The organism is Polaribacter pectinis (assembly GCF_014352875.1).
In the GTDB taxonomy this organism is placed as follows: Bacteria; Bacteroidota; Bacteroidia; order Flavobacteriales; family Flavobacteriaceae; genus Polaribacter; species Polaribacter pectinis.
The window spans coordinates 1,515,172-1,572,842 of record NZ_CP060695.1 but is presented as its reverse complement, the minus strand read 5'-3'; the positions used below and the strand labels follow the sequence as shown (position 1 = coordinate 1,572,842).

Below are 57,671 nucleotides of genomic sequence, written 5' to 3'. Positions count from 1 at the left end.
TAGCATAAGAGTCTGTTTGTAAGGTTCTTCATTTTGTGAGTTATTCAGTAACTTTTAATCGTGCTTTTGCAGTAACTGAAACGTCAGAATAATCATTGTTTAAATATTTTAAATATCCAGTAATTGCTATCATTGCTGCATTGTCTGTTGTATATTGAAATTTAGGGATATAAGTTGTCCAACCAAAATGTTTTTCTGCTAATTGTAAACGATTTCTAATTTCTGAATTAGCAGAAACTCCACCAGCAATAGCTATATGTTTAATGCCAGTTTTTTTAACAGCGTTTTTTAATTTATTCATTAAAATTTCTACAATTGTATATTGTATAGAAGCACAAATATCGTTCAGGTTTTCTTCAATAAAATTAGGATTTATTCTTTGCTGTTTCTGAATAAAATAGAGAATACCTGTTTTTAATCCGCTGAAACTAAAATCTAAATCACCCACTTTTGGCTTGGTAAATGGAAATGCTTTTGGATTTCCTAATTTGGCATATTTATCAATTAATGGACCTCCAGGATAAGGTAAGCCTAAAATTTTTGCAGATTTATCGAAAGCTTCACCAACAGCATCATCTATAGTTTCTCCTAAAATTTCCATTTCAAAATGATTGGTAATTTTTACTATCTGTGTATGTCCACCGCTTATGGTTAAACAAATAAAAGGAAATGGTGGAATTTTAGCACCTTCTTCTTCAATAAAATGTGCTAAAATATGTGCTTGCATATGGTTAACATCAATTAAAGGAATTTGCAAACCTAACGCTAAAGATTTAGCAAAAGAAGTACCTACTAATAAAGAACCCATTAATCCTGGGCCTCTTGTAAAAGCAATAGCAGACAAGTTTTCTTTTTTAACATTAGCTTGTTCTAAAGCTTGTTGAACTACAGGTACAATGTTTTGTTGATGTGCTCTAGAAGCTAATTCTGGTACAACACCACCGTATTTAGAGTGTACTTCTTGGTTTGCTACTACATTACTTAAAACTTTAGCATTACAAATTACGGAAGCACTAGTATCATCACAAGAAGATTCTATCGCTAAAATATAAATTGGTTTTTTCATCAAAAAAATATTGTTAAAAGCAAAATTAAGTATATTTTTAAGTTGATGTTGCTTTTTTAAGAATAGAAATTTAATTCTTTGTTAAATTTGCACGTTCTTTGTAATAAGTGGCAATATTTTTGATTGTAAATCGATAAATATTTAACTTCTTTTAAAAACACACATCATCAAAAAAGTTGGAAAAAAAATACTGAAATGGATAGGGTACTTGGTGCTCTTTTTGTTGTTGATTAGTGTTTTACTTTCTTTACCTGTTGTGCAAACCAAACTTGGTAATTACGCAACTAATAAAATTAACGAAGATTTTAATGTAGATATTAAAATAGAAAAAGTTGATTTATCTTTTTTAGGAAGTGCAGATTTAAAAGGCATAGAGATTAGAGATCACCATAAAGACACTTTAATTTTTGTGAAAAAATTAAGCACTTCTTTACTAGATGCAAAAAAAGCGTTGGATGGAGAGATACTGTTAAGCAGTGTTAAATTAGAAGATGCATATTATTATATGAAGACCTATAAAGGAGAAACGGATGATAATATGGGTGTTTTTATTGATAGTTTTAATGATGGTACACCTAAAGATTCACTAGCCCCGCCTTTTGTTCTAAAATCTTCTAATGTTTATGTTAGTAATTTATACGTTAAAATAATTAATGCAAACAGTAAAGATTCTTTAAACTTTTCTGCAAGAAATACGGGAGGAAATTTACAGGATTTATCTATAATTGGTTCAGATTTTTCTTCAAATATTAGAGGCTTATATTTTGTAGACAACAAAGGGTTAGAAGTTACCAATTTAACTACAGATTTTACATATACAAAAACAGCAATGCATTTTAAAAACACCAGATTACAGACAGAAAAATCTGATGTAAATGCCAATATTGATTTTACTTATAAACGAGAAGATTTAACAGATTTTAATAATAAAGTAACCATAAAAGCAATTTTTGATAAAAGTAAATTAGCTATTAAAGATTTAAAAAAATATTACAATGAATTAAGTGGTAATGATGTTGTAACATTTTCTGGTAAATTAAATGGACCTCTAAATAATTTCGATTTAAAAAACTTTAATTTATCATCTAGAAATGGGATAAAAATTATAGGAGATTTATCTTTTTTAAATGCAGTAAATCCAGAAAAAGGTTTTGTTTTTGATGGAGATTTAAAGAATTTAACGGCAACTTATAAAGGCTTGAAAAGTGTTTTGCCAAATGTGTTAGGAAAAACGTTACCAACAGAGTTTGATAAATTTGGGAAATTTAAAATTGTAGGAAAAGTTAGTGTAACTCCAGAGCAAATGAGTGCTACTGTAGATTTAAAATCAGAAATTGGAGATATTGTTTCAGATCTTCAAATTTCTAATATTAGTAATATCGATTATGCAAGTTATAGCGGAGAAATTAATTTAAATAACTTTAATATTGGCGCCTTTTTTAATGACCCTTTATTTGGTATTGTTTCTTTAAAAGGAGATGTAAATGGAACAGGTTTTAAACTAGAGAACATTAATACTTCTTTTATTGGTAATGTTTCTGAATTGAACTTTAACAATTATCCTTACAAGAATATTTCTGCAAACGGACAGTATCAAAATAATAAATTCGATGGAGATTTAGAAATAGATGACGTAAATTTTAAAATGAAATTTAATGGTTTGGCAGACTTGTCATCAGCAGTTCATAAGTTCGATTTTAAGTCAGATATAGATTACTTAAACCTAAAAGAAACAAATCTTTTTACAAGAGATAGTACTGCAATTTTAAAAGGAAATATTGCGTTAGATGTAGAAGGAAATACTTTTGATGATATTACAGGTATGGCAACCTTTAAAAATATTCTGTACACAAATCATAAAGAAGAATATGTTTTTAAAGAATTTAATGTTTCCTCCTCTTTAAAAGACAGTATTAAAACGATAGAAGTTTCTTCAGAAGACATTGCAAATGGTTATATTTCTGGTAAGTTTTCTTTTTCAGAGTTGCCATATGTAGCGCAAAATGCTTTGGGTAGTATTTATACAAACTATACACCATATCAGGTTGCTCCAAATCAATTTTTAGATTTTAATTTTACTATATATAATCAAATTGTAACAGTCTTTTTTCCTGATATTTCAATAGATAATAACACCAAAATAAAAGGAAAAATTAATTCTGATAAAAACCTTTTTAAACTTACTTTTTCATCACCTAAAATAGATGCTTTTGGTACAGAAGCTAAAGAAGTTTTATTAAGAACAGATAATCAAAATCCGCTCTATAATTCTCACTTAACAGCAGATGAAATAAACACAAAATATTATAATGTTTCTAAATTGAATCTTTTAAATAGAACTCAAAATGATACTCTATATTTTAAATCTGTTTTTAAAGGAGGAAATAAGAAAAATGAGGATTTCAATTTAGATTTTTTCTACACTTTTAATAAGGAAGGGAAGTCTGTACTAGGTTTCGAAAAATCATCATTTAAGTTTAAAGACAATGTTTGGGATATAAACCCAGATGAATTAAATACAGATAAAATTACTTTCGATTTAAAGTCTAATGAGTTTAATTTTAGTCAATTTAAATTAGTGTCTAATGAACAAAAAATTGAATTTACAGGAAGTCTTAAAGGAGATGAAGAAAAGGTTTTATTAGCAGATTTTACTAAAGTTAAATTAGAAAGTTTTTTACCTAAAATAGACAGTCTAGCCTTAAAAGGTACTCTTTCTGGAAATCTAGATTTTGTTCAAAAAGAAGGAGTATATAGTCCAGAAGCATTATTGTCAATAAAAGATTTTCAAGTAAATAATTTTACTCAAGGAGATTTATCTATAAATGTAAAAGGAGATAATTCTTATGAAAAATATTTGGTAGATTTAGCTATAAATAATGAAAACGTAAAAAGTATAGCCGCTACAGGTTCTTTAGATTTTTCTACAGAAAGACCATTAATAGATTTAGAAGTATTTTTAGAAGAGTTTGGTTTAGATGCTTTTAGTCCTTTAGGTCAAGATGTTTTATCCTCTATTAGAGGAACAGCTTCCGGAGATTTTGCGTTAAGAGGGTTTTTAGGAAATCCGGAAATGGATGGAACTCTAGTGCTAAAAAACGCAGGTTTAAAATTCCCTTATTTAAATGTAGATTATGATTTTGAAGGGGAATCTGTAATAACTCTACAGCAACAATCTTTTATTTTTGAAAACTTTTCTTTATTAGATAAAAAGCATAAAACAAAAGGAAGATTAATTGGAGATATAACGCATCTTAACTTTAAACAGTGGTTTTTAAATATAGAAATAGAAAGTAAAAACTTACTAGTTTTAGATACCGAAAATACAGAAGAAGCTTTGTATTATGGTTCCGCATTTATAGACGGTACTGCTAGTATTACAGGCTTAACAGACCAATTAACGATAGATGTAAACGCTAAAACAATGCCAGGAACTCTTTTTGTTGTTCCATTAAAAGATGTAGAGACTGTAGATAGTTTTAGATTAATTCATTTTAAAACAGATGAAATTGGTGTTAAAGACAGACAGAATGAAATTGCACAAGAAGCTTTAAAAGGCTTGTCTTTAAATATAGAGTTAGATGTAACCAAAGACGCAAGAGCACAAGTAGTTATAGATGAGGTTTATGGAAGCCAGTTAACAGGTAATGGAGATGGAAATTTACGAATAGAAATAGATACACGTGGTAAGTTTAATATGTATGGAGATTATACCATACAAAAAGGAGTCTATGACTTTAAATATGGTGGTATTGTAAATAAGCCTTTTGTAATTCAAAAAGGAGGAACAGTTTCTTGGAATGGTAATCCTTACGAGGCTAATTTAGACGTTACTGCTGTATATAAAGCAAAGGCAAACCCTGGTGTATTGTTAGAGAATTTTAATTCAAATAGAAAAATTGAAGTAGATTTAGTAACAAGAATAACAGGAGGTTTATTTAGTTCTAAACAAGAGTTAGATATTCAACTATCTAATGTAGATCCATCAATTGCAAATGAGTTAGAATTTATTTTAAATGATAATAACGTAAACGAAAAAACAACACAGTTTATATCGCTTTTAGCATTCGGAAATTTTGCTAACCCAGACAAAGTAAATTTTGATGTAAACAATACGTTAGCAGGTACAGCTTCAAGTGCAATAACTGCCGCTTTTTCTAGTTTATTAAATAATCCAGATAGTAAATTTCAGTTAGGTTTAGATTATCAGCAAGGGCAAGTAGATAATGATTTAGATAGATTAAATATAGATAATCAAGTAGATTTATCTGTAAGTACACAAGTTAGTAACAGAGTTATTATAAACGGAAAAGTTGGAGTCCCTGTTGGAAGCCAAACACAATCTAGTGTTGTAGGGGAGGTTAAAGTAGAAGTCTTATTAAATAAAGAAGGAAACTTTAGAGGAGTAATTTTTAACAGACAAAATGAAATTCAATATTCTACAGAAGAAGAAGGATATACACAAGGCGTAGGTCTTACTTACCAAGTAAACTTTAATACTTTATCAGATTTACTTAAAAAAATGGGGTTGAAAAAAAGAACCATTAAGAACGTTACACCATCAGTAAAAAAAGATACACTTAAAGTTAAAGAAAAAGAGTTTAAAAATTTTGAAGGAAATTAAGAACTAAACGTTAATTTATTATTGAAATTCCTAAATTCCACTCAATTATAAAACTAAAAACTCAATTTTAATATCTTATAAATATTGATGATTCATCAAAATAAAATTAATGAAATATTTGGTGTTTCTAAATTAAAAATCCTTTTAAATAAAGGGAAAAAAGGCTAAAACGATTTCGTAGTTTTTTTATTTTAAATGCTTAAAAAGCAGTAATTTTACATAATATTATATGAAAAAAATCAAAAAAATAGCAGTCATGACTTCTGGAGGAGATGCTCCAGGAATGAATGCAGCAATTAGATCTGTTGTTAGAGCATGTGCTTATTATAGAGTTAGTTGTGTAGGGATATACAGAGGCTATGAAGGCCTTATAGAAGGAGATTTTATAGAGTTAACTGCTAGAAGCGTTAATAATATTATTAACAAAGGTGGTACTATATTAAAATCTGCAAGATCTAAAGAGTTCAGAACCAAAGAAGGTAGAGCAAAAGCTTACGAGCATTTGAAAGAAAATGATATCGAAGCTATGGTTGTAATTGGTGGAGATGGTTCTTTTACAGGAGCAGTAATCTTTAACGAAGAATATAAATTCCCAGTTATTGGAATTCCTGGAACAATCGATAACGATATTTTTGGAACAACACATACTTTAGGTTATGACACAGCACTTAACACAGCTGTTGAAGCAATCGACAAAATTAGAGATACTGCATCTTCTCACAACAGATTATTTTTTGTTGAAGTAATGGGTAGAGATGCTGGTTTTATTGCATTAAACGCAGGTGTTGGAGCAGGAGCAGAAGAAATTTTAATTCCTGAAGAAGACTTAGGTTTAGAAAGAATGCTAGAATCTCTTAAAAAGAGTAGAAGAACAGGAAAATCTTCTAGTATTGTTGTTGTTGCAGAAGGAGATAAATCGGGTAAAAACGTTTACGAATTAGCACAGTATGTAGAAGAAAACTTACCAGAATATGACGTAAGAGTTTCTGTATTAGGGCACATGCAAAGAGGAGGTTCTCCATCTTGTTTCGATAGAGTTTTAGCAAGTAGATTAGGTGTAAAGTCTGTAGAATTATTATTAGACGGACAAACAAATTTAATGGTTGGTTTAAAAAACAACGAAGTAATAAGTACAAGTATTGCAGAAGCAATAAAAGGAGGTCATTCAATTAATCAGGAACTTTTAAGAGTTTCAGATATCATGACCACATAATATTAATAAGTAATTAAAGAGTAAAAAAATGATAAAAGTAGGAATTAACGGATTTGGTAGAATTGGAAGATTAGCATTTAGATCTACAGTTAACAGACCAGGTGTACAAGTAGTAGCAATTAATGATTTATTAGATGTAGATTATTTAGCATATATGTTAAAGTATGATTCAGTTCATGGTAAATTCGATGGAACTGTTGATGTAAAAGACGGTAAATTAGTTGTAAACGGAAACGAAATTAGAATTACTGCAGAAAGAGATCCTGCAAATTTAAAGTGGGATGAAGTAGATGCAGAATATGTAATCGAATCTACAGGTTTTTTCTTAACTGAAGAAACTGCTGGAAAGCATTTAGAAGCAGGAGCTAAAAAAGTTGTTTTATCCGCACCTTCTAAAGATCATACACCAATGTTTGTTATGGGTGTAAATAATACAGAATTAAAAGCAGATCAAAAGATTTTTTCTAATGCATCTTGTACTACAAACTGTTTATCTCCTATTGCAAAAGTATTAAATGACAACTGGGGTATTTCAGAAGGTTTAATGACAACTGTACATGCTGCAACTGCAACTCAAAAAACTGTTGATGGTCCTTCTATGAAAGACTGGAGAGGTGGACGTTCTGCAATTGGTAACGTAATTCCTTCTTCTACTGGAGCTGCAAAAGCTGTAGGGAAAGTAATTCCTGCATTAAACGGAAAATTAACTGGTATGGCTTTTAGAATTCCTACTATGGATGTTTCTGTTGTAGATTTAACAGTAAAATTAGAAAAACCAGCTACTTATGCAGAAATTTGTGCTGCTATGAAAGCTGCATCTGAAAGCGGACCAATGAAAGGTGTTTTAGGATATACTGAAGATATGGTTGTTTCTCAAGATTTTGTTGGAGATACTCGTACTTCAATCTTTGACGCAAAAGCTGGTATCGCATTAAACGATAACTTTGTAAAAGTTGTTTCTTGGTATGATAACGAAATAGGTTATTCAACTAAAATCGTAGATTTAATTGAATACGCTGCTACTTTATAGTAGAATAAAATTATTTAAAATTAAAAAACCTGATAGATTTATTTCTATCAGGTTTTTTTTAGTTTTGTCTAAAAGTCTAAAAGTCTAAAAGTCTAAAAGTCTAAAAGTCTAAAAGTCTAAAAGTCTAAAAGTCTAAAAGTCTACTTAACTGCAATCGCACTAATTTCTACATTTACAAATTTTGGTAAGTTTGCAACTTCTATAGTTTCTCTTGCAGGTGCCGTTTCATTATCAAAATATTCTCCATAAACGGAATTTATTTCAGCAAAATTATTCATATCAGAAATAAAAATGGAAGTTTTAATGACGTTTTCAAATGTCATTTCTGCGGCAGCTAAAACTTCTTTTAAGTTTTCCATTACTTGTTTTGTTTCTATTGTAATAGAATCTAAAACCAATTCTCCATTTGCTGGGTTTATGGCTATTTGTCCAGAGGTGTATAATGTATTTCCTGTTAAAACAGCTTGGTTGTAAGGTCCAATAGGAGCAGGTGCTTTTGTTGTTGTTATTATTTTTTTCATTTGAATAAGTTATTTATAAATTCTAAAATTATATCAATTTGTCCATCATACGTGTAAATTACATAAGATAAAACTGCAATACCAGTAATAAGGCTAATATAAAAACCAGTATTTCTACCATTATTAGTTTCTAAAATTATATCGAATTCTTGATTTTCTTTTCTACGATAAATAATGTCAACATCAAAAGGTGGTGTTCTTAATGATTTATTATTAACAGGAAAATCAATTTCTTCTCTTACTTCTTTTCCTCTATTATCTCTAAACTTTACAGTATAATAATATAGATAAGAAGTGTCACCATCACTATCAGTTTGCTTTTTTTTTCTAATTTCAATAACAGAAGCTTTCGCTTTTATCCCATTTTTATTGATAGCGTAAATTTTATCAAGTGATGTAACTGCTTTGTAAATTGAGTAAAAACCAGCAAAGGTTCCAATAATAAAAAATAGAATACTCATTAATTAAAATAAAGTTCTATCTGGTGGTTTGTTTTTATCCCACTTTAAATCTGCTAAAACAGAAGATTTTACACCAATAAAAAAGGTATAAGAAGAATTTGTACCAAATGGAACCCAATTAAAGTTGAATTGCCAACTGTCTAAATCTCTTGTAAAATTGAATCTTGAAAAAGTAAAAGCACCTCCTTTAACATCATAACCAGAAGAATATCCTAGTTTCCATTTAGGTGATAACTCTACATTTCCACTAAATACAATACTATGTACACCAACTTCTCCACCATCAATTCCATTATTATTGTAGCTTGCAGAATATCCTAAACTTACGGACCATGGAATATCTGCTCTGTATAGTTTGGTTTCTTTATTCTTATCTTCTTTATTAGAATTTATATTACTTCTTTGTCCGAATCTATCTGTAGGATTAATGTCTGCTCCAATAATATCTGGAGGATTATTAGCATTATTAGTTGGTTTATTTTTATTGTCTTTATCAAAGTCTGCACTAGAAATTGAATAGTTTGCAGTTAAACTAGCGTTGGTTAGCCTAAAGATATTTGCATTAAATTCATTAATTCGAATTGGCGAACCAGTAGAGGATTCAATAACTTTATAAGGATCCATAGAACCACTTAAGTTTACAGCTAATTTATCTTTAAATAACCTTGTACCGGCAGAAAAACTAACGGGAGACCACCGCAAACTATCTGCTGCAATATTATAAGAACTGCTAAAATTTAAGTTGTTTAAAATAGTGATTTTTTCATCTTCTTCATCACTATCAGGATCTTTAGATGCAACTTTTGCTTCTAAAACGTTATTTAAAGTTATTCCTATAGAATTACTTAAACCAGAAGAAGGAGCTCCATATATTCCTTGGTCAAAAACAGTGTATTCTTCAACATCTAACGGATCTGCACTACTTTGTACCTGTTTAAGGTAATTGTCTTTAAAATCTGGTCTATAAGAATAAGAAATAGAAGGTCTAAATGTGTGTCTAATTTTCTTTAGACGCCCTTTTTTAAATGCGAATTCACCATATAATGTAGTAGATAAACTTAAACCAGCATTATATTCTCTATAACTTTTAAAACCTCTTAAAGTATCAGTAACAACTACATTGTCTGTAATATCATATTCTTTTTGAATGTAATCAAATTGCCAAGTTTCTTCATAACTTACGCTTGGTGATAATGTAAAATATTTAAATGCCTTAATGTTTGTGTTTGTACCAGTTTTGTGTTGTATGCCAGCTCTTGCAGTTTCAAACATTTTGCTAGTAAAAAACTCATCATCATCTGTATTAATTAAGTATTGACCTTGCATAGTGTAATTAAAACCCATTTTTTGAATTGGTGTTTTTTGAACACCACCTTTACCAGCAAATGGATATACTCTATTCATATTAACCGTTAAAGACGGTAATGTCATGGTAATTTTTTCTGTATTTGTGTTTTGTTGATGAGTAGCTGTAACACTCATGTTAAAAGGTGTGCCAACAAAAGTTTTGCTATAATTTATAGATGAATTAAATGTGTTGGTTTGCGATTGAGAAACGTTAAATTGATTTTGAGATTCTCTAAAAAACTTACTACTACCTAAATTAACAGAAGCTGTAAATCTAGAATTTGGACTTGCTTTAGAATCTTGATTATGATTCCATCTAATATTAAAGTTATTGGCTTTAGAATAATCATCAAAACCACGAATTCCATTTATATTGTTTTCGAAATTAAATGAAAAAGCTCCATTAAAACGGTATCTTTTGTTATAGTTAGAAGAGGTTCTAAATCCCCAACTTCCGTTAGAATATGCATCACCTAAAACCGTTAAATCGAAATAATCATTAATGGCAAAATAATATCCTCCGTTTTGAAAACCTATTCCTCTTTCTGAACTTCCGGTATCGAAAGCTGGAATTAAAAAACCAGAAGTGCTAGTTTCTGTCATAGGAAAATAAGCAAAAGGTAAAAATACAGGTGTAGGAATATCTGCAATTACTAAATTACTTGTACCAACAATTATCTTTTTACCAGGAACTAATTTTGCTTTATCTGTAGCTATGTAATAATCTGGGTTTTCTTTTTCTGAAGTTGTAAAACGTATCTTTCTTATGTAAATAGTTGAGTCATTTACTCGTTTTGTTTTTTCACCATAAGTAAACATTTCGCCTTGTTTGGTTTTTAGGCCATAAATTAAAGCACGTTTACTTTTAAAATTATAGATAATTGAATCTTGTTCAGATTCTTGACCACCTTGTTTAAAAACTGGTCTTTGTACATAACCTGTACTATCCTTAATTCCTTTTGCAAAAAGTGTGTTTTTATTATAATCGATAATTACAATACCAGCTTTTAAGTCGATATCTGTATAAACTATGCTTGCTTCATTATATAAGGTAACTTTCTTATTTTTTGCATCCTGTATGGTGTAATCTTTTGCATTATGAGTTATAATATCTTCTATAGTTTCTTTTGGTTTGATAGAATCTATTGCAATAGTATCTACCTTTTTAGAAAGTAAAGAGTCCTTTTTTATATTCTTTTTTAACTCTTTTCTAATAGGTTTAACAGTATCTTTTTTAATAATAGGTATAACCGTTTTATTATTAGGTTTAATATCTTGCGAAAAACCTATTTCCGTTAAAAAGAAGCAGCAAAATAAAAGTATGTATGATAGGTTTGTTTGCAATGCTATAAATGCTATTTTTGTATAAAAGTAAAAATATGGCTCAATATTTGAAGCACCAAATTTTAAGTCCCCAAAATTAGTTAAATTTTATTGATGCGATTCCAACAAACACACAAAATTAATACCAAAACAAAAACATTTTTTGTTTTTCTGTGCATATTCTTATTTTTAGCACAGTCTTCTAATGTTTTTTCACAAAAAAAATATGTCATAGTTATAGACGCAGGACATGGTGGAAAAGATCCTGGAAATTTAGGAAGCGGATATAAAGAAAAAAATATTGCTTTAAAAGTTGCATTAATTGTTGGTAAAAAACTTGCCAAAAAGAAAGATATAAAGGTAATTTATACAAGAAGTAAAGATGTTTTTATAGATTTATGGAAGAGAGGAGATGTAGCAAATCATGCAAAAGCAGACTTATTCGTCTCTATTCATTGCGATTCTCATACAAGTAATGCACATGGAGCAGGAACTTTTGTGTTAGGTTTGCGTGGAAATAAAAAAAATTTAGAGATTGCAAAAAGAGAAAATGCTGTAATTTTATTAGAAGATAACTATAAAGAAAGATATAAAGGTTTTGACCCTAATTCTGCAGAATCTGTTATTGGTTTATCTCTTTTACAAGAAGAAAATTTAGACAAAAGCTTGGCAATTGCAAGTTTAATTCAGAATAATTTTGCGCTAAAACTAAAAAGAGAAGACAGAAAAGTAAAACAAGATAATTTTCAGGTTTTAAGAGAAACAATTATGCCAAGTGTTTTAGTTGAATTGGGGTTTCTTACAAATAAAAAAGAAGGGAAATATTTAAATTCAAAAAAAGGACAGGAGCAAATGGGAAACTCCATTGCAGATGCAATACAAAATTATATCAGTAATTTAAAGTTAAATACAGTTATAGATGTTGTTACTCAACAGAAAATGGTAGATGATATTGAGTATAAAATTCAAATAGCTTCTGGTAAAAATAAACTTGCAACTAAATCTTATAATTTTAAAGGTTTACAAGATGTTGAGAGAGTTCAAGTAAGTTCATTTTATAAATATTATTATGGAAACACTTCTAATTATAAAGAGGTTAAAAAATCACTTGAAGAAGTAAAAAGAAAAGGATATAAAACAGCTTTTATAGTTGCTTTTAAAAACGGAGAAAAAATATCAGTTTCAGATGCTGTTAAAATGCAATAGTTTGGTGGTTTCTGTAAAAAAATAGTAGTAATATTGTTGTTAAATTTTAATGCATGTCAAAAGAATTAAAAACAGGAATTGTTGTTGTAGTAATTATTGCAATTTTTATTTGGGGATTTAACTTTTTAAAAGGCCAAAATATATTAGATGGAAATACTCGTTATTTTGAAGTTGAATATAGTAAAATTGGAGGTCTTAATAGGTCTAGTTCTGTAACTATTAACGGTTTAAAAGTTGGTAAGGTAGATGAAATAAAGTTTAATAATACACCTGAAAAAAGAGGGCATTTAATTGTTCGTTTTTCTGTTGAAGATGATTTTCAGTTTTCAAAAAATAGTATTGTTAGAATTTATTCTCCAAATCCATTAAGTGGTTCAAACTTGGCTGTAATACCAAGCTATGAAGGAGAAATGGCAGTTTCTGGAGATGTTCTAGAAGGAGAAATGGAAGAAAGTCTGTTTACTTCTATTGGAGAGCGTTTAAACCCGCTACAACAAAAAATAGAAAAAGTAATTGTTAGAGCAGACACTTTATTTAGTGGTGTTAACAAGATTTTAAATGATAAAACTATTACAGGTATTAATAATTCTGTATCAAATTTATCAGCAACAATTTATGAGTTAAGACAGACTGTAAAATCTGTAAATTCTATGGTTACAGATAATCAAGAGAATTTAAAAATAACATTAGAAAACACTAAAAATATTACAGAAAATTTCAGCAAAGTGTCAGACAGTTTAACTACTGTTAATATTAATAACATTGTTAAAAAGGCAGAAAATGCTGTAGATAATTTTAATGAATTATCTAGAAAAATGAATTCTAATGAAGGTTCTATAGGTAAATTGATTAACGATAAAAAGTTATATGATAATATTGAAGCAGCTACAAAAGAGCTTGAAGAATTATTAAGAGATTTAAAGTTGAACCCGAAAAGATATGTACATTTTTCTATATTCGGGAAAAAGCCTAAACCATATTCTCCAACAAAAGATGAATTAGAAGAATTAAAAAAGCTAAAAAAAGAGATTGAAGAATTGAAACAATAATATTTTTAAACTTATAAGATGCAATACTTACCAAACATAATTTTTGCAATAGCGTTACTTTTAGGAATTGGTTTTTTTGTGATGAATATTCACAAACTATCTAGAAACATTAAATTAGGAAAAGATGTAGATAGAACAGATAGAAAACCAGAAAGATTAAAAAACATGATAAAGATTGCTCTTGGGCAATCTAAAATGGTAAAAAGACCTTTTTCAGGTTTTTTGCATATTGTAGTTTATGTTGGTTTTATTATTATAAATATAGAGGTTTTAGAAATTATTATTGATGGTTTATTTGGAACACACAGAATTTTTCAAGGCGTTTTAGGTAATGGTTTTTATGCGTTCTTAATAGGTACTTTCGAAATTTTAGCAGCGCTAGTTTTTGTAGCAGTTGTTATATTTTGGTTGCGAAGAAACGTATCAAACATCAAACGTTTTTTTAGTAAAGAAATGAAAGGTTGGCCAAAGAATGATGGAAATAATATTCTGTATTTCGAAATGGTTTTAATGACCTTATTTTTAGTAATGAATGCAACAGATACAGCATTTCAACAAGCAGGAATAGGGAATCCAATAAGTCAATTTATTGCACCTTTGTTTGATGGTTTTTCTGCAGAAACAATTCACACAATAGAAAGAAGTGCTTGGTGGATTCATATTTTAGGAATTTTAGTTTTCTTAAACTATCTGTATTATTCTAAACATTTGCACATTTTATTAGCGTTTCCAAACACTTATTTAGCAAACCTAAATCCAAAAGGACAGTTCAATAATTTAGAATCCGTTACAAACGAGGTTAAATTAATGATGGATCCAGATGCAGATCCTTATGCCGCTCCAGCTGAAGGAGCAGAAGAAACTGTTCCAGAAAAATTTGGAGCTTCTGACGTTACAGATTTAAATTGGGTGCAACTATTAAACTCATATACTTGTACAGAATGTGGACGTTGTACATCTTCATGTCCTGCAAATTTAACGGGTAAAGAATTATCTCCTCGTAAAATTATGATGGATACTAGAGATCGTTTAGAAGAAGTTGGTAGAAATATAGATGCAAATGGCGGAACTTTTGTAGATGATGGAAAACAGCTATTAAACGATTATATAAAGCCAGAAGAATTATGGGCTTGTACAAGTTGTAATGCTTGTGTAGAAGAATGTCCAGTAAATATCGATCCACTTTCTATTATTATGGATATGAGAAGATATTTAGTAATGGAAGAAAGTGCAGCACCTCAAGAATTAAACATGATGATGACAAACATCGAAAACAATGGTGCACCTTGGCAATACAATCAACAAGATAGATTAAACTGGGCCAAAGAAGACTAAAGATTTTTAATAAACAATTATTAATTAAGAATTGTATTAATTCATAATCAATAATTCAAAATTTGTAATTTATGACAGTACCAACAATGGCAGAAATGATGGCTCAAGGTAAACAACCAGAAGTGTTGTTTTGGGTTGGCGCAGCAGGAAGTTATGACGATAGAGCAAAGAAAATATCAAGAGCATTTGTAAAAATATTACATCAAGCAAACGTAGATTTTGCTGTTTTAGGAACGGAAGAATCTTCTACAGGTGATGCAGCTAAAAGATCTGGAAACGAATTTTTGTTTCAGATGCAAGCAATGATGAATATTGAAGTATTGAATGGTTATGAAGTAAAGAAAATTGTTACGTGCGATCCACATTCGTTTAATACTTTAAAAAATGAATATCCAAGTTTAGGAGGGAAGTATGAGGTTTTTCATCATACACAATTCATACAAAATTTAATTTCTGAAGGGCGTTTAAAAATAGACGATACTACTCTAAAAGGAAAAAGAGTTACATTCCATGATCCATGTTATTTAGGAAGAGCGAATGAAGTTTACGAATCTCCAAGAAATTTAATAAAAAGACTAGGTGTAAACTTAACAGAAATGAAGCGCAACAAATCTACTGCTTTATGTTGTGGAGCTGGAGGAGCGCAAATGTTTAAAGAGCCAGAAAAGGGAGATAAAGATATTAATGTTTTAAGAACAGAAGACGCTTTAGAAACCAAACCGCAAATCATTGCTACTGGTTGTCCTTATTGTAATACAATGATGACAGACGGAATTAAATTCAAAGAAAAAGAAGCTGAAGTTTTAGTAAAAGATATTGCAGAGTTAATTGCTGAAGCAAACAATTTGTAACAATGAAAAATATTATTTTCTTTTTAATTACTGGGTTTATTTTTATTTCAACGACTGAATTATCTGCTCAAGAAGAAGAAAATTATATTAAAGTTATTGCAAGTAGTTTACCTGATAATTATATTAAATCTAATACTAGTTTGTTTTTTTCCATTCAAATTGGTGCATACAGAAATGAAAATAAAGCTTTAGAAAGTGTAGACAATATTGTTATTACTAAAGAAGAAGACAATATTACTAGGTATAGATTAGGAGAATTCCCTACTTATAAAGAAGCAATAGAGTTTAAAAGAATTCTTTTAAATGTTTGTACAGATGCTTTTATTGTTCCATTTAATAAAGGGAAACGCATACATATTAGAGAAGCTCTAAAAATATCAGCACCAATTTTATAGATGCTTAAAAAGAATTAATTTAATTGAGGAAGAATTTTAGATTAAATTAAAAGATACTTTAGAAACAGTTAAATTATGAAATACGCTTACTTTTTTGTTTTTATCTTGATAATTTCTTGTGGAAAAAAAGAAGAAAAAAAAGATTCTTTAGATATAAGTAAACCTGATGTAACAACAATAGAACCTAAAAGCATTGTTGATGAAGTTCCAGAGCTTATTTTTACAGTTCAAATAGCTGCTTTAAAAAAAGAAAATTCAACATTGGCGAATATAGATAGTGTTAAAACATACAAAGAAAATGGTTTAACTAAATTTAGATTTGGTGAATTTTTAACTTATAATGAAGCAAGAAAAACTAGAAGTTTATTTTTAAATAAATATCCAGGAGCTTTTGTACAAGCTATAAAAAACGGAGAACCAATCCATATTAAAGAAGCTTTATTAAAATAGTATTTCATAAAAATGGGTTTTTCAAATTATATTAAAGCTGCACGTTTAAGAACACTTCCTTTATCTATTTCCGGAATTATTGTTGGAAGTGTTTTAGGGAATCAAGATTCTTTTCAATATAAGTCATCTTTAATTTCTTATTGTGATTTTGGTTGTCCAACAATTTTACAATCACCTATTTTCTGGTTAGCAATTCTAACAACAATAGGTTTTCAAGTCTTATCAAATTTTGCAAATGATTATGGTGATGGAGTAAAAGGTTCTGATAAAAACAGAACTGGCGAAGCTAGAATGGTGGCTTCAGGCGCAATTACTCCCAAACAAATGAAAACGGCTATGATAATTACTACAATTATCACTTTAATAATTGCATTGTTATTGATTTATGTTTCTTTTGGAAAAGAAAATTTTGGGTTTTCAATCTTATTTTTTGGTTTAGGAATTGCTTCAATTGCAGCAGCAATAAAATATACAGTTGGTAAATCTGCTTATGGTTATAGCGGTTTAGGTGATATTTTTGTGTTCTTGTTCTTTGGTTTATTAAGTGTTGTTGGATCTTATTTCTTGTACACAAAACACATCAATTTTAAAATTTTTTTACCAGCAATTTCAATAGGATTATTAAGTGCTGCTGTTTTAAATTTGAATAATATGCGAGATCAAATTGAAGATAAAAAGAATAATAAAAACACATTAGTTGTAAAACTAGGTAGCCAGAAAGCTAAAATGTATCATTATGCTTTAATTATTGGAGCTTTAATTGCTGCTATTGTTTATGTTCAGTTAAATTATTACTCTCCTCTACAGTATTTATTTCTAATTGCTTTTATTCCTTTAGCTATAAACATAGTAGTAGTAGCAAAGAATATTATTCATTCAGAATTAGATAGTGAGTTAAAAAAAGTAGCATTAAGTACATTTTTGTTTGCCATTCTTTTTGGAATAGGACAACTTTATTAAATTATAAATATGAAAGCAATAAAAATAATTTTAGGAATTATATCTGTTTTGGTAATAGGTTTTTTTCTTACGGGGTTAATAATAAAAGAAACAAATTATACTGCACAGGTTTTTGTAGATAAACCTGTTACAGAAGTTTTTAGTGTTTTTAATAATTCAGAAAACATTAAAAATTGGATTCCAGAGATAAAATCTTTCGAAGTTGTAAATGACAATCCAGGTAAAACAGGAAGTATTTATAAAATTGTGGTAGAAAACCAAGGAGAAGAAATTACAATGACAGAGAAAGTTTTGGCATACGTACCCAATGAAAAAGTAACACTTTTCTTTGATGCTGAAAACATGTTAAAGACAGATGATTACCTCTTTTGTGAAGAAGATGGCGTAACTACTATTATTTTAAAATCTAGCTGTAAAAGCGATTCTTTTATTATGGCTTGTCTATTTCCTTATTTTAAAGGAACTTTTCAAGAACAAGATCAAGCCTATTTGAATAATTTTAAAGAATTTGTAGAAAAGAAATAATTTTCAAGTGATAAAAGCCAGCTATAAAAAGTACATTCTAAATTTTAAAAACCCAAGTGGTACTTCACGTGGTATTTTAAGAACAAAAGAAACTTGGTTTATTATTTTAGAAAAAAATGGTAAAATAGGAATTGGAGAAACAGGTTTGTTTAGAGGTTTAAGTATCGACGATGTTCCTAATTATGAAGAGAAAATAAAATGGGTATGTAATAATATTAATTTAGGTTTACATAATTTACTTAAAGAACTCTGCGAGTTCCCTTCTATTCAATTTGGATTAGAGCAAGCATTTTTATCATTAGAAAGTAACAATTCATTTGAATTATTTCCATCAGAATTTACAAGAGGAGAGCAAGCAATTCCTATAAACGGTTTAGTTTGGATGGGTGAGAAGGAGTTCATGAAAAACCAAATTAAAGAAAAATTAAAAACAGGTTTTTCTTGCATTAAAATGAAGATTGGTGCTATTGATTTTGAATCGGAAATTGAATTATTAAAATCAATCAGAAAAGAATTTTCATCAAACGAAATAGAATTAAGAGTGGATGCAAATGGAGCTTTTAACCCAAATGAAGCTTTAGAGAAATTAGAGATTTTATCAGAATTAGAAATTCATTCTATAGAACAGCCAATAAAGCAAGGTCAGATACAAGAAATGGCAGAACTTTGTTCTAAAACACCTTTACCAATTGCTTTAGACGAAGAATTGATTGGTGTTTTTTCTTTTGAAAATAAACGCAAATTATTAGAAACGATTAAGCCACAATTTATCATTTCAAAGCCAAGTTTAATTGGTGGTTTTTCTGGAAGTAAAGATTGGATTCAATTAGCTGAAAATAATAATGCAGATTGGTGGATAACTTCTGCTTTAGAAAGCAATATTGGTTTAAACGCAATTGCACAATTTACATATACTTTACAGAGTAAATTACCACAAGGTTTAGGAACTGGTGGTTTGTTTACAAATAATTTTGAAAGTCCGTTAGAAGTCTTAAACGGAACATTACAATATACTAATTCTAAAAAATGGAATTTTAAAATATAAAAAATGAACTATATTCAACAAGCGTATACAGGAAAAAACCAATGGTATCATTGGGTTCTTACAATAATACTTGTATTTTTTGGGTGGCAAGTTTTAGGGATTATTCCTTTGGTTATGGCAGCTGCAGCTAAATCTGGAAATACTTCAGAATTTTTAAAAGCTGCTGAGAATAATTTTATGACTTTAGGAATTGATAGTAATCTGTTTCTATTTTTAATGATACTTATGTTTTTTGTAGGGTTAATTTTTCTACTTATTGGCGTAAAGTATGTACATAAAAGAACAATTACATCTTTGGTTACCAGTAGAAAAAAGATAGATTGGAAACGTTTTTGGTTCGGCTTTTTTACTTGGGGAATTGTTGCTTCAATAATGATTTATTTGGGTGTTTTAATGAGTCCAGAAGATTATACATGGAATTTTAAAGCAACACCATTTTTTACTTTAGTCGCAATTTCTTTTTTGTTTTTACCTTTTCAAACTTCGTTCGAAGAATTGTTATTTAGAGGTTATTTTATGCAAGGAATAGGAATACTAGCAAAAAATAGATGGTTGCCTTTAATTATAACTTCTGTTTGTTTTGGCTTGCTTCATGGAGCAAATCCAGAAGTAGAAAAGTTAGGTTATATTTCTATGGTTTTCTATATTGGAACTGGTTTTTTCTACGGAATTACAACTTTAATGGACGAAGGAACAGAGTTGGCATTAGGTTTACATGCCATAAATAATATTGTTGCAGCATTTTTTGTCACCACAGATTGGACTGTTTTTCAAACAGAGGCATTATATATAGATACTTCTGAACCTTCTGTTGGTTGGGAAATGTTTTTTCCGGTTTTAGTTTTATATCCACTAATGTTATTGTTGTTTTCTAAAAAATATGGTTGGAAAAACTGGCAAGAAAAATTGACTGGTAAAATTAAAGAACCTATTAATTTAAAAGAAAATTATAGAGTTTTAGATGAAATTTAAGGAACATATCTTTCATGAAAATTTTAAATTAAATAATCATTCGTTTTCCAATGTTGATGAGTTATTAGCTTTTACAATAGGTTTTTCTGATGAAATTCATCAATTTTTAAAAGAATGGTTTTCTGAAGAAGATTTTGTTATTGTAAATACTTCTGGTTCTACAGGAATACCAAAGCCAATACAGTTAAATAAAGAGTTGATGAAGAATTCAGCAATTGCAACTGGAAAATTCTTCAATTTAAAAGAAAATACAACTGCTTTATTATGTTTGCCTATTCAGTACATAGCTGGTAAAATGATGCTGATAAGAGCATTAACTCTAGGTTGGCATTTAGATATAATCGAATCAAATTCAGAACCTTTAAAAGATACTGAAAAAGAGTATGATTTTTCTGCAATGGTTCCCTTACAATTAGAGAATTCATTAAATAAAATTCACCAAATAAAGAAGCTTATTGTTGGTGGGGGAGTTGTTTCTAATCAGCTTCAAGAAAAATTACAAGTTATTTCTTCAGAGGTTTTTGCAACATATGGTATGACAGAAACTATAACTCATGTTGCCGTTAAAAGATTAAATAATGTAAAGATTCAACCTAATTATTATCAAACTTTACCAAACGTAACAATTTATAAAGACAAAAGAAATTGTTTAGTAATTGATGCTGAAAAAGTTTCAGAAAAAATCATCTTTACAAATGATGTTGTCGATTTAATTTCAGATACCAAATTCCAATGGTTGGGACGTTTTGATAATGTTATAAATTCAGGCGGAATAAAATTACACCCAGAAAAGATAGAAGAAAAACTATCAAAAATAATTGAAAACCGTTTTTTTGTTGCTGGAATTCCTGATGAAAAATTAGGCGAAAAGTTAATCTTAATTATTGAAGGGAAAGAGCAAAAAATTAGTTTTGAAGATGCTAACTTATCAAAATATGAAACTCCTAAACAGATTTATTTTATTGATAAATTTGTAGAAACGGAAACAAAAAAAATCCAACGTACTAAAACATTGGATTTCATTAATTTATAAAATTATAAAAACTATTCTTCCATAGAATGGTAAACAGAATTTACATCATCATCTTCCTCTAATTTTTCTAAAAGCTTTTCTACATCTGCTTTTTGCTCTTCATTTAGTTTTGTTGTAGTGGTTGGTATTCTTTCGAAACCAGAAGACAAAATTTCTATATTATTCTCTTCAAAAAATGATTGTAAAGAACCAAATTGTTCAAAAGGTGCGTAAATAATAACTCCTTCTTCGTCATCAAAAACCTCTTCAACTTCAAAATCTATTAATTCTAATTCTAATTCCTCCATATCCATTGTAATATCTTCTTTTTTCAAAGTGAAATTACAAGTATGGTCGAACATAAAAACTACAGAACCAGAAGTTCCTAAATTTCCATCGCACTTGTTAAAAGCTGCTCTAACATTAGCTACAGTTCTATTGTTGTTGTCAGTTGCAGTTTCTAATAGAATAGCAATTCCATGTGGCGCATAACCTTCAAAAAGTACCTCTTTATAATCTGCAGTATCTTTATCTGTTGCCTTTTTTATAGCTCTTTCTACATTATCTTTAGGCATGTTTGCAGCCTTAGCATTTTGTATAACAGCTCTTAATCTAGAGTTAGATTCTGGGTTTGGCCCACCTTCTTTTACTGCCATAACAATATCTTTACCAATTCTGGTAAATGTTTTTGCCATTGCAGACCAACGCTTCATTTTTCTTGCTTTCCTAAACTCAAATGCTCTACCCATTTCTTGTGATTATTTTTTATGTGTTATTCTAACTCCGCAAATGTAAAAATTTGAACGTTGTTTTACAATTTTTTTGATTGTTGAGTGCTGTAAATGTAAGAATCTATTTTATCAATTGATAAGATTGCTTTGCAATTTCAATTTCTTCGTTTGTTGGAATAATTAAAATCTTCACTTTTGAAATAGATTTCTGAATTTCTCTAATGTCTTTAGAACGAATTTCGTTTTTGGTTTCATCTAAATCAATTCCTAAAAAATCTAAATTTTCACAAGCTAATTGTCTCATAATTGCAGAGTTTTCTCCAATTCCGGCAGTAAAAACTATTGCATCTAAACCATTTAAAATAGCAGCATAACTTCCAATATATTTTCTTATTCTATATCCTGCTAAATTCAGTGCATTTTTGCAATCTTGATTTCCTTGTGCTGATTTTTCGGATATTTCTCTTAAATCAGAAAAACCAGTTAAACCTTGCATTCCTGATTCTTTTTGCAATAAATTATTTACCTCTTCAACAGATTTGTTGAGTTTTTTCATCAAAAAGAAAATAACAGATTGGTCGATATCTCCAGAACGAGTTCCCATAATTAATCCATTCATTGGGCCAAAACCCAAAGAATTCTCTATGCTTTTCCCGTTTTTAATTGCAGACATGCTACAACCATTTCCTAAATGAATAGTGATAATGTTTTTTGATTTTTCTTCGCCTAAATACTCAATCGCTTTTTCAGAAACATATTTATGACTTGTGCCATGAAAGCCATAAGCTCTAATTTTATGTGTCGATAAATATTTATTCGGAATTGCATATTGATACGCTTCTTTTGGCATTGTTTGATGAAAAGAAGTATCAAAAATTGCAATTTGTTTAGCGGATGTAAAAATCGTTTCCGCAATTTCTATTCCTGTTAAATTTGCAGGATTGTGTAGAGGCGCTAAATCGAATAAATCTCTAATATTGTCTTTAACTTCTTGTGTTACAACTACAGTTTTACTGAATTTGCTTCCTCCATGAACCACTCTGTGTCCAACCGCTTTTATTTCATCAACAGAATTTAAAACACCAATTTTTTTGTCTAATAAAGTTTTAGCAATTTTTTGTAAACCAATTTCATGATTTAAAATTGGTAGAATTTCTTTGTGTTTTTCATCATTAATTTCATGATTAAAAATAGCATCTTCCATTCCAATTCTTTCTACCAAACCAACACATTTTACATGTTGCGAAGGCATTTCTATCACTTGATATTTTAAAGAAGAAGAACCAGCGTTTAAAACTAAAATATTCATAATTAATCTTGATTTGCTTGAATAGCAGTTAATAAAACCGTGTTAAAAATATCATCCACTGTACAGCCTCTACTTAAATCGTTTACAGGTTTATTTAAACCTTGCAACATTGGGCCAATTGCCAAAGCACCCGTTTCTCTTTGAATTGCTTTGTACGTATTATTTCCAGTATTTAAATCTGGGAAAATTAATACAGAGGCTTGTCCTGCAACTTCAGAATCTGGCATTTTTGTTTTCGCGACAGACATATCTACAGCTGCATCATATTGTATTGGACCTTCGATTTTTAAATCTGGTTTTTTAGCTTTTGCCAATTCAGTTGCTTTTCTAACTTTTTCTACTTCTTCTCCTTTTCCAGAACTTCCAGAAGAATAAGATAACATCGCAACTTTTGCAGGAATACCAAAGGCTTCTGCAGAAGCTGCTGAAGAAATAGCGATTTCAGAAAGTTGTTCTGCATTCGGATTCGGATTTACAGCACAATCTCCCATTACAGAAACTCTGTCAGACAAACACATAAAAAATACTGATGAAACTACAGAAACTCCAGGTTTTGTTTTTATTAATTGTAAAGCTGGTTTTATAGTGTGCATAGTTGTGTGAACAGCTCCAGAAACCATTCCATCTGCCAAACCATTTAAAATCATTAAAGTTCCATAATAAGAAACATCTCTAGTTAAATCTGCTGCAGTTGTTTCTGTTAAACCTTTATGTTTTCTTGCCTCAAAAAGCGTATTTGCAAAGTCTTTATTATGAATAGAATCTTCTGGATTTAGAATGTTTAGTTTATCTAAATCTATCTGAATTCCCAACTGATCGCACTTTAATTGAATTGTATTTCTGTCTCCTAATAACGTTAAATCTACAATGTCTAATAATTGTAAACGTGCAGCAGCAGTTATAATTCGTTCATCATCTCCTTCTGGCAACACAATATGTTTTTTGTGAATTCTTGCTTTTTGCAATAAATTATATTGAAACATGCTTGGCGTCATTCTATCTGACTGATAAGAAGTCAAAATATTTGTTAAACCTTCTGCATTCACAAATTTATCAAACGTGTCTAATGATAATAATATTTTTTTATCATGAGTTGCATAAATTTTAGATTTTACGCTACCAATTTTGTTAGAAATATTAAAAGTGCCTCCATCAACAGAAATAATTGGCACTGTAGATTGCACACCTTCAATCAATTTTATAATCGATTCTTCAGGAATTAATGTTCCTGTTAAAATGATACCTGCAATTTTTGGGTAATTTTTAGAGGCGTTAGCTTGCAATGCACCTAAAATAATATCTGCTCTGTCTCCAGGTGTAATTACCAGCGCATTTTCTTTGATTCTTGTTAGATAATTTCGAAGTTGCATGGCTCCAGTACTATAACTTCCAATGGCATTATCTAAAAATTGGTCTCCAAATAAAACACGTCCATTTAGTGCTTTTACAACTTCTTTAACTGTTGGAAATGCTAAAAAATCTATCTTCGGAATAATATCTATTTGAAGTTTATCCGGAAAACTTTTAATGAGTTCTTGTCTAATATAATCTACTTCATCTTCCTCAATTTTATTGGCAATAATTCCAATAACATCCACTTCTTTCTGAACAAAAGCGTTGTAAGAAAGTTGCATTGTATTAATGAAATCTTTCTTCTTTTTTCCATTTCCAGAACCAACGATTAAAGCAGGAATGTTTAAGTTTTTGGCTATCATTAAATTTACATCTAATTCTGTAAAACTTCCACCGCTAGAAAAATCAGTCCCTTCTACTAAAACGTAATCGTAGTTTGCTTCTAATTTTTTATATTTTTTGATGACATTATGAATCACTTCATCTTCTTTCCCTTCACTTAATAATTCTACAACTTCACTTTGTGTGAAGGCATAACAATCTTTATAATCAATTTCTAGGTTGAAAAAATTAATGGCAGTATTTGTGTGTTCGTCATATCCATCAGTATTAATCTCGTTAATAATGGGTCTAAAATAACCCACTTTCGCAGATTTTGTTAACATCATTCTTAAAAGACCTAATGATATTAGAGATTTTCCACTATCAGATTCTACTGTGGCAATATATATGGCTTTACTCATTTTTTATTGATTTGTTTTGCAAAAATAAAATATAAAAAAATGACTAATTGTGATATTCGTCATATATTATTTATGAAAATATAAGTGTTATTTATATTCTTTACTTCTAATATTATCAATTGGTTTAATGTTGTGAATTAAGTATTCTTCTAAAGATAAACATTCGAACCAAGTTTTATCAGAAACTGCAATACTGCAAATATATTTAGGTCTTTTTTTCCAGCTATCATGTCTAATCAAACAAGATTTATCATCTTTATTGTACATAAAATATGAACCTAATCTTTTTCCAATATTATTTGCTTTACCAACATAAATAACCTCAAGTTTTTCATCTAATATTAAATAAACTCCAAATCGTCCATTATGATAATATTTGTCGGGCCATTTCGAAGCGTATTTATCTGAACTTTTATCAGGAAATAAATCATAATTTTTACTTATTTCAAAACCCTCTAGTTTAGGATTTCTAAAATCTAATTCATATTTTTTTACTAATTCTTTAGCTTCTTCAATTTGCATTTTTAATATTATTTATTAATCTTAACTTAAACCTGTAAAACTCCCATATTAAATTTCTTTTCAATAGGAGCGTGGTTTGCAGCTTCAATTCCCATAGAAATCCAAGTTCTTGTATCTAATGGATTTATAACTGCGTCTGTCCAAATTCTTGCAGCTGCATAATAAGGAGAAACTTGATTGTCGTAACGCGATTTTATTTTATGGAATAATTCAGCTTCTTTTTCGGGTGTAATTTCTTCTCCACGTTTTTTTAAAGAAGCAGTTTCAATTTGTAATAAAACTTTTGCGGCAGAATTCCCACTCATAACTGCTAATTCAGCACTTGGCCAAGCAACAATTAATCTTGGGTCATATGCTTTACCACACATTGCATAATTTCCTGCGCCGTAAGAATTCCCAATTACGATTGTAAATTTTGGCACCACAGAATTACTAACTGCATTTACCATTTTTGCTCCGTCTTTTATAATTCCTCCATGTTCCGATTTAGAACCCACCATAAAACCTGTAACATCTTGTAAGAAAACTAAAGGTATTTTTTTCTGATTACAATTCGCAATAAAACGGGTAGATTTATCAGCAGAATCGTTGTAAATAACACCACCAAACTGCATTTCTCCTTTTTTTGTTTTTACTAATTTTCTTTGATTGGCAACAATACCAACTGCCCAACCATCAATTCTTGCATAACCAGTTAAAATGGTTTGTCCATAACCTTCTTTATATTGTTCAAATTCCGAATTATCTACCAAGCGCTTTATGATTTCTAACATATCATACTGTGCGTTTCTTTCTTTTGGCAGAATTCCAAAAATATCATCTTCTTTTTCTTTTGGTGGAAAAGATTCTGTTTTGCTAAAACCAGCTTTGACATAATCACCAATTTTATCAACAATAAATTTTATTTTATCCAACGCATCTTTATCATCTTTTGCTTTGTAATCTGTAACACCAGAAATTTCGCAATGTGTAGTTGCTCCACCTAAAGTTTCATTATCAATAGATTCTCCAATTGCAGCTTTTACCAAATAACTTCCAGCCAAGAAAATACTTGCAGTTTTATCTACAATTAAAGCTTCATCGCTCATAATTGGTAAATATGCACCACCAGCAACACAGCTTCCCATAACTGCAGAGATTTGTGTAATTCCCATGCTACTCATTACTGCGTTGTTTCTAAAAATGCGTCCAAAATGTTCTTTGTCAGGGAAAATTTCATCTTGCATTGGTAGATAAACTCCAGCAGAATCCACTAAATAAATTATTGGTAATCTGTTTTCAATGGATATTTCTTGCGCTCGTAAATTCTTTTTTCCTGTAATAGGAAACCAAGCTCCAGCTTTTACAGTTGCATCATTTGCAACAACAATACATTGTTTTCCTTTAACGTAGCCAATTTTTACAACCACGCCGCCAGAAGGACAACCACCATGATCTGCATACATATCTTCACCAGCAAACGCACCAATTTCAATCGATTTCGTTTTTGGGTCTAATAAATAATCTACTCTTTCACGAGCTGTCATTTTACCTTTTTCGTGTTGTTTGTCGATTCTTTTTTGACCACCACCTAATTTTACTTTGGCGAAACGTCTTTTTAAATCTGATGCTAAAAGCTTATTATAATCTTCGTTTTTATTGAAGTTGATATCCATAAAAATGTTTGTTTTTATCTGTTGCTAAAATAAGAATTTTTTAGCTGAAAGAGTTTATGATTTTCTCTACAGTATTTGCTATTTCTTTATATTTTTCTTGTTTTTCTAATCGTGAAGGTTCTGCAACTCTTTCACTACAATCTTTTACAGCGCAAGTTTCACAAGTTACGCCAACCAATTTCTTTGGAAAAGTGTTTTCATCAAAAAAGTTGAGTTTCTTTTTTAAATGTGATGATAACAACAACCCAATACTTACACTTCTGTTAATGTCTTTTTTAAAAGGATCTTTTGTTGCTGATGATAATACCAAATATTCATTTTTCTGATTTACATAAGAAGATATTTGTGCGCCAAAAGTCGATTTTGTTTTAGAATTATTTTCTAAATCTTGAATCGTTTTTAGTGATATCCAACGTCTGCAATAATGCTCATTATTTCTATTTGCATGTGGCGCTTGCTGTTGTGTAATGTGCAATTCTTTATTTAACCTAAATTCTGGCGAGTTTACTTTATGAGTAAATCGTAAGAAAAATAAGTTTTTAATATTAAAATATTTTGGTAGAATGTTTGTTAAACGTTGATAAAATGTTTCTTGAGAACAATTAAAATGATTCATTATTTTTTCTAATTCAGAAGGATTCCATTCTTCTAAAGCAAAAAAGTTGTTGAGTTTTTCAGTAATTGATTTTCTTGGAATAATTAAAGCGCCTGCAAAATAAGAGGCAATAAAGTTATTTAAAACTTGGTCGAAACTTTCGAATTTTATCCAAGGAAAAGTAAAAAGTCTGTCATTTAAAGTAAGAAAATTATAAGCTAATTCTTTAGCGTAAATGAATATTTTTTGAGCTTCAGAAATATTCTTATCAATTAATAAAGTTTTATTTTTTGCGATAAATATATTTCTTAATTCACCAAGATTATCATGTTTAGAAAGCTCATCACTGTTAATTGTGTAGCCAAATTCTTCTATTAAAATTTCTTCAAGATCATTAGAATCAATTTTTTTTGATAAATCTAAATGATATGATTCAGCAAATTTTTCTACATCATTTTCTATATCATCAAAATAATTACTGTGCGCTTCTTGGTAAGAACGTAAAGAAGCTAAAAAGAAACTTTCTCTTGTTAAATTGTAGTTCTGTGCAATTTTAATAATTGTGCTAATAAATGCATTCACTTTTGCAGGAGCGTTTGCCACAATATCTATTAAGTTGTTTTCTTTTATACCAAAAAGCTCTAAAGGAATCTCTTTTAAAATTTTTGATTGTAAAATTTCTCCAATAGGAGCAAGGTTTTTGTCCAATTTTAAAGAAACTAAATGATCGTAAGGAGTTTCTAATTTTTCTGATAAAATAAGAATTTTATCAGTTTTTGGATATTTTTTTCCTTTTTCAATTTCGTTTAAATACGATTTAGATAAACCAGTTAATTTGGCTAACCCGAAAAGAGAAAGGTTTCTTTCTGTTCTTATTTGCTTAAGTTTTAACCCGAAAATTAAGCGAATGTATTCGTCTTCTATCATCATAAAATCAAAGATAAGAATATTTAGCGAACTTGTAATAAAAAAGTTTTTTATAAATTTAGCGAACGTTCGCTTGTGGGGTTCAAAAATTATTTTTATCATTGCAGAGTAGAAATTAAAATAATCTAATTATGCAGGAAAGTATTATTACAAAAGGAATTGATTTTAAGGGATTTAAAATTGATGAGTATCAAGAGATTTTAACGGATGAGGCAAAGCTTTTTTTGTTAGAATTGCATGATAAGTTTAATGAAAGAAGATTAAAATTACTTGCGGATAGAGAAATAGAGCAAGCTTATTTTGATGCTGGGAATTATCCTTCTTTTCCAGAAGAAACAAAAAACATTAGAGAATCTGATTGGGTCTGTGCTGAAATTCCACAAGACTTATTAGATAGAAGAGTTGAAATTACAGGTCCTGTTGATAGAAAAATGGTAATTAATGCCTTGAATTCTGGAGCAAAAACTTTCATGGCAGATTTTGAAGATAGTAATTCACCAAATATTGCAAATAATTTAGAAGGTCAGATTAATTTACGTGATGCAAATAATAAGACAATTTCATTTTATAATGAGAAAAAAGATAAAACGTATACATTAAATAATGAAACTGCTACATTGTTGGTTCGTCCAAGAGGTTGGCATTTAAATGAAAAGCATTTTGTAGTAGATGAGCAAGAAATGTCTGGTTCTTTGGTTGATTTTGGGCTTTATTTTTTTCATAATATTAAAACATTACAAGAAAATAATTCTTCAACCTATTTCTATTTACCAAAATTAGAGCACTATTTAGAAGCGCGTTTATGGAATGATGTTTTTGTATTTGCACAAAACTATTTGTCAATTCCGCAAAAGAGTATAAAAGCGACTGTTTTGGTAGAAACAATTACAGCAAGTTTTCAGTTAGATGAAATTATTTATGAATTAAAAGATCACATGGCAGGTTTAAACTGTGGACGTTGGGATTATATTTTCTCTTACATCAAAAAGTTTAAAAACCATGCTAATTTTATGGTGCCAAATAGAGATCAGGTTACTATGAGTTCTCCTTTTATGAAAGCATATTCTTTAAAAGTAATACAGAGTTGTCATAAAAGAAATGTGCATGCAATGGGAGGAATGGCTGCTCAAATTCCGATTAAAAATGATGAAAAAGCAAATGATTTAGCATTTGCAAAAGTATTTTCAGATAAAGAACAAGAAGTAAAAAATGGACATGATGGAACTTGGGTTGCGCATCCAGGATTGGTAAAAGTAGCAATGGATGTTTTTAATGAAAATATGTTAACTAAAAATCAAATTCATGTAAAAAGATTTGATGTAAATGTTACTGAAACTGATTTAGTAGAAATGCCAAAAGGAACGATTACTGAAGATGGAATTAGGAAAAATATAAACGTTGGTATTTTGTACATAGAAAGTTGGTTGCAAGGAAATGGAGCAGCTGCTTTGTATAATTTAATGGAAGATGCAGCAACAGCAGAAATATCTAGAACGCAAGTTTGGTTGTGGCTTCAAAATGGAATTACAATAAATAATGGTGAAACTTTTAATATAGAAACTTATGAAAAATTCAAACATCAAGAGATTGAAAAAATTAAAAATTATGTTGGTGAAAATAGATTCAATTCTGGTCAATTCGAGAAAGCGATACAGTTATTTGACCAGCTTGTTTTAACGGAAGATTATCAAGAGTTTTTAACTCTGGAAGCATATAAATACATATAAAAAAGTGTCTCGCAACTACGGCAATAGATTGCGAGACGTAATTATCAAAATTCACAAAAAACCTTAATAATTAAAAAGCAAAATTATGAAAAATTTAGCACAAAGTAATTATAGTTCAGCATTAGAAACTGTAAGAAATTTAAAAGCAAAATATGGCAACTCTTGGAATGCAATAAATCCAGAAAGTGCTGCAAGAATGGTAACTCAAAATCGTTTTAAAACAGGTTTAGATATTGCTAAATACACAGCTGCTATTATGAGAAAAGATATGGCAGAATATGATGCGGATTCGTCTAATTATACACAATCTTTAGGTTGTTGGCATGGTTTTGTGGCACAACAAAAAATGATTGCTGTTAAAAAACATCATAAAACAACTAATAAAAGTTACTTGTATCTTTCTGGTTGGATGGTTGCAGCTTTGCGTTCGGAATTTGGGCCATTACCAGATCAATCTATGCATGAAAAAACTGCTGTACCTAGTTTAATTGCAGAAATTTATGATTTCTTACGACAAGCAGATGCAATAGAATTGAACGATTTATTCAGGAGATTAGAAAATGGTGAAGATGTACAGGATCAAATAGATAATTTTGAAACTCATATTGTGCCAATTATTGCAGATATTGATGCTGGTTTTGGAAATGAAGAAGCAACTTATTTACTAACTAAAAAAATGATTGAAGCTGGAGCTTGTGCAATTCAGATTGAAAATCAGGTTTCTGATGCAAAACAATGTGGTCATCAAGATGGAAAAGTTACAGTTCCTCATGAAGATTTTATAGCAAAATTAAATGCTATTAGATATGCGTTTTTAGAATTAGGAGTAGAAGATGGAATTATTGTAGCAAGAACAGATTCTGAAGGAGCAGGTTTAACGCAAAAATTACCAGTAAGTCAAGAAACTGGAGATTTAGCTTCGCAATATTTAGCTTTTGTTGAAGCTGAAGAAATTGCAGTTGATGATGCAAAACAAGATGATGTTTTATTAAAAAGAGATGGTAAATTAGTTCGTCCAGTAAGATTGCCAAACGGTTTGTACAAATTTAAAGAAGGTTCTAATATAGATAGAGTTGTGTTAGATTGTGTTACAAGTTTACAAAATGGTGCAGATTTATTATGGATTGAAACTCCAACACCAAATGTGAAACAAATTGCTCACATGGTAAATCGAGTAAAAGAAATTATACCAAATGCAAAATTGGTTTATAACAATTCTCCATCTTTTAATTGGACATTAAATTTCCGTCATCAAGCGTATGATGATATGCTTGCAGAAGGTGAAAACATGACTGCTTATGATAGAAACAATTTAATGGATGCACAATATGATGGTTCTGAATTGTGTCATAGAGCAGATAGAAAAATTAAAACTTTTCAAAAAGATGGGGCAAGAGAAGCTGGTATTTTTCACCACTTAATTACGTTGCCAACTTACCATACAACAGCATTACATATGAATGATTTAACTGAAGGTTATTTTGGGGATGAAGGAATGTTGGCGTATGTAAAAGGTGTTCAAAGACAAGAAATTAGAAAAGGAGTTTCATGTGTAAAACACCAAAGAATGGCAGGTTCTAATCTTGGTGATGATCATAAAACATTCTTTGCTGGTGACAAAGCTTTGAAAGCTGATGGAGCAAAAAATACTTCTAATCAATTCGAAGTTAAAGAAACAACAGTAACTGTTAGAGGAAATATAGGAAAAGTTGCTTAAAATTTCAATCAAAAAAAATCTCTTTGAAAATTTCAAAGAGATTTTTTTCTATTTCCTCAACAGTGAGAAATGTCCTTTTTTAAGTACTTGTTGTTTTGTAGGGTCTGCAGGAATTAGCTGTACATTATACCAATAATCATCAGAAGAAAGTACTTTTCCATTATAAGTTCCGTTCCAACCTTGACTGTCTATAGGAATTTGTGCCACTAATTTTCCATATCTATCAAAGATATTAATACTCGCATTCGGGTAAAAATCTTTATTAGCACCTTTTACTACCCAAGTATCATTTTTTCCATCACCATTTGGAGTAAAGAATTTTGGAAATTGAATTACAGAAATCTGAAGAGTTTCATCAGCTATACAACCATTTTTATCATTTACAATAATTGTGTAAACACCACCTTCTAGATTTTCAAATAAGGGTTCGTCTTGAAAACCAGCAAACGGAATTCTCTCTCCATTATCATCATTTCTAATGGCAAATTGATAATCTCCTTTCCCTAAAGAATTTTTTATAGTATCAATAAAAATTGAAATATTATCTTGAGAACCAATATTGTTAGATTCGTCAATAATAGTTACATATTCTTCTAACAAAGTCGCTTTTTCCGATTCTTTTACATAGATAGTTCTGCTTCTACTACAAGTAGTTGTAGTATTTGTGGCTTTTACAGTGTATTCTCCGCCTTTATCTACAATTTGAGTTTGGTCAGTTCCTAAAACAGTTCCGTTTTTATCTGTCCATTCATAATCATAACCACTTGCAGGGTTTTCAGCTTCTAAAATATGAGGTGTTGTGTAGTTTAAACAAAGAATTTGAGGATTGTCTGGGTCTTCTCCAGTTACCGTAAATTCAGGTAAAGGAATAATATTTATTTTGAATGATAAACGAGTGTGCACACAAACAACAGGTGTGTTTTTTGTGTTTTCTACACGTACATAAATGGTTTGATTGTTTATGGAGTTTTCAAATTTATCTTCGTCTAAAGCTAATGTTTTATCACCAGATTCAGCTTCAGCTAAAGAGGTGTAAAAAGTAACATCGAAATCAGGGAATTCTGCAGGTTGATAGTTTGCAAGAATTTCTGGTATTTTATTTTTTAATGAAATATCTCCATTTCTACCATTGGTATCATCCATTTCTGTGTCAGTTGTGTTGTCACAATCTGTATAGTCAGAGATATTAATAGGGATATTAGGTTCAGGATAAATCAATAATTGATAAGTAGAAAAGACAGATCTACACATGTTACCACCTTGATCTATAACCGCAAAGAAAATGGTTTGTATTCCTGGATCATCTGTATTAAAATCAGAAGGAAAAGCAGTTTGCGAAGGATTGTTTTGAAAATTACTAGGATTTGTAATTTCAGGAGTTCCATCTACAGCATGTTGTTGAGTAGCATAATAAGCAACTCTATGATTTGTTCTTCCGTTTAAGATTTCAATGTTTTTAGAAGTTAAATCTATGCTTTGTGCAATTCTATTTCTAGGATCACTATCAGTAGGAGTTGCCACATCACAAACAGCAAGAGGTGTAATTGTGTTAGAAACCTCTGGAATAGGATTTACAATTATTTTAAAAGAAATAGCTGTGTTTTTACATTGTGGATTAGCGTTTCTATCTAATACACGCACAAAAATAGTTTGTTCGCTAATATCTCCAGCAGTAAAGCCTGCCTGAGCAGTGTTTCTAAAGTTAGTATCGTTTGTAATTCCTGTGGTTGTAACATCATCTGCATCGTTTTGAGAAGTGTGAAATGTTACAATATAATCTGCTTCAGTTTGTGTTGTACCCAAAATTGTTGGTACATTATCTCTTAAGTTAATGTTGATGTTTTCTCCATCTGTTGTGTTTCCAGAAAGGGCATCATCACATAGTTCTAAATCAGCAACAGGATTTGCTAATGGAATGGCATTTACTTGTAAATAAATTCTACCCAAACCTTCACAATCGTTGTTAGATTTGCTAATTAATTTATAAAAAATAGGAAATCTATTTCCGGTTGTATTGGGTATATTTTTGTTTCTATATTGAGAAATGTTTTGTGTTTCTCTAATTTTATTGATAGATTTTGTTCTATCATCTTCAGTTTCGTAAAATTCTACTTCTACATCTGGGTCAGTTGTAATTTGACTTGGAGCAATGCTGAAATCGAAATTAGTTATTCCATCGGTATCAGAATTTGCAGTTGTATCATTTCCATCTTCATCTAAAAAATCATCACAAGAAATAAATGTTTCTTCATACGGTTCATTAGGTGTAAAACTTACGGTTAAATTAATTTTTGAAATAGCAAAACATCCAAATTCTGATATTGTTCTAACCCAAGCTTCTCCAGTTGTATCAACAAAATAACTTGTTTTATCTGTAACTTCTGGGGTTCCAGAAATAGCATCTGTTTCTGTTTCAAAATATTGAAATGTATCTTTAGGGTTGTCAGAAATATTTTCTTCAACCAGGGTTAAATTAAAAGTTGTTTGCTTGTCTGGGTCAGAATCACATTGTTTTAATTCTGTTGGATTTTCTTTAGGAATTGGTAAAGGGTTTACTGTTAAAGTTATTGAATTTGAAATAAAATTACAGCTATTTCCATTTCTGTTTAATACAACTCTGTATTGATTGTTATTAAAAGTTAATGGAGTACTTATGATTTGCAATGCAGTTGAAGTTGCTCCATTGTAAACGGAATTGTTGTTTACATTGTTCCAAGTTGTTGTATCTGTAGAAACTTGCCACTGAAACCCATCCGCATTAGAATCTATAGTGATGTTTGAGGTTGAGTTTTCGCAAAACGTAAAATCGTTAAAAGGAGTATTTATGACAATTGGGGCAGAAGTTGTATAATTTGCGTTAGGATTTGTATATCCATTAACGGTATTTATAACTTTTCCATTTGTATCAACTTGTAAGGGAATGTTACCTAAAATTCCATCGTCATTTTCGTCTGTAAAACCAGCTTCTATAACATCATTACAATTATCATTATCAGCATCTAATTCAAGAAAATTAAAATTATTGTCTGCATCTGTATCAGTAATTATGTAGTTGATAGAAAGCGTTTTATTATCTGGTGTAGTTTCTAAATTATCTGCCAAGCCGTTTGCGCCAATTAAGGTGTTTGCATTGTCTACAATTCCGTCGAAATTGGTATCTAAATTATGGCCAGCTTCAGTAGAATCGTAAATACCATCATTATCTGCATCTAAATCTAAATAATTTAAAACGCCATCATTGTCAGTGTCATTTGCTGTTTCAATAGCATCAGGAATACCATCATTATCAGCATCTAAATCGAACATATCTTCGATTCCGTCATTATCAGAATCTCGAGAAAAACAAGTCAATAATAGGTTTCCATTAAAAATAGAGGTTGCTGATATTGAATTCGATTTGTGTTCAAAAGTAATATTATTAACTTGATTTGCTACAAACTTAAACGGAGTTGTTCCCGTAGGAGAAGGGTTGAATGTAAAGTGAATTTCTGAAGCAGAAATAGTTGTGATTCCTGATTCGAAAATACCATCGAAATTAGTGTCAACTAGTAGGTTGTTGTCTGGGTCTAAAAGTGTAATGTTTTTATTGTTAGGTCCAATTTTTACGATAAAAAACTCTCCATTTACAATAGTATGATTTGCACCAGAAGCTTGTGTGAGTTCAAAATTAATGTTCTGGGTGAAGTTTAATTCGTATTTTAAATTAGAAATATTTTCTGCATTTAAAGTAGAAACAAAATTACCATCTGGTTGGCCAGAAAAAGTGTTTGCTGTGCCAGAAGAGTTTTGTGAAAAACTACTTGATATAATTGTAGAGTTTGTAGAATTGTCTTGAAAGGTAATGCTTGGATTATTAATATCTGTAATATTTATATTGGCATTTCCGATAGATTCATCGCAATTTAAGATTCCGTCATTGTCAATATCATCATCTAAATTGTCTATTATAGTATCTCCATCATAATCATCTGGACAAATACTAACTGGTACTTCTATCGATTCAAAATCAGACATTGTACAAATTATGGTTGCTTTTAGTTTGTATTTACCTGGTTGAGTTGGTTTTAAAGTTGGGGCAGTTACACCAGTTGCAATAAAACCACCACCAGTTTCATCGTCGTAAAACCACTCAAACGTATCAAATAAATCTGTATTTGCGGCTTTTAAAGTTACATTTGGTATGCAGTTTCCAAGTGCAGAAACTGTTGCGTCGAAATTAATTTCTGGAGCAGAAGGAAACCCAGAATAAAAACTACCAGAAGTTGCGGCACCATTTTGATTAAAATAAGCACAATACAATTCCTCGCTACTTTCAATAGAAATGTTTCCAGTTAAATTTGTTACTTTATAAGTAACGTAATTTGCGTTTCCATCAACATCAAAAGGCCCTGATGTAGAGAAATTTGCAATTGGTTGTGAGTTTATATTTACAGTTGCACCTTTGTTAGTAACAATTGTAATTCCACCTGTAAAAGTGGTAGTTCCAATACTTTCTATATTTGGTATGTTATCTACTTTTCCTCTGTTTTCGCAACTTAATGGTGGTACAAAAAACAAACCTTGGTTTGCTTCACTTGTGTTTGCTCCAATTCCTTGATATGCAAAAACAGGTTTGGAAGTTTGTACATGCATATTGCCATTAGCGTTAAAATTATCACCTTCTATAACAAAATATTCGCCAGCATTTATGGTTGATGTAACTCCGTTTCCATTAATATTAATAGTAGTGTTATCTTCATGAGCAACTATTAAAGCATTTTCCCAACCATCAGAACCATCACCTTTTACAAAAATATATTCAGAGCCAATTTTAGAGACATCTACAATTTGATCAATTCCATAATCTCTTCCTCCACCATTATGAAAACTTCCATTTGCAGAACCAATATTTACAACTATTTCTTTGTCTGAAGTAACTAAAGTACCAATTAAAGCATCTCTATTTATTGTATTGTCTGCAGCATTAGTTGCCACAACATAACTTTCTCCTTCATTTAATATAATGTTAGAAATTGGTAAGGCTCCTGAATAATTTTTGATTGATATTCCTGCTGGCAAATCATCGAAATTAACCACCGTATTATTTTCTGAAGCCATTACAGAAATGAAGTTTAGGTAATTTGTTTGCGGATTTTCATTGGTAAACATTCCTGCTCTAAAAGTTTTACCTAAAGCTGAAGAACCTTTACTAATTAAAGCCCCAGCTTGTGCTCCACCACCAGCAGAAACTCTTATGGAAACATAAATAACGTCTTCAGCTTCAATTATATATCCTTTGTCTGTAAATACAACACTTGTTTGTCTTGAATCTACAAACAACTGACTGTCTCCATTTCCAATAGCTATTTCTTGCGGACTTGTGCTAGAAACTACACCTGTAATATCATTTGTCGGAAAACCTACTTGTTTTATTCTAAATGAAACATTCTGGTTACTTGGTGTAGAAATGTAAAAGAATTGATCTTCAGGATTTGCATTTCCTGTTTCCGCGTAAGTTAAGGGCGGTATAAAATGTTTTTTACTTAATTGAGCATTTATATGTTGAAAACTTAATAAACCAAAAAGGAATAATAAAAAGAAAGAAAAGTTATTTTTTAACATTGAATTTTTAATTAAGTATAACTGGCTAAAAATAGTGAGAAATTCATAAGAATTTAATAAACTTTTAAAATTATTAGACTTTTTGTAACAATTAATGTTTAATTGCTACATATAATTAAAGCAAAACTTCTTTTTTCTGAAAAAAATTAACGAAATTGCTTCACTTAAAAAATTGTTCAACTTAAAAAACTAAATACATATGGCTGATGACTTTGACTTATTAGAAACAAACTCTACTCAAAAAACTGAAAAAGTAGATGTTAATTGGGGAAAAGCGATTGATACAATGAAATCTAAATTGTCTCAAGAAGAAGATCCAGAAAAGCGTCAAAAAATATTAAATGCAACGTTAGATGATGTTGTAGATATGGCAAAACAAGACAGAAGTACATTGTTAGATGCCATTAAAGATTTAACTGATTATCAAGATGAAGTTGGTATTAAATTCGAAGGTTTTTCAGCTTTAAATGCAGAAGAACAAAAGGTTATTGACGATGCACAAAAAGCATTAGAAAGAGCAAGAATCGAATTAGAAGACGCAAAAAACAAACCAGATACTTGGTGGAATAATTTGTGGGGAAGAAAATCGAAGATTAAAAAAGAAGAAGCAGAATTTGCACAAGCAGAAAAAACAAGGGCAGGTGCAGATAATAAAGCAAAAGCATTGTTTCAAACAAGAATTGAAAGTGCAGATATTCAAACTTTATTGGGCGAACTTTCTTTTAAATCTCAAGCTGCAGTTACACGTTTAAAAAACAGAGAAGTAGAGATTAAAGAAGTAGAAGAAAAACTAAAAACGGCGATTGTAGAAGCTTCAAAAAATCATACAAAAGCATTAGAAAAGAAGAAGGAAGTAGAAGATAAATTAGAAGAGCAATATGCACTTTTAAAACAATCTCGCCAAGAATTAGACGAAATTGCTGACAAGCAATCTACAGCCTATTCAGAAGCAATCGGAAAAGTAACAACGATTGAGCAAAAAGTAGAGGAATTAGAAGGGTTGAAAAACGCTTATACAACTTTGGCTGCCAGTAAAGATAGTTTTGTGCACAAACACAATTTAACGATAAAAGTATTAACTTCTTTACGTTCTAATTTACAAACGCACAGAGCAAAATTAAAGTCAGATACTGAAGAAAGGCTAAAATATTACGATGGTTATATTGTTGCGTTAAAAGCAAGAACAGACCAAGAATTCGCAGCTATTTTAGAGCATTTAGGTGTGAAAACAGACGAACATATTGGTGAAACCTTGGCTTCTATGCATTCTGCGAGTGCAAGAGCGCGTCAAGATATGATGGAAAATATTCCAGTTCATGAGAAAGTTATGAAAGGTGTTTACAGTACGTATGCAGAGGCTTTACATGAAATACGTGAAAAAGATATCGACATTCAAAAGAACTTTGCAGACAGATATGGAATCGACATGAAAGAGATTTTCGAGGACTATTACAAAGCAGATGCAAACGCACCTTCTGGAAATGATGACGAACCAGCTGCAGCTCCAAAAAAGGAATCTTCTAACGATGATTTGTTAGGATAGAAGTATTCAGTCAGCAGTCTCCAAGTTAACAGTCAGTTTTTGACTGAAGACTGCCTGCTGAAGACAGCCGACTAATAAGGGCGTTACCTTCTTTTTTTGAAATACAAAAAGAAGGTCAGGCTTTCCGCTTAAATCTTTTTTCAAAAAAGAAAAAAGGATAACGCTTCAATCCTTAACGCAAACATATTTGCCAGCCAATTTTAAATTGAATAGCTAAAAGAATTTCAACTAAAAAAATGATTACAACACCTTTAGATTCTGCACTTTTAGACTCAAAAGAACAATACGTTTTTTATCACAAAATGGTAGATTTCGTATTAAAAGAATTGATTGTAAGCGTTCAGCAAGAAAAATTATGCAGTCAGCAAGAACTGTTGATTTTTAAGCAATATTCAGATTTACTTTTATATTCCATTGAAGCCATGCGTATTAAATATATGTATGATGAGGAAGATAATATGAAAGTCGATTTAACAGATTCTGGTTTTCCTAATTATTTGGAGTTCCGTTTTTTGTACAACGATTTAGAATTAAAAAACGAATACATTCACAAATTAACAGATACAGTTTCTTTAAAAGAAGAATTTTTAGACACTTTATTAAAGAAAAAACAGCCTGTTAGAAGAGATAGATTGTTTCAAGCATCTTCAATTGTATATTATAAATCAGTAAATCAAAAATTTATTTTTAACAGATTTGTACAAGGTAAAATCATAAATGCTCCAAAAGGAAGCAATGCAGATTTAATGACAAGTTGGAGCTTTTACGATGTGAGTCATAACAGACCATTTATTTGTTATTTGTATTTTAATTACGATGGAAAACGAATTATGGATGAAAAAGAAAACATCTATAAAGTATTGAAAGAGAGCGCAGATAGACAAATGCCTTTAGATACAATGGCGTATAATATTGATAGAAAACTACCAAATATTCAGCCAAAACATATCAAAAGAATCGATTTAGGGCCTTTTCATAATGTATTTGCAAAAGACGAAAACAAAATAACTCATGCTATTTTAACTGGAATTTCAAAAAAAGAAATTCCTTTAGAATCGTATGCATTATCCTTAAAAATAGATGAGGTTTTTTCTGGAGAAACATTTACTGAAGGTGGTTTTTTCTCGAAACAAACCATGCAAAAATGGAGCGATGTAATCAAACAAAGATATGTTTTTGCTCCACATAGAATTATTCAATTATTGCACAATCAAACGCCTGAAGTATTGCATAAATTGGCGAAAAGTCCGATTGAATTAGCAAGTTTAAAAATTGACAAAATATAAAGTATAGAGTAGCAGTAGCAGAATTCAACTGCTTACTGAAACTGTAAACTGAAAACTAAAAAAATGGAACACAACTCAACTTTCCCAATAAAACAAAACGAATTAGACATGCTTCGAGACGAAGCTTCTGGTTATTTAAAATCTATTCAATGGGAACAAAGTAATAGAGCAAAAAATAAAGATAAAGACGCGAAAGACGATTCAATTTTATTGTATTTGTCAAGAGCGAATAGCGGAAGTAACGTAGAAATCACCTCTGTTTCTAAAACTATTTTAGGCTTAAAAAAGCGATTATTGCCAGATTCTATTGCAATTCCTGTGTATTTGAATCAGACTTTGTATGCTGTTCAAGAAGGAATTACTTTAGGAATTTGGATAAAAGATAGTTATTACGATGCATCTGGTTTATCGAGTTTAAACGAACGAAAATCGGCTTTAGATAATTCAGGAAAAAGAGAATACGAAAGCAAATTACAAACAGCAACTGCGTTTCAATTATTTGCAACTGCGTATAAAATTTTACACGATTTAAAACCTCATGCTTCAGACGATTTATCTGTAATGAAGCAGAAATTTGCAGGAATTCCTGAAGTATCTTTTACTTCACCATTAAAAGGAATTGCGTGTGCATTATTTTATTTTGATAAATATTTAGGACATCCAGATATTGTAAAAACGGATAAAGATGTTATCGATTTTACAGTCGTTTATTTTGAAGCATTTATTGATGAAATTCAGCTTCGAAAAAGCACGTTAGAATATGTAGAAACAATTGTAGATAGAACTTATAAATTAGAAAACAGCGATTTTGCAGTTTCAGGTTGGGACAATGTTTTTGCTGGAACCGCAAAAAGTGTTGAGTTTAATAAAATTCAGTTTGAGCAGATTGTAGGGAATAAAGATGCAAAACATTTTGCACGTAGATTAACAGAAAGAATGTTGAGCTACGATTTTGATGCGAAGAAAAATCCGTTTCAAGAATTAGGAGGTTTTATGCCAGTTTTTATGGGGTATGGAATTCCAGGAACAGGAAAAAGTATGTTAATTGCGGCCATTGCAACGCGTTTAAAAGAACACTCAGATAATTTAGATATTCCGTTTTTGTTTCACCCAATGCCAGATACTTTAATTAGTACTTTTCAAGGAGGTTCTGCAGAAAAAATGGTGGAGTGGATGAAGCCAATGCAAGATCCAACAAAATTAATTTTTGCGCCAATTGACGATGCAGAAAATAATTTACAAGAAAGAACTGCACAAGGAGTTTCAGCAGGTGTTAAAGAAGTAATTGGTGTTTTCTTACGTTATACAGAAGGCGCTTATGCAGTAAATTATGGAAATTCTTCAATAGGTTTATTTACGAATTTACCAGAAATGTTAGATAAAGCTGTTATTTCTCGTGTGCAAGGAAGATTCAAAATTGATGGAGCAAGAACTGAACACGACTTTTTAGACCAAGATTATATTTGGTGGAAGAAATTTGATAAAACAATTCCAGATTTTGTGAATATGCAAAACCCAGAAAATTATCAATATTTAAAAGACCAAGGTTTGGCAAAAAGTATGGGAGAAATTTTAGATTCGGCAGGAAAACCTTCCGAAGAAAGAGTTTTACAAGCCTATGATAAAGCTGAAAAGTTGCATAAAACGAATCATCATTTATTTTTTGCGAGTTTGTACAAAGAAATTCAGCAAATATTTCCTTTTTTCTCTTCAAGAGATGTGCGTAATATTCAATCTGCAATTTCATTACGATTAACAGATTTCGATTTAGAAAAAGATTGGTTCGAAAACCCTGAAATATATTTCAAGAAAGATTATGAAACCAAGTTTAATATGTTGCAAGAATTGATGAAAAGTAACATGAAAGGTTTAGATTTTTCAGAAATTAGGAGACAAGAAGTTGTGCGTTATTTAGACAATGTTGCAACGATTGCAGATACAGATTTCAAGAGAAAAGTAGATAGTAGAGTGAATCAATTAAATATTGATTTGGAAGCGAGAAAAACATTTGGAGGTGACAGATAATAAAATCAAAAATGTAACATCAAAAGTACTTTCCAATATTTGGGCAAAGTTAGAGCAAGTCAGTTTCGATTTTACTTTCAAAAACGGAAAAACTGAACGTTTAACACACGAAGTGTATGGAAAAGCAGATGGAGTTGCAGTTTTATTATACAATCCATCAACAAAAAAGGTTGTTTTATCGAAGCAATTTAGAATACCAATGTATGTTGCTGGTATTAAAAACGGATTTTCGATAGAAGTTGTTGGGGGTTCAATTGATAAAAAAGAATTACCAGAAGCAAGTGTAATCAGAGAAACAAAAGAAGAAATTGGTTACAATATTTCTGAAATCGAAAAAGTAACTACTGTTTTTTTATCACCAGGATTAATGAGAGAGCAAGTCCATTTATATGTTGCAAAATATACAAATGAAGACAAAGTTGAAAAAGGAGGAGGTTTAGCAGAAGAAAGTGAAGAAATTACAGTTTTAGAAACTTCTTTTGATGAAGCTTTAAAAATGATAGAGAACAAAGAAATTATAGATGCAAGAACAATTATGTTGTTGTATCATTTGAAAGTAAAAGGATTAATTTAAAAAGACGTTTGTCATTCCTGCGTAGGCAGGAATCCATAAAAAGTATAATTTAGATTCCTGCCTTCGCAGGAATGACAAAAAAGAATATGCAAAAACTAAAAAAAGCCAATTTATACAGAAGCGAACTAATTCCCATCAGTGGAAAATTAGTAGAACGTTACAATAAATGTTTGTTGAAATTAGGTTTTTCAGCGACAAAACTCACCAATTTTTCAATTGATGGAGTTGGTTGGAGCCCAGAAATTGCCCAAGAAAAAAAGGAAGCTTTTTATTTAAATAATGGCGAAGCAAACACACACGCAATTATCATAACTCCATTACAAAAAGGATTACCAGTTTACAATCCGTTTCATTCTTTTGACAGAGAAATGATGAAAACTGTTTTTAGAAAACACGGAGATAAAATAAATAATATTACAAGAGATTCAGCGATTTGTGTAGACTTTGATCAAAATATAGATACATTTTACGAGCCTTTAGATGTATTAAAATATAAAGAAGTCAACATTAAATTTCATTTAATAAATAATTTAGATGTTGCAAAAGCAGAACAATTAAAACTGATTGAAATCTTTAACGAGGACACAAATTTCATTGATGAAAATTTACATCAGAAATTATTGGCATCTGCAAAAAAATATGGTGATTTAAGAGAAAGAACTTTAGATTTAGAATCGGTTTCTTTTACATCAGATTCTTTCTACACGAAAGCATTTGGAGGAATATTTGTTTTAAGAGATTTTGTAAAACCCATCTTAATTTTCGAAAAAGAAGAAACCTATAAAGAAGCCATAAACGACACAACGTATGATGTCTTAATGTATCATATTTCTCATAAAGAATTAATTGAAAGACTGTTAAGTTACGATGTAATTGAGTTCGATTTAAACGAAGAAGTTTCAGGAAAAAGATATGATAGAATCAAAAAATACATTTTTTCAGAATATTTAAAAGAAACGAATCATCCAGTAAAAGATGTTTTAGAAGATCCAATTTTATTTAAAAGTTATTTGAATAAAATAGATATACAAGCACGTAAAAAAGTGATGGGTTTAGAACTTTTTCTCCAAAAGAAAGAGATTTCAAAAACATTAAAAGCGAAAGATATTTTAGACGACGAATTATTTGTCGCTTTAAATAAACCACATTCATCTTTAAAACCTGCAAACCAAGATTTAATTTGGTATTTGTTGGTAAACATTGCACCTAAAGATGTTTTGTTTTTATATTGGTATGACAAAGAACAGTTTTATGAGCGATTCGAAACGTTAGACGAATCTGTTCAAGATTGGATTGTAGAAACAATTTGTAACAATTTTTAAAAAAAATAGACTTATATTATAAGAACACTAAACTTTAAAATTATGACATTAGAACTCATTATATTTATCGCCTCAATTGTATTCGGAATCATTATTTATTGGAGAGAATCACAAACCAATAGAGTATATAGATTCTTTAATAAATTAATGAATTCGAAAGAGTTACAGATGAAAACTACAGATAAAAAAGGTTTTGTTTATGAGCAAAGTTTTCTTTTAAGATTGGTGTTTATAGTATCATTTTTCTTGATTGGAATTTTAATCACACGTTTTTTAATTCCGATTGATTTAGCAACAATTTCATTATTTGCTTCTATGATTTTCGGAACATTAGTAGGAACGTATTTAGCAGGGTTTATCTTTAAATCATCAGCAATTATAGATGAACAGTCAGATTCTTTAGAAGATAAATTCAACGATGTTGTAGAAAAAGGAAAAGATTTTATAGAAGATTTAAAAGGAGAAGAGCCAGTTGCAATTAAAAAAGCACAAGAAGAAATAGAAAAGCCAAAAGTAGAAGAGAAGAGCGCAAGAGAACGTTTAAAAGACAAAGGATTGCTTTAAGTATTCAGTTTTCAGTTAAAAAATATTTGTGAATTCGTGGCAAAAAAGTAAAAGAAATGATAAAAAATTATTGGAATAAAGGATCAAAACAGAAAAAGAGAGTCATCATATTTTCTTTAATTATAATAGCATTATTGTTTTTTTTAAGAGACGATTATCAACCAGCATTGTTGTTTTTTAGAAAGTTCATATTTATAATTTTATTGTGTTTTACTGTTTTATATTTCGGATTAAGAAAATTCCGAAAATCTGCAAGTACAGGAAGTAGAATAGGAATTTTGTTTCTATTAGCACTTTTTTTTGGAGCAATTTATTACGTAGGTTTTCAACAGAAAATGTACAACTACATGCAGACTTACAATGTATTTAACGATTTAAAAAGAATTGAAATTGTAGAACTTCCATTAACTCAAAATGAGAGAATTCAACCTTTAAGAAATATTTTTTCGATGGCTAACGAATCCGTTGGCGAAACCAAAGATGTTTCTTTACCACATTTGGTTAGAGTAGATGGAAACAATCAATGGACAATGGCAATTCAGCCCACAGAAAAATATTATTGGCAAGGTTTAAAAGACAATACAGAAGAAGTTTTTTCAGTGTCAAGTACAACTCCTTTTCCAAGATTTTCGAGCGAAAATAGAATTCCAGTCACTTTTTCAATTGGCGAATCTTTAAAATTCAGCAGAAATACTTACAATGCAGTTGTTCAAAGATTAAACCCTTGGATGTTGTTCAATTACGAGCCAAGTGACACATTTTACATGAAAAACGACAAAGGTGCTTGGGTTCAAGTTGTGAGTTTAATAAAGTGGAGAGGATTCTTTTTTCCATATCCAACTTTTGGTGGAGTAATGGTTGTTGAAAATGGCGAACATAATTTCAATGATTATTTAGAGCGAATAACCATCGGAAAAGGAACCTATATTTCACCAGAAGAAATGAAAAACTACGAATATTTGACAAAACAAAATACATTGTCTGAAAAAGTTTCTCGTTTACAAGCCGAATCTTTAAAGTTTTTAGCAGGTTTTTCAGATCCATTACCTTGGAATATGAAAAGCGCAGTTAAGATTCCAGTGGCTCCAAAAGACCAAAATGCACAACCTTATGTAACCGATTTCGATTTTTCTGATACAAAAATTGGCGCATTTAGCGGGTTGTATCATTGGTTTGGTTTAGAGCCAGTTGGCGAAGAAAGAACCAGTTTAAGTTACAGTGTTTTTATTCCTGCAGATGGTACTGATAAGTTTTATTATTACGATCACGCATCAAAAAAACAAGGTTATGCAGGCGTTTCTGCGATGCCTTTAAAAGTAAAAGAATCTAAAAAAGAATACGATTGGAACGCGAATTCTCCAGTTGAATTCAGACCATATATTAAGAATATTGCAGGTAGAAAGCGCATGTTCTTTTTAGGGACAGTTTCTACGATTAGTACAAACAATCCCAATCAGTTTGATGGTTCTGCAACACCAGATTTAGCTTTGGTAGACAGCGAATACAGAGATGTTGTTTGGATCAACGCAAAGAAACCAAGTACTTGGAACGAGGAAGTTTATAATCAATTAAACGAAGCGTGGAGAACCAGTGAAGGAGAAAATATTTATTTCGAAAAAGAGCTGACAGTTATAGAAAAAAATCAGGCAATATTAGATTCCATTCAACTGATTTCTAAAAAGGAAAAGAACGTTAAAGAAATTCAGCGTCTTCAAAAACAGATAGATTCTATTCGTATTAATCAATAATTTTTTTTGAAGCTATTTCCTGCTTTCCATTATATCTTTTTTTGAAGAAAAATCAAAAAAAGGATGCCATTTCAATCAGGGCTAAACTTGTTTGTAAACCATATTACTTATTAATAAACCCTTCAGAATCTATTATCTGAAGGGTTTTTAGTTTTACAGAAATAATCAAAACAAATACATCATATTCCATAGAATTATATTCCTTGGAAAATAAATATTTATTTCGTAACTTTGTATTCAATTTAAAACCAATCGAAATGAAAACAAACAAAATAGTTTATTATATAAGTACGGGTTTATTAACTTTATTAATGCTTTTTTCTGCAGGAATGTATATTTTTAATCACGCAGAAGTAGCAGGAATGTTTGCCAATTTTGGGTATCCAACTTATATTATTTATCCATATGCAATTGCAAAACTATTAGGATTAACAGCAATATGGTTCATAGGAAACAAAACATTAAAAGAATGGGCTTATGCAGGTTTTTTCTTCGCATTTATTTTTGCATTCTTCGCACATTTTATGATTGGAGATGGAGAACAAATGGGAGCAGTAGTTGCAATGATACTATTAATAGTTTCATATATATTCAATAAAAAAATAAATAATGTCAGATAACACAAATTCAAAAGTAGTTTTAACTACCAAAAAATATTTAGCAGAAGCAAAAATGAGAAATCATTTTGCAGTAATAGACGAACCCGTAAATGTTGGTGGAGATGATAATGGGCCAACACCAGTAGAATATTTATTAACTGCAATTGGTGGTTGTGTTTCTATCACATTAAGAATTTATGCAGAAAGAAAAGGTTGGGATGTTGGAGAAATCACAGTAAATGTTTCACAAATAAAAGACGAAAATGGAACTCATTTAAGTGAAGAAATTTCATTCGAAAAAGAAATAGATGAAGATCAAAGAAAACGTTTGTTAGTAATTGCAGGAAAATGTCCAGTCGCAAAAATGGTAAAAGGAGAAACTGAAATAGTTAGTAGCATTCAGTAGATCAGTTGGCAGTTTTCAGTAGGACAGTTTGCAGTCGCAGTTTTCAGTAACAGTATAGAAGTTTAAAACTTTGAGCTTTTGCGAGAAAAAAAACAATCAACTGTAACAATTACACAGTTAAACAATTACACAATTACACATTTTAAATTATATGAAAAAGATATTAGCATTTGCAGGAAGTACAAGTTCAACATCAATTAATAAAAAGTTAGCAACTTACGCTTCAGAAAATTTAGAAAACACAAAATTCGATGTAATCGATTTAAGAGATTATCCAATGGTAATCTACAGCGAAGATGAAGAAAAAGAAAACGGATTTCCAGAAAACGCAGAGAAATTCTCAAAATTATTAGATAAATACGATGGTTTTATTTTGTCTTTAGCAGAACACAATGGTTCTTATGCATCCGCTTTTAAAAATATTTTCGATTGGAGTTCAAGAATAGAAGCAAAAGTTTTTAGAAATAAATCGTTGTTATTAATGGCTACTTCACCTGGAGCAAGAGGTGGACAATCAGTTTTAGAAGCAGGAGTTTCAAAGTTTCCAAGAATGGGAGTAAAAGAGCTTTTAACATTCTCTTTACCAAGTTTTTCTGATAATTTTAAAGACGGAAAAATTATAGAAGAAGACTTAAACGAGCAATTAAAAACAGCAGTAAATGATTTTGAAAAATCGGTAAATCAATAAATTATGAAAATAACTTTGTACGGAAGAAAAGGACATGCATACACAGTTGCATTTAAGAATTTCCTAAATTCTACAGACATTCCCTATGTTTATAAAGATGTTGCGTTAGATGAAGAGGCAAAAAAACATACAAAAGAATTATATGGTGGCGTTGTTAAATACCCAACTTTAATTGTTGATGAAGAAGTTTATTTAACACCAACAACAGAAGAATTTAATAAAATAATGCAAGACTTAAATTTAAGAGCGTAAAAATGGGCGATATTTCTAAAGACATACAATCGAATTTTAAAGACGATAAAATAAAGGCTTTAATCAACATAAAATATACAGCAAATTGGCTGAATAGTAAAGAAAATGATTTCTTTAAACCTTATGGAATTTCGCCACAACAATTTAATATTTTACGAATTTTAAGAGGAGCAAAGAAAGAAATTAAGGTTCAAATTATTAAAGATAGAATGATTGAACGTGCACCAAATGCAACACGTTTAATGGATAAATTATGTGAGAAAAACTTAATTGAAAGAATTCGTTGCGAACACGATAGAAGAGTAGTGTATGTAAAAATTACAGAAGAAGGTTTAGAGTTACTTTCCAATATTGACGTGAATAAAAACCTATCCTTTTTAGAGAATTTAACGGAGAAAGAAGCGTCTCAATTAAGTGATTTATTAGACAAAATTCGATAGTAAAAATTTGCAAAAATATTTTCCAAGGGAAATAAAATAAATGTAAAAATCATGAGAACACAAAAAACAATTCAACATAAAGTTACAAGTCCGTTGGTAAATATGGGGCCAATAAAACTGCGTCAACCATTGCCAACAGAAGGACTCGAAAATGTAGATCCGTTTTTATTATTGCATCATTATGGACCTTATGCAATTTCAGAATTTAACAATCCGTTCGATTTAGGGCCACATCCACACAGAGGTTTTGAGCCAATTACGTTGTTGTTTAAAGGAGAACAATTGCACAGAGATTCTCTGGGAAATGAAATGGTTGTAAAAGCTGGTGGTGTTCAATGGACAACTGCTGGACGTGGAATTATTCATGCTGAAGCTCCAACAAAAGAGTTTGTAAAAAAAGGTGGCGATTTAGAAGGAATTCAATTATGGCTGAATTTACCAGCAAAAGATAAAATGATTCCGCCAAATTATCAACATTTAGAAGACGAACAAATTCCGAAGTTATTTTCAGAAGATAAAAAAGTATTATTGAACATTATTGCAGGAAATCAAGCAACTGAAAATGGTCTGATTAAAACACAAACCGAAGTAAATGTTTTTACTGCAATTGCAGATGAAAATGGACAAATGGAAATTGAACTTCCAGAAAACCATCAATCTTTAATTTATTTGTTGGAAGGAGAAATTTTGGTAAATAATTCCGAAGTTTTACAAAAAGGAGAAAACCAAATGATTACGTTCAATCAAGATGGAAATTTTATTCAATTTAAAGCAAAAAAACAAAGTACTTTATTGATACTTTCAGGAGCGCCAATTAAAGAAAAAGTAACTCAATATGGCCCTTATGTTATGAATACACAGACAGAAATTTTGGAAGCAATGCGTGATTTTCAGCAAGGCAAAATGGGACATTTATATTAGGGCGTTCCCTAAAAAGGTCGGGCTTTCGCTACTCGCTTTTTTTCTGAAAAAGAAAAAAGAGCTCAAACAAACCACTCAATCCCTAACGCAGAAAGACGATAGTCAATAACAAATTACTTTAGCTCTTTATGAATCAAAAAGTCTAACAATTTAACAAGGGTTTTAAACCCTTGCATAAAATAAAAATTATGAAAAAAATAATTCACAAATCAGAAACAAGAGGAGAAGCAAACCACGGTTGGTTAAAATCGTTTCATACATTTAGTTTTGCCAGTTATCAAAATTCAAAAAGAATGAATTTTGGAATGTTACGTGTTTTAAATGACGATGTTGTGCAACCGAAAATGGGTTTTGGTACACATCCACATAAAAATATGGAAATTATTTCTATTCCTATTTCTGGGGCACTTTCTCATAAAGATTCTATGGATAATAAACGTTCCATAGAAGTGGGTGAAGTACAAGTTATGAGTGCTGGAACAGGTTTAACACATTCCGAATTTAACGATTCTAAAACAGATGCAGTTAACTTTCTTCAACTTTGGATTATACCAGAACAAGAAAATGTAACGCCAAATTACGAGCAAAAACTATTTTCTGAAGCTAAAAGAAAAAACAAGTTTCAAGTGTTGGTTTCGCCAAAAGATAAACAAGTAGAAGGTTCTTTACCAATAAATCAGCAAGGTTATATTTCTATGATAGATTTAGATTCCGATTTAAAAACAGAATATGAACTAAAAAACGGAGCATATTTTTTCTTAATAGAAGGAGAAGTTTCAATTGCAGACGAAATAATTAAAAGAAGAGATGCTATTGGAATTTCGGAAACCGAAAAAGTTGTAATAAAAGCAAGTAAACAAAGTAAATTATTGGTTGTTGATGTTCCAATGATATAAATAATTTTAATCCCCCAATGCAGAAAGTATTAGACTTTCAAATTAAAGCCAAAGAATCAATTTCTTTGGCTTTTTCTTTTCAAAAAATAAACATATCTTGCAAAGTATTATGCATGCATAATAAATTTAATTACAATATTATGAAATATAAGCACATTTTTGAGCCGTTAGATTTAGGATTTACAACCTTAAAAAATAGAATTTTAATGGGTTCTATGCATACAGGTTTAGAAGAAGAAAAAAACGGTATAGATAAAATTGCTACTTATTATGCAGAAAGGGCAAAAGGTGGAGTAGGACTGATTGTTACTGGAGGAATTGCGCCAAACATTCAAGGTTGGACAGCACCTTTCTCTGCAAGAATGTCTACAAAAAAGCACGCAAAACATCATCAGAAAATAACAGAAGCTGTACATAAAGAAGGAGGGAAAATTTGTATGCAAATTTTACATGCAGGACGTTATGGATATCATCCTTTTAATGTGGCGCCTTCAAAAATAAAGTCACCAATAACACCTTTTAAACCATTCAAATTAACAGAATCAGGAATTAAAAGAACCATTCGCGATTTTGTAAATTCTGCAAAACTATCTAAAGTTGCAGGTTATGATGGTGTTGAAATTATGGGTTCAGAAGGATATTTAATCAATCAATTTATTGCAAAAAGAACCAATAAAAGAACCGATTCTTGGGGTGGAGATTATGAAAACAGAATGCGCTTGCCAATTGAATTAGTAAAACAAACACGAGAAGCTGTTGGTAAAGAATTTATCATTATTTACAGATTATCGATGTTAGATTTGGTAGAAAATGGAAGTTCTTGGGAAGAAGTTGTTCAACTTGGAAAAGAAATTGAAAAAGCAGGAGCAACCATTATAAATACAGGAATTGGTTGGCACGAAGCAAGAATACCAACAATTTCAACTGCAGTTCCAAGAGGTGCATTTACTTGGGTAACCAAAAAAATGAGAGAAGAATTATCAATTCCATTGATAACTTCTAATAGGATAAATATGCCAGAAACTGCAGAAAAAATACTTGCAGAAGGAGATGCAGACATGATTTCTATGGCAAGACCATTTTTGGCAGATCCTGAATGGGTAAATAAAGCAGAAGCAGATAAATCTGATGAAATTAATACATGTATTGGTTGTAATCAGGCTTGTTTAGATCATGTTTTTGAACAAAAAGTAGCGAGTTGTTTGGTAAATCCTAGAGCTTGTCATGAAACAGAATTGAATTATTATCCTACAGAAATCAAGAAAAAAGTTGCAGTAATTGGAGCAGGACCAGCAGGATTAGAAGCAGCAACAATTTCCGCAGAAAGAGGACATAATGTTACTTTATTTGACGCTGATAAGGAAATTGGAGGGCAATTTAATATTGCAAAACAGATTCCAGGAAAAGAAGAGTTTTATGAAACGTTGCGTTATTTCAACAAACAAATAGAGTTGCATAATGTAACTGTAAAATTAAATACCAGAGTTTCTGTGGAAGATTTACAATTATCAGATTTTGATGAAATTGTAATTGCAACAGGAATAAAACCAAGAGAATTAAAAATTGAAGGAATAAACCACCCAAAAGTATTGAGTTATTTAGATGTTTTAAAACATAAAAAACCAGTTGGAAAACGAGTTGCAGTAATTGGTGCAGGAGGAATTGGTTTTGACGTTTCAGAATATTTATCTCATGAAGGAGAATCTACATCACAAAATATTAATGCTTGGTTAAAAGAATGGGGAATTGACAAAACGTTAGAAGCACGTTCTGGAATTGAAGGAGTAAAACCAGAATTTCATCCATCTCCAAGAGAAATTTTTATGTTTAAGAGAAGTGCTGGAAAATTCGGTGGAAATTTAGGAAAAACCACAGGTTGGATTCATAGATCTACCTTAAAGAAAAAGAAAGTTCAGTTTATAGGAGAAGTACAATACACAAAGATAGATGATGAAGGTTTACATTATATAAAAGATGAAAAACCACAAGTTTTAAAAGTAGATAATGTGGTTATTTGTGCAGGGCAAACTCCGTTTAAAGAATTGTATCAACCTTTATTAGATGCAGGAAAAAATGTACACGTAATTGGTGGCGCGGATTTTGCAAGTGAACTAGATGCAAAGAGAGCAATAAATCAGGGAGCAAGATTAGCTGCAAAGTTATAGTGTTTTCTTACTTTTGTCACTTAAATAAATATTGAGATGAAAAAATCATTAATAATTATACTGGTATTTTTAATAAATTTTGTTGCTTTTTCACAAGAAGCACCTAAAATGCCTAAATATATTGCTAAAAACGCAGCTAATATTTTTTATTATGATTCAAACGAAGTTATTGATAAAATAAAAGTTAAGAAAGACGAAATAGGAAACTTAACTAAAAAGTCTTTAAGAGTTTATAACAATAAAATTAAGGATGTTTCTTTTTTAAATTTTCAAAAACTTCAAGACCTAGAAATGGTTGTTAATACTTTAGGAGAACAAGCTAGTTCAGATAGAGATTTAGCAATGAAGCTTAGAAAGCAAATAGAGGAAACAATTATACCAATTAGAGACTCGGTTAAAAAAAATGAAGACAAATTAAATAAGTCTTTAAAAGATGTTTTATCTAAAAAGCAATATAAGAAATGGTTAAAGTATCAAAAGAAAAAGAAACAAGAGTTACTACCTAAACCACCAAAAAGTAATAATAACCAAAACCAAAGTTCGATGGGAAATAGAAATCGAAGCAGAGGAGGTAGAGGTCGTTACTAATTAGCTATAAGCACTTCACATTAAAATCAATTAATAAAATTGTTGTTCTCATAAATGGTTATTTAATAATCTATTTTTTTGAGATAAGCATTTTTACCATTTTTCCAGTTGAACTTCCAAAATAATTTAGCGATATTTGTCGATTAACTAACTAACGAACTAACAGAGAAGAATTATGGGAATGAATAAAAATACAGTTTTAGGCTGGGCAACTTTTATAATGATATTGGTAGGATTAGGCCTAATAGCATTAGGGGCATTTAGGTATGATGATGTTGCTGGATGGGGATTTGCATCAGTTGGAGCAGGTTTCTTTGCAATTGCTTGGGTTTTTAATGCTTTAAAAGGAAGAGTTTAAAATAATTAAGTCTACGTTTTTAGTAGCAATTTTCAATAAAAATTAAAAATATAAAATATGAGTGACGATAAGAAAGTGATCTTTTCGATGAATAAGTTGTCTAAAACTTATCAATCTACTGGAAAACAAGTTTTAAAAGACATTTATTTAAGTTTTTTCTATGGAGCAAAAATTGGTATTCTTGGTTTAAATGGTTCAGGAAAATCAACTTTATTAAAAATTATTGCTGGTGTAGAAAAGAATTTTCAAGGAGATGTAACTTTTTCTCCTGGTTATAAAGTAGGTTATTTAGAACAAGAGCCACAACTAGATCCAGAAAAAACAGTTTTAGAAATTGTTAAAGAAGGTGTTGCAGAAACTGTTGCTATTTTAGATGAATACAACAAAATAAACGACATGTTTGGTTTAGAGGAAGTATATTCTGATGCTGATAAGATGGAAAAACTAATGGCGCAACAAGCAGAGCTTCAAGATAAAATTGATGCTGCAAATGCGTGGGAATTAGATACCAAGTTAGAAATTGCAATGGATGCTTTAAGAACTCCAGATTCTGATAAAAAAATCGGAGTTTTATCTGGTGGAGAAAAAAGACGTGTTGCACTTTGTAGATTATTATTACAAGAACCAGAAATTTTATTACTAGATGAGCCAACGAACCACTTAGATGCAGAATCTGTACATTGGTTAGAGCACCATTTAGCACAATATAAAGGAACTGTAATTGCAGTAACACATGATAGATATTTCTTGGATAATGTTGCAGGTTGGATTTTAGAATTAGATAGAGGTGAAGGAATTCCTTGGAAAGGTAATTACTCTTCTTGGTTAGACCAAAAATCTCAAAGAATGGCGCAAGAAAGCAAAACTGCTTCAAAACGTCAGAAAACTTTAGAACGAGAGTTAGATTGGGTTCGTCAAGGAGCAAAAGGTCGTCAAACAAAGCAGAAAGCACGTTTGAAGAATTACGACAAGTTAATGAGTCAAGACCAAAAACAAGTTGATGAAAAATTAGAAATTTATATTCCTAATGGACCACGTTTAGGAACAAATGTAATAGAAGCTGCAGGAGTTTCTAAAGCATATGGAGATAAATTATTATATGAAAATTTAGAATTTAATTTGCCTCAAGCAGGAATTGTTGGAATTATTGGACCAAATGGTGCTGGTAAAACAACTATTTTTAGAATGATTATGGGAGAAGAAACTCCTGATGCTGGTGAATTTAAAGTAGGTGAAACTACAAAGATTGCTTATGTAGATCAAGACCATTCAGATATAAACCCTGATAAAACAATTTGGGAGAATTTTTCTGATGGACAAGATTTAGTAATGATGGGAGGAAAGCAAGTTAATTCTCGTGCTTATTTAAGTCGTTTTAATTTCTCTGGAAGTGAGCAAAATAAAAAAGTTTCTACATTATCTGGAGGAGAAAGAAACCGTTTGCATTTAGCAATGACCTTAAAAGAAGAAGGGAACGTTTTACTTTTAGATGAGCCAACAAATGATTTAGATGTAAATACTTTAAGAGCATTAGAAGAAGGTTTAGAAAACTTTGCTGGTTGTGCAGTGGTTATTAGTCACGATAGATGGTTTTTAGATAGAGTTTGTACACATATTTTAGCGTTTGAAGGAAATAGTGAAGTTTATTTCTTTGAAGGTTCATTCTCTGATTATGAAGAGAATAAGAAGAAACGTTTAGGTGGAGATTTAATGCCAAAACGTATTAAGTATAAGAAGTTGATTAGATAAAGTTTATTACTATTTAATGTAAATAAAAAGCCTCATTTCTAACAAGAAATGAGGCTTTTAACTTCTACTTTTTCTATCACAACTAATTTGTAGTTAAGTGATTTCAATTAAAAAATTGATACTACAAATGTATGATACTACTTTGAATGTGAATCACGTATAAACACCTGTTTTTTTAATTTCTTCTACTATTTCTAACTACATTTTCCTTTTGCTTTTCAACTTTTGGAACTGTTATTTTATTCTTATCTGTTTTTCTGTAAGATAAATTATTACTACTTCTTTTATCTGAAGTTACTTTTCTTTTAGAATCAGAAGACATAGGTTTTCTTGTAGAACTATTATTTCTTGTACTTGTAGTAACTTTTCTTTTAGTATCTACGTTTGTAGATTTTCTGTAAGAATTATTTCTACTTGTACTAACTCCTCTATTAATTGTAGAAGAATTTCTTTTAATAGGAGTTGCTTTAGGCTTCCTTCTTTTTAGAATTTTACTTCTTTTACCAATTTTAGCATTTGTTTTTGCTTTGTAATAATAGTAGTTATTGTCTTCTCTAATTTTAGAATAATTTCTACTAAAATCTCTGTGAGAAAAATATGCATCATTATAATCGCAAACATCTCCAATACTTAAATTTATTCTAATTCCGTTATCATAATAAAAATTATCTCTTACTTCCCCGTAGAAATTAGGATATCCTCCTCTATCATAACGTACTTGTAAGTTACCCACTTTGGTAAGTCTTCCTCTGTAATATCTCATAAAGACGTTACCAATTCTACTTACATTTCCTCTATAATCATAATTGATAAATACAGATCCTATACTAGTTATTCTTCCTCTATAATCTCTGTTTATTCTAATACCAGAGTTTCTTGTTCTTCTTCCATTATAATCATAATAAGTATCATTATAATGTGTGTTAAAATCAAATTCACCATTGGTAAAAATGTAAAACTCTACACCTCTTTCTACAAAGTTTACAGCATTGTTGTATGAGTAGTCAACCCAGAATCTGTTTGGTAATTCATTGCCATTTTTGGCTTCAACAGTAGAAACCATCATGAACATTCCTAATAATATAAGTACACCTTTTTTCATAATATATGGTTTTAAGGGTTTTGCCTACTCTAAATACTTTTCGGCTTCCGTATTTGATAATGATATTTTCAAAGAACGTGCCAAAAAGATATTTAATAACTAATGAAACTTTGTTTTTATTAAATATTTATTATTTAAGGGGTTGATTTTGAGTTAATTGTTAAAGTTTAAATATTTATT

Annotated in this window: 47 protein-coding genes (1 of these 47 running past the window's edge); 34 read left to right on the top strand and 13 right to left on the bottom strand. The window is 30.1% G+C overall.

Translation table 11 applies throughout. From position 1 onward, the window contains the following. Window positions 1-32: the 5' end (the start) of an LTA synthase family protein gene (locus H9W90_RS07125; RefSeq protein WP_187483747.1), read on the bottom strand. It extends 1,825 nt beyond the left edge of the window; only the first 32 of its 1,857 coding nucleotides appear in the window; its start codon is at window positions 30-32; its stop codon lies off the left edge, out of view. A gap of 8 nt (window positions 33-40) precedes the next feature. Beyond that, on the bottom strand, window positions 41-1,066 hold the full coding sequence (gene tsaD / locus H9W90_RS07120) for a tRNA (adenosine(37)-N6)-threonylcarbamoyltransferase complex transferase subunit TsaD (RefSeq protein WP_187483746.1): 1,026 nt from the start codon (window positions 1,064-1,066) through the stop codon (window positions 41-43). A gap of 256 nt (window positions 1,067-1,322) precedes the next feature. Here tsaD and H9W90_RS07115 point away from each other — a divergent pair, with 256 nt between their 5' ends. From H9W90_RS07115 to gap, 3 genes are all read left to right on the top strand, one after another. Then, window positions 1,323-5,690: a translocation/assembly module TamB domain-containing protein gene (locus H9W90_RS07115; RefSeq protein ID WP_254712539.1), complete on the top strand. Its 4,368-nt coding sequence runs from the start codon at window positions 1,323-1,325 to the stop codon at window positions 5,688-5,690. A 229-nt stretch (window positions 5,691-5,919) separates the two neighbouring features. Further along, window positions 5,920-6,903, top strand: coding sequence for a 6-phosphofructokinase (pfkA, locus tag H9W90_RS07110; protein ID WP_187483745.1), 984 nt, complete (start codon window positions 5,920-5,922; stop codon window positions 6,901-6,903). A gap of 28 nt (window positions 6,904-6,931) precedes the next feature. Then, window positions 6,932-7,933 (top strand): type I glyceraldehyde-3-phosphate dehydrogenase, encoded by a 1,002-nt coding sequence (gap, locus tag H9W90_RS07105; protein ID WP_187483744.1) that lies wholly within the window; start codon window positions 6,932-6,934, stop codon window positions 7,931-7,933. Window positions 7,934-8,073: 140 nt separating this feature from the next. Here the strand turns inward: gap and H9W90_RS07100 are convergent, their stop codons facing one another. The 3 genes from H9W90_RS07100 to H9W90_RS07090 are packed head-to-tail and all read right to left on the bottom strand — an operon-like array spanning window position 8,074 to window position 11,606. After that, window positions 8,074-8,454 carry a RidA family protein gene (locus H9W90_RS07100; RefSeq protein ID WP_187483743.1) on the bottom strand — a complete coding sequence of 127 codons (381 nt, stop codon included), beginning with the start codon at window positions 8,452-8,454 and terminating at the stop codon, window positions 8,074-8,076. After that, on the bottom strand, window positions 8,451-8,915 hold the full coding sequence (locus H9W90_RS07095) for a DUF3592 domain-containing protein (RefSeq protein WP_187483742.1): 465 nt from the start codon (window positions 8,913-8,915) through the stop codon (window positions 8,451-8,453). Before H9W90_RS07095 ends, H9W90_RS07100 begins: the two co-directional genes overlap by 4 nt. Window positions 8,916-8,918: 3 nt before the next feature. Then, complete coding sequence (locus H9W90_RS07090) at window positions 8,919-11,606, bottom strand: putative LPS assembly protein LptD (protein WP_187483741.1); 2,688 nt, start codon at window positions 11,604-11,606, stop codon at window positions 8,919-8,921. A gap of 93 nt (window positions 11,607-11,699) precedes the next feature. On the opposite strand from H9W90_RS07090, the gene H9W90_RS07085 reads away from it, so the two are divergent. From H9W90_RS07085 to H9W90_RS07035, 11 genes are all read left to right on the top strand, one after another. Next, window positions 11,700-12,791: an N-acetylmuramoyl-L-alanine amidase family protein gene (locus H9W90_RS07085; RefSeq protein WP_187483740.1), complete on the top strand. Its 1,092-nt coding sequence runs from the start codon at window positions 11,700-11,702 to the stop codon at window positions 12,789-12,791. 53 nt (window positions 12,792-12,844) lie between these two features. Next, complete coding sequence (locus tag H9W90_RS07080) at window positions 12,845-13,840, top strand: MlaD family protein (RefSeq protein WP_187483739.1); 996 nt, start codon at window positions 12,845-12,847, stop codon at window positions 13,838-13,840. 18 nt (window positions 13,841-13,858) lie between these two features. After that, window positions 13,859-15,175 (top strand): 4Fe-4S dicluster domain-containing protein, encoded by a 1,317-nt coding sequence (locus H9W90_RS07075; RefSeq protein WP_187483738.1) that lies wholly within the window; start codon window positions 13,859-13,861, stop codon window positions 15,173-15,175. 71 nt (window positions 15,176-15,246) lie between these two features. After that, on the top strand, window positions 15,247-16,026 hold the full coding sequence (locus tag H9W90_RS07070; protein WP_187483737.1) for a (Fe-S)-binding protein: 780 nt from the start codon (window positions 15,247-15,249) through the stop codon (window positions 16,024-16,026). A gap of 2 nt (window positions 16,027-16,028) precedes the next feature. Then, entirely contained in the window at window positions 16,029-16,421 is a 393-nt protein-coding gene (locus tag H9W90_RS07065) for an SPOR domain-containing protein (RefSeq protein WP_187483736.1), read from the top strand. Window positions 16,422-16,496: 75 nt separating this feature from the next. After that, entirely contained in the window at window positions 16,497-16,871 is a 375-nt protein-coding gene (locus tag H9W90_RS07060) for a hypothetical protein (protein ID WP_187483735.1), read from the top strand. Between the two features lie 12 nt (window positions 16,872-16,883). Next, window positions 16,884-17,831, top strand: coding sequence for a 1,4-dihydroxy-2-naphthoate octaprenyltransferase (gene menA, locus H9W90_RS07055; protein ID WP_187483734.1), 948 nt, complete (start codon window positions 16,884-16,886; stop codon window positions 17,829-17,831). Window positions 17,832-17,840: 9 nt separating this feature from the next. Further along, the gene (locus H9W90_RS07050; protein ID WP_187483733.1) at window positions 17,841-18,356 is read left to right on the top strand and encodes an SRPBCC family protein; all 516 of its coding nucleotides are present in this window, start codon (window positions 17,841-17,843) and stop codon (window positions 18,354-18,356) included. Between the two features lie 7 nt (window positions 18,357-18,363). Further along, the gene (locus H9W90_RS07045; protein ID WP_187483732.1) at window positions 18,364-19,401 is read left to right on the top strand and encodes an o-succinylbenzoate synthase; all 1,038 of its coding nucleotides are present in this window, start codon (window positions 18,364-18,366) and stop codon (window positions 19,399-19,401) included. A 3-nt stretch (window positions 19,402-19,404) separates the two neighbouring features. Continuing rightward, window positions 19,405-20,373, top strand: a complete 969-nt coding sequence (locus H9W90_RS07040) for a CPBP family intramembrane glutamic endopeptidase (RefSeq protein ID WP_187483731.1) — start codon at window positions 19,405-19,407, stop codon at window positions 20,371-20,373. Next, window positions 20,363-21,406, top strand: a complete 1,044-nt coding sequence (locus H9W90_RS07035) for an AMP-binding protein (RefSeq protein ID WP_187483730.1) — start codon at window positions 20,363-20,365, stop codon at window positions 21,404-21,406. The genes H9W90_RS07040 and H9W90_RS07035 overlap by 11 nt, the downstream gene beginning before the upstream one ends. Before the next feature lie 11 nt (window positions 21,407-21,417). Here H9W90_RS07035 and H9W90_RS07030 read toward each other — a convergent pair whose 3' ends face one another. From H9W90_RS07030 to H9W90_RS07005, 6 genes are all read right to left on the bottom strand, one after another. Further along, entirely contained in the window at window positions 21,418-22,134 is a 717-nt protein-coding gene (locus H9W90_RS07030; RefSeq protein WP_187483729.1) for a YebC/PmpR family DNA-binding transcriptional regulator, read from the bottom strand. 103 nt (window positions 22,135-22,237) lie between these two features. Continuing rightward, window positions 22,238-23,425: an acetate/propionate family kinase gene (locus H9W90_RS07025; protein ID WP_187483728.1), complete on the bottom strand. Its 1,188-nt coding sequence runs from the start codon at window positions 23,423-23,425 to the stop codon at window positions 22,238-22,240. 2 nt (window positions 23,426-23,427) lie between these two features. After that, window positions 23,428-25,521 carry a phosphate acetyltransferase gene (gene pta, locus H9W90_RS07020; RefSeq protein ID WP_187483727.1) on the bottom strand — a complete coding sequence of 698 codons (2,094 nt, stop codon included), beginning with the start codon at window positions 25,519-25,521 and terminating at the stop codon, window positions 23,428-23,430. Window positions 25,522-25,608: 87 nt separating this feature from the next. Beyond that, window positions 25,609-26,043 carry a GIY-YIG nuclease family protein gene (locus tag H9W90_RS07015; RefSeq protein WP_187483726.1) on the bottom strand — a complete coding sequence of 145 codons (435 nt, stop codon included), beginning with the start codon at window positions 26,041-26,043 and terminating at the stop codon, window positions 25,609-25,611. A 26-nt stretch (window positions 26,044-26,069) separates the two neighbouring features. Beyond that, window positions 26,070-27,698 (bottom strand): acyl-CoA carboxylase subunit beta, encoded by a 1,629-nt coding sequence (locus H9W90_RS07010; RefSeq protein ID WP_187483725.1) that lies wholly within the window; start codon window positions 27,696-27,698, stop codon window positions 26,070-26,072. Window positions 27,699-27,738: 40 nt separating this feature from the next. Further along, entirely contained in the window at window positions 27,739-29,223 is a 1,485-nt protein-coding gene (locus H9W90_RS07005) for a helix-turn-helix domain-containing protein (RefSeq protein WP_187483724.1), read from the bottom strand. A 128-nt stretch (window positions 29,224-29,351) separates the two neighbouring features. Here H9W90_RS07005 and aceB point away from each other — a divergent pair, with 128 nt between their 5' ends. Together aceB and H9W90_RS06995 are read left to right on the top strand one after the other, a co-directional pair. Then, on the top strand, window positions 29,352-30,947 hold the full coding sequence (gene aceB / locus H9W90_RS07000) for a malate synthase A (RefSeq protein WP_187483723.1): 1,596 nt from the start codon (window positions 29,352-29,354) through the stop codon (window positions 30,945-30,947). Between the two features lie 85 nt (window positions 30,948-31,032). Next, on the top strand, window positions 31,033-32,664 hold the full coding sequence (locus H9W90_RS06995) for an isocitrate lyase (protein WP_187483722.1): 1,632 nt from the start codon (window positions 31,033-31,035) through the stop codon (window positions 32,662-32,664). A gap of 48 nt (window positions 32,665-32,712) precedes the next feature. Here the strand turns inward: H9W90_RS06995 and H9W90_RS06990 are convergent, their stop codons facing one another. Continuing rightward, window positions 32,713-38,265: an FIDD domain-containing protein gene (locus H9W90_RS06990; RefSeq protein ID WP_187483721.1), complete on the bottom strand. Its 5,553-nt coding sequence runs from the start codon at window positions 38,263-38,265 to the stop codon at window positions 32,713-32,715. A gap of 199 nt (window positions 38,266-38,464) precedes the next feature. Between H9W90_RS06990 and H9W90_RS06985 the strand changes: the two genes are divergently transcribed. The 18 genes from H9W90_RS06985 (at window position 38,465) to ettA (ending at window position 56,389) form a co-directional block, all read left to right on the top strand. Continuing rightward, on the top strand, window positions 38,465-39,808 hold the full coding sequence (locus H9W90_RS06985; RefSeq protein WP_187483720.1) for a glycosyltransferase family protein: 1,344 nt from the start codon (window positions 38,465-38,467) through the stop codon (window positions 39,806-39,808). A 236-nt stretch (window positions 39,809-40,044) separates the two neighbouring features. Next, the gene (locus H9W90_RS06980; protein WP_187483719.1) at window positions 40,045-41,094 is read left to right on the top strand and encodes a hypothetical protein; all 1,050 of its coding nucleotides are present in this window, start codon (window positions 40,045-40,047) and stop codon (window positions 41,092-41,094) included. 63 nt (window positions 41,095-41,157) lie between these two features. Further along, the gene (locus H9W90_RS06975) at window positions 41,158-43,119 is read left to right on the top strand and encodes an AAA family ATPase (protein ID WP_187483718.1); all 1,962 of its coding nucleotides are present in this window, start codon (window positions 41,158-41,160) and stop codon (window positions 43,117-43,119) included. After that, window positions 43,109-43,693, top strand: coding sequence for an NUDIX domain-containing protein (locus tag H9W90_RS06970; protein ID WP_254712538.1), 585 nt, complete (start codon window positions 43,109-43,111; stop codon window positions 43,691-43,693). The genes H9W90_RS06975 and H9W90_RS06970 overlap by 11 nt, the downstream gene beginning before the upstream one ends. 86 nt (window positions 43,694-43,779) lie before the next feature. Beyond that, window positions 43,780-45,015 (top strand): DUF6638 family protein, encoded by a 1,236-nt coding sequence (locus tag H9W90_RS06965; RefSeq protein WP_187483716.1) that lies wholly within the window; start codon window positions 43,780-43,782, stop codon window positions 45,013-45,015. A gap of 42 nt (window positions 45,016-45,057) precedes the next feature. Continuing rightward, window positions 45,058-45,579: a hypothetical protein gene (locus tag H9W90_RS06960; protein WP_187483715.1), complete on the top strand. Its 522-nt coding sequence runs from the start codon at window positions 45,058-45,060 to the stop codon at window positions 45,577-45,579. Between the two features lie 56 nt (window positions 45,580-45,635). Further along, complete coding sequence (locus H9W90_RS06955) at window positions 45,636-47,327, top strand: energy-coupling factor transporter transmembrane component T family protein (RefSeq protein WP_187483714.1); 1,692 nt, start codon at window positions 45,636-45,638, stop codon at window positions 47,325-47,327. Window positions 47,328-47,584: 257 nt separating this feature from the next. Continuing rightward, a complete protein-coding gene (locus H9W90_RS06950) occupies window positions 47,585-47,947 on the top strand; it encodes a DoxX family protein (RefSeq protein ID WP_187483713.1) in 363 nt (120 codons plus the stop codon). Further along, window positions 47,937-48,332 carry an OsmC family protein gene (locus H9W90_RS06945; protein ID WP_187483712.1) on the top strand — a complete coding sequence of 132 codons (396 nt, stop codon included), beginning with the start codon at window positions 47,937-47,939 and terminating at the stop codon, window positions 48,330-48,332. Before H9W90_RS06950 ends, H9W90_RS06945 begins: the two co-directional genes overlap by 11 nt. A 151-nt stretch (window positions 48,333-48,483) precedes the next feature. Continuing rightward, window positions 48,484-49,020 (top strand): NADPH-dependent FMN reductase, encoded by a 537-nt coding sequence (locus H9W90_RS06940; RefSeq protein WP_187483711.1) that lies wholly within the window; start codon window positions 48,484-48,486, stop codon window positions 49,018-49,020. Window positions 49,021-49,023: 3 nt separating this feature from the next. Next, on the top strand, window positions 49,024-49,272 hold the full coding sequence (locus tag H9W90_RS06935) for a glutaredoxin family protein (RefSeq protein WP_088354166.1): 249 nt from the start codon (window positions 49,024-49,026) through the stop codon (window positions 49,270-49,272). A gap of 2 nt (window positions 49,273-49,274) precedes the next feature. Next, window positions 49,275-49,712 carry a MarR family winged helix-turn-helix transcriptional regulator gene (locus H9W90_RS06930; protein WP_187483710.1) on the top strand — a complete coding sequence of 146 codons (438 nt, stop codon included), beginning with the start codon at window positions 49,275-49,277 and terminating at the stop codon, window positions 49,710-49,712. 51 nt (window positions 49,713-49,763) lie between these two features. Then, entirely contained in the window at window positions 49,764-50,633 is an 870-nt protein-coding gene (locus H9W90_RS06925; RefSeq protein WP_187483709.1) for a pirin family protein, read from the top strand. A gap of 188 nt (window positions 50,634-50,821) precedes the next feature. Continuing rightward, on the top strand, window positions 50,822-51,529 hold the full coding sequence (locus H9W90_RS06920; protein WP_187483708.1) for a pirin family protein: 708 nt from the start codon (window positions 50,822-50,824) through the stop codon (window positions 51,527-51,529). 140 nt (window positions 51,530-51,669) lie between these two features. Continuing rightward, the gene (locus H9W90_RS06915; RefSeq protein WP_187483707.1) at window positions 51,670-53,694 is read left to right on the top strand and encodes an NADPH-dependent 2,4-dienoyl-CoA reductase; all 2,025 of its coding nucleotides are present in this window, start codon (window positions 51,670-51,672) and stop codon (window positions 53,692-53,694) included. Window positions 53,695-53,730: 36 nt separating this feature from the next. After that, window positions 53,731-54,282, top strand: a complete 552-nt coding sequence (locus tag H9W90_RS06910) for a hypothetical protein (RefSeq protein WP_187483706.1) — start codon at window positions 53,731-53,733, stop codon at window positions 54,280-54,282. Between the two features lie 175 nt (window positions 54,283-54,457). Beyond that, the gene (locus H9W90_RS06905; RefSeq protein WP_187483705.1) at window positions 54,458-54,640 is read left to right on the top strand and encodes a CAL67264 family membrane protein; all 183 of its coding nucleotides are present in this window, start codon (window positions 54,458-54,460) and stop codon (window positions 54,638-54,640) included. A 57-nt stretch (window positions 54,641-54,697) separates the two neighbouring features. After that, complete coding sequence (ettA, locus tag H9W90_RS06900) at window positions 54,698-56,389, top strand: energy-dependent translational throttle protein EttA (protein WP_187483704.1); 1,692 nt, start codon at window positions 54,698-54,700, stop codon at window positions 56,387-56,389. Window positions 56,390-56,564: 175 nt separating this feature from the next. Here ettA and H9W90_RS06895 read toward each other — a convergent pair whose 3' ends face one another. Beyond that, window positions 56,565-57,491, bottom strand: a complete 927-nt coding sequence (locus H9W90_RS06895; protein ID WP_187483703.1) for a hypothetical protein — start codon at window positions 57,489-57,491, stop codon at window positions 56,565-56,567. Window positions 57,492-57,671: the final 180 nt, after the last annotated feature.

Coding starts and splice junctions, on each gene's coding strand:
- tsaD (WP_187483746.1), bottom strand. CDS start 1,066: ATGAAAAAACCAATTTATATTTTAGCGATAGAATCTTCTTGTGATGAT.
- pfkA (WP_187483745.1), top strand. CDS start 5,920: ATGAAAAAAATCAAAAAAATAGCAGTCATGACTTCTGGAGGAGATGCT.
- gap (WP_187483744.1), top strand. CDS start 6,932: ATGATAAAAGTAGGAATTAACGGATTTGGTAGAATTGGAAGATTAGCA.
- H9W90_RS07100 (WP_187483743.1), bottom strand. CDS start 8,454: ATGAAAAAAATAATAACAACAACAAAAGCACCTGCTCCTATTGGACCT.
- H9W90_RS07095 (WP_187483742.1), bottom strand. CDS start 8,915: ATGAGTATTCTATTTTTTATTATTGGAACCTTTGCTGGTTTTTACTCA.
- H9W90_RS07085 (WP_187483740.1), top strand. CDS start 11,700: ATGCGATTCCAACAAACACACAAAATTAATACCAAAACAAAAACATTT.
- H9W90_RS07080 (WP_187483739.1), top strand. CDS start 12,845: ATGTCAAAAGAATTAAAAACAGGAATTGTTGTTGTAGTAATTATTGCA.
- H9W90_RS07075 (WP_187483738.1), top strand. CDS start 13,859: ATGCAATACTTACCAAACATAATTTTTGCAATAGCGTTACTTTTAGGA.
- H9W90_RS07070 (WP_187483737.1), top strand. CDS start 15,247: ATGACAGTACCAACAATGGCAGAAATGATGGCTCAAGGTAAACAACCA.
- H9W90_RS07065 (WP_187483736.1), top strand. CDS start 16,029: ATGAAAAATATTATTTTCTTTTTAATTACTGGGTTTATTTTTATTTCA.
- H9W90_RS07060 (WP_187483735.1), top strand. CDS start 16,497: ATGAAATACGCTTACTTTTTTGTTTTTATCTTGATAATTTCTTGTGGA.
- menA (WP_187483734.1), top strand. CDS start 16,884: ATGGGTTTTTCAAATTATATTAAAGCTGCACGTTTAAGAACACTTCCT.
- H9W90_RS07050 (WP_187483733.1), top strand. CDS start 17,841: ATGAAAGCAATAAAAATAATTTTAGGAATTATATCTGTTTTGGTAATA.
- H9W90_RS07040 (WP_187483731.1), top strand. CDS start 19,405: ATGAACTATATTCAACAAGCGTATACAGGAAAAAACCAATGGTATCAT.
- H9W90_RS07035 (WP_187483730.1), top strand. CDS start 20,363: ATGAAATTTAAGGAACATATCTTTCATGAAAATTTTAAATTAAATAAT.
- H9W90_RS07030 (WP_187483729.1), bottom strand. CDS start 22,134: ATGGGTAGAGCATTTGAGTTTAGGAAAGCAAGAAAAATGAAGCGTTGG.
- H9W90_RS07025 (WP_187483728.1), bottom strand. CDS start 23,425: ATGAATATTTTAGTTTTAAACGCTGGTTCTTCTTCTTTAAAATATCAA.
- pta (WP_187483727.1), bottom strand. CDS start 25,521: ATGAGTAAAGCCATATATATTGCCACAGTAGAATCTGATAGTGGAAAA.
- H9W90_RS07015 (WP_187483726.1), bottom strand. CDS start 26,043: ATGCAAATTGAAGAAGCTAAAGAATTAGTAAAAAAATATGAATTAGAT.
- H9W90_RS07010 (WP_187483725.1), bottom strand. CDS start 27,698: ATGGATATCAACTTCAATAAAAACGAAGATTATAATAAGCTTTTAGCA.
- H9W90_RS07005 (WP_187483724.1), bottom strand. CDS start 29,223: ATGATGATAGAAGACGAATACATTCGCTTAATTTTCGGGTTAAAACTT.
- aceB (WP_187483723.1), top strand. CDS start 29,352: ATGCAGGAAAGTATTATTACAAAAGGAATTGATTTTAAGGGATTTAAA.
- H9W90_RS06995 (WP_187483722.1), top strand. CDS start 31,033: ATGAAAAATTTAGCACAAAGTAATTATAGTTCAGCATTAGAAACTGTA.
- H9W90_RS06990 (WP_187483721.1), bottom strand. CDS start 38,265: ATGTTAAAAAATAACTTTTCTTTCTTTTTATTATTCCTTTTTGGTTTA.
- H9W90_RS06985 (WP_187483720.1), top strand. CDS start 38,465: ATGGCTGATGACTTTGACTTATTAGAAACAAACTCTACTCAAAAAACT.
- H9W90_RS06980 (WP_187483719.1), top strand. CDS start 40,045: ATGATTACAACACCTTTAGATTCTGCACTTTTAGACTCAAAAGAACAA.
- H9W90_RS06975 (WP_187483718.1), top strand. CDS start 41,158: ATGGAACACAACTCAACTTTCCCAATAAAACAAAACGAATTAGACATG.
- H9W90_RS06965 (WP_187483716.1), top strand. CDS start 43,780: ATGCAAAAACTAAAAAAAGCCAATTTATACAGAAGCGAACTAATTCCC.
- H9W90_RS06960 (WP_187483715.1), top strand. CDS start 45,058: ATGACATTAGAACTCATTATATTTATCGCCTCAATTGTATTCGGAATC.
- H9W90_RS06955 (WP_187483714.1), top strand. CDS start 45,636: ATGATAAAAAATTATTGGAATAAAGGATCAAAACAGAAAAAGAGAGTC.
- H9W90_RS06950 (WP_187483713.1), top strand. CDS start 47,585: ATGAAAACAAACAAAATAGTTTATTATATAAGTACGGGTTTATTAACT.
- H9W90_RS06945 (WP_187483712.1), top strand. CDS start 47,937: ATGTCAGATAACACAAATTCAAAAGTAGTTTTAACTACCAAAAAATAT.
- H9W90_RS06940 (WP_187483711.1), top strand. CDS start 48,484: ATGAAAAAGATATTAGCATTTGCAGGAAGTACAAGTTCAACATCAATT.
- H9W90_RS06935 (WP_088354166.1), top strand. CDS start 49,024: ATGAAAATAACTTTGTACGGAAGAAAAGGACATGCATACACAGTTGCA.
- H9W90_RS06930 (WP_187483710.1), top strand. CDS start 49,275: ATGGGCGATATTTCTAAAGACATACAATCGAATTTTAAAGACGATAAA.
- H9W90_RS06925 (WP_187483709.1), top strand. CDS start 49,764: ATGAGAACACAAAAAACAATTCAACATAAAGTTACAAGTCCGTTGGTA.
- H9W90_RS06920 (WP_187483708.1), top strand. CDS start 50,822: ATGAAAAAAATAATTCACAAATCAGAAACAAGAGGAGAAGCAAACCAC.
- H9W90_RS06915 (WP_187483707.1), top strand. CDS start 51,670: ATGAAATATAAGCACATTTTTGAGCCGTTAGATTTAGGATTTACAACC.
- H9W90_RS06910 (WP_187483706.1), top strand. CDS start 53,731: ATGAAAAAATCATTAATAATTATACTGGTATTTTTAATAAATTTTGTT.
- H9W90_RS06905 (WP_187483705.1), top strand. CDS start 54,458: ATGGGAATGAATAAAAATACAGTTTTAGGCTGGGCAACTTTTATAATG.
- ettA (WP_187483704.1), top strand. CDS start 54,698: ATGAGTGACGATAAGAAAGTGATCTTTTCGATGAATAAGTTGTCTAAA.
- H9W90_RS06895 (WP_187483703.1), bottom strand. CDS start 57,491: ATGAAAAAAGGTGTACTTATATTATTAGGAATGTTCATGATGGTTTCT.